At 43.4% G+C, this 57671-nt stretch carries 55 protein-coding genes, 1 tRNA gene and 3 pseudogenes (2 of these 59 only partly in view); 50 read left to right on the top strand and 9 right to left on the bottom strand.

Annotated features, from left to right (window positions below):
- From GRQ40_RS16445 to GRQ40_RS16420, 7 genes and pseudogenes are all read left to right on the top strand, one after another.
- On the top strand, positions 1–678 hold the 3' portion of the coding sequence (locus GRQ40_RS16445; RefSeq protein ID WP_159720387.1) for a heavy metal translocating P-type ATPase. Its footprint begins 1869 nt before the window's first position; the window shows 678 of its 2547 coding nt (coding positions 1870–2547); its start codon lies beyond the left edge, outside the window; the stop codon is at positions 676–678.
- A gap of 293 nt (positions 679–971) precedes the next feature.
- Positions 972–1823 (top strand): hypothetical protein, encoded by an 852-nt coding sequence (locus tag GRQ40_RS16440; RefSeq protein ID WP_159720954.1) that lies wholly within the window; start codon positions 972–974, stop codon positions 1821–1823.
- Positions 1824–1929: 106 nt separating this feature from the next.
- Positions 1930–2355 carry a ZIP family metal transporter gene (locus GRQ40_RS19085; protein WP_370514177.1) on the top strand — a complete coding sequence of 142 codons (426 nt, stop codon included), beginning with the start codon at positions 1930–1932 and terminating at the stop codon, positions 2353–2355.
- Positions 2349–2501: pseudogene (locus tag GRQ40_RS18665) on the top strand (cation transporter); the annotation flags it as partial. The gene GRQ40_RS19085 and the pseudogene GRQ40_RS18665, both read left to right, overlap by 7 nt.
- Positions 2502–2742: 241 nt before the next feature.
- Positions 2743–4095 carry an Nramp family divalent metal transporter gene (locus GRQ40_RS16430; protein WP_159720386.1) on the top strand — a complete coding sequence of 451 codons (1353 nt, stop codon included), beginning with the start codon at positions 2743–2745 and terminating at the stop codon, positions 4093–4095.
- 352 nt (positions 4096–4447) lie between these two features.
- Positions 4448–4693, top strand: a complete 246-nt coding sequence (locus GRQ40_RS18660; protein WP_236546351.1) for a hypothetical protein — start codon at positions 4448–4450, stop codon at positions 4691–4693.
- Between the two features lie 656 nt (positions 4694–5349).
- Positions 5350–5545: pseudogene (locus tag GRQ40_RS16420) on the top strand (IS3 family transposase); the annotation flags it as partial.
- A gap of 243 nt (positions 5546–5788) precedes the next feature.
- Here GRQ40_RS16420 and GRQ40_RS16415 read toward each other — a convergent pair.
- Positions 5789–7465, bottom strand: coding sequence for an RNA-binding domain-containing protein (locus tag GRQ40_RS16415; protein WP_159720385.1), 1677 nt, complete (start codon positions 7463–7465; stop codon positions 5789–5791).
- 411 nt (positions 7466–7876) lie between these two features.
- Positions 7877–8155, bottom strand: a pseudogene (locus GRQ40_RS16410) (IS21 family transposase); the annotation flags it as partial.
- A 1223-nt stretch (positions 8156–9378) separates the two neighbouring features.
- Between GRQ40_RS16410 and ahpC the strand changes: the two are divergent.
- The 9 genes from ahpC (at position 9379) to GRQ40_RS16365 (ending at position 19023) form a co-directional block, all read left to right on the top strand.
- Entirely contained in the window at positions 9379–9942 is a 564-nt protein-coding gene (gene ahpC / locus GRQ40_RS16405) for an alkyl hydroperoxide reductase subunit C (protein WP_159720384.1), read from the top strand.
- Positions 9943–9956: 14 nt separating this feature from the next.
- Positions 9957–11486, top strand: coding sequence for an alkyl hydroperoxide reductase subunit F (gene ahpF / locus GRQ40_RS16400; protein ID WP_159720383.1), 1530 nt, complete (start codon positions 9957–9959; stop codon positions 11484–11486).
- A gap of 493 nt (positions 11487–11979) precedes the next feature.
- A complete protein-coding gene (locus GRQ40_RS16395; protein WP_159720382.1) occupies positions 11980–12441 on the top strand; it encodes a MerR family transcriptional regulator in 462 nt (153 codons plus the stop codon).
- A 138-nt stretch (positions 12442–12579) separates the two neighbouring features.
- The gene (locus tag GRQ40_RS16390; RefSeq protein WP_044741479.1) at positions 12580–13266 is read left to right on the top strand and encodes a zinc metallopeptidase; all 687 of its coding nucleotides are present in this window, start codon (positions 12580–12582) and stop codon (positions 13264–13266) included.
- 61 nt (positions 13267–13327) lie between these two features.
- The gene (locus tag GRQ40_RS16385; protein WP_159720381.1) at positions 13328–14662 is read left to right on the top strand and encodes a hemolysin family protein; all 1335 of its coding nucleotides are present in this window, start codon (positions 13328–13330) and stop codon (positions 14660–14662) included.
- A 270-nt stretch (positions 14663–14932) separates the two neighbouring features.
- A complete protein-coding gene (locus GRQ40_RS16380) occupies positions 14933–15655 on the top strand; it encodes a ZIP family metal transporter (protein ID WP_159720380.1) in 723 nt (240 codons plus the stop codon).
- Between the two features lie 122 nt (positions 15656–15777).
- The gene (locus GRQ40_RS16375; protein ID WP_066149632.1) at positions 15778–16086 is read left to right on the top strand and encodes an ArsR/SmtB family transcription factor; all 309 of its coding nucleotides are present in this window, start codon (positions 15778–15780) and stop codon (positions 16084–16086) included.
- Positions 16087–16103: 17 nt separating this feature from the next.
- The gene (locus tag GRQ40_RS16370; RefSeq protein WP_066149634.1) at positions 16104–17054 is read left to right on the top strand and encodes a cation diffusion facilitator family transporter; all 951 of its coding nucleotides are present in this window, start codon (positions 16104–16106) and stop codon (positions 17052–17054) included.
- Positions 17055–17574: 520 nt separating this feature from the next.
- Positions 17575–19023, top strand: coding sequence for a S41 family peptidase (locus tag GRQ40_RS16365; RefSeq protein ID WP_159720379.1), 1449 nt, complete (start codon positions 17575–17577; stop codon positions 19021–19023).
- Positions 19024–19060: 37 nt separating this feature from the next.
- Here GRQ40_RS16365 and GRQ40_RS16360 read toward each other — a convergent pair whose 3' ends face one another.
- From GRQ40_RS16360 to GRQ40_RS16345, 4 genes are all read right to left on the bottom strand, one after another.
- On the bottom strand, positions 19061–19459 hold the full coding sequence (locus GRQ40_RS16360) for a GtrA family protein (protein WP_080860212.1): 399 nt from the start codon (positions 19457–19459) through the stop codon (positions 19061–19063).
- Positions 19456–20445 (bottom strand): glycosyltransferase family 2 protein, encoded by a 990-nt coding sequence (locus GRQ40_RS16355; protein WP_080860209.1) that lies wholly within the window; start codon positions 20443–20445, stop codon positions 19456–19458. Before GRQ40_RS16355 ends, GRQ40_RS16360 begins: the two co-directional genes overlap by 4 nt.
- Positions 20446–20460: 15 nt before the next feature.
- Complete coding sequence (locus GRQ40_RS16350) at positions 20461–22149, bottom strand: DUF6044 family protein (protein ID WP_159720378.1); 1689 nt, start codon at positions 22147–22149, stop codon at positions 20461–20463.
- 493 nt (positions 22150–22642) lie between these two features.
- Positions 22643–23146, bottom strand: coding sequence for a MerR family transcriptional regulator (locus GRQ40_RS16345; RefSeq protein ID WP_066149651.1), 504 nt, complete (start codon positions 23144–23146; stop codon positions 22643–22645).
- Positions 23147–23385: 239 nt separating this feature from the next.
- On the opposite strand from GRQ40_RS16345, the gene GRQ40_RS16340 reads away from it, so the two are divergent.
- From GRQ40_RS16340 to hisIE, 20 genes are all read left to right on the top strand, one after another.
- Positions 23386–24579, top strand: a complete 1194-nt coding sequence (locus GRQ40_RS16340) for a PDZ domain-containing protein (RefSeq protein ID WP_159720377.1) — start codon at positions 23386–23388, stop codon at positions 24577–24579.
- Between the two features lie 16 nt (positions 24580–24595).
- Positions 24596–24817 (top strand): CsbA family protein, encoded by a 222-nt coding sequence (locus GRQ40_RS16335; RefSeq protein WP_044741465.1) that lies wholly within the window; start codon positions 24596–24598, stop codon positions 24815–24817.
- Between the two features lie 202 nt (positions 24818–25019).
- Positions 25020–26999, top strand: coding sequence for an excinuclease ABC subunit UvrB (gene uvrB / locus GRQ40_RS16330; protein WP_080860198.1), 1980 nt, complete (start codon positions 25020–25022; stop codon positions 26997–26999).
- A 16-nt stretch (positions 27000–27015) separates the two neighbouring features.
- The gene (gene uvrA / locus GRQ40_RS16325; protein ID WP_370514208.1) at positions 27016–29877 is read left to right on the top strand and encodes an excinuclease ABC subunit UvrA; all 2862 of its coding nucleotides are present in this window, start codon (positions 27016–27018) and stop codon (positions 29875–29877) included.
- A gap of 327 nt (positions 29878–30204) precedes the next feature.
- The gene (locus GRQ40_RS16320) at positions 30205–30519 is read left to right on the top strand and encodes a magnetosome magnetite crystal formation protein family (protein ID WP_044741481.1); all 315 of its coding nucleotides are present in this window, start codon (positions 30205–30207) and stop codon (positions 30517–30519) included.
- A gap of 14 nt (positions 30520–30533) precedes the next feature.
- Entirely contained in the window at positions 30534–30734 is a 201-nt protein-coding gene (locus GRQ40_RS16315) for a PspC domain-containing protein (protein WP_066149663.1), read from the top strand.
- The gene (locus GRQ40_RS16310; protein ID WP_080860193.1) at positions 30731–31075 is read left to right on the top strand and encodes a phage holin family protein; all 345 of its coding nucleotides are present in this window, start codon (positions 30731–30733) and stop codon (positions 31073–31075) included. The genes GRQ40_RS16315 and GRQ40_RS16310 overlap by 4 nt, the downstream gene beginning before the upstream one ends.
- 87 nt (positions 31076–31162) lie before the next feature.
- A complete protein-coding gene (hprK, locus tag GRQ40_RS16305) occupies positions 31163–32098 on the top strand; it encodes an HPr(Ser) kinase/phosphatase (RefSeq protein ID WP_044741460.1) in 936 nt (311 codons plus the stop codon).
- Positions 32099–32116: 18 nt separating this feature from the next.
- On the top strand, positions 32117–32926 hold the full coding sequence (gene lgt / locus GRQ40_RS16300; protein WP_159720375.1) for a prolipoprotein diacylglyceryl transferase: 810 nt from the start codon (positions 32117–32119) through the stop codon (positions 32924–32926).
- Between the two features lie 16 nt (positions 32927–32942).
- Complete coding sequence (locus tag GRQ40_RS16295) at positions 32943–33878, top strand: nucleoside recognition domain-containing protein (protein WP_080860192.1); 936 nt, start codon at positions 32943–32945, stop codon at positions 33876–33878.
- Positions 33878–34519, top strand: coding sequence for a pyrophosphatase PpaX (gene ppaX, locus GRQ40_RS16290; RefSeq protein WP_044741457.1), 642 nt, complete (start codon positions 33878–33880; stop codon positions 34517–34519). The genes GRQ40_RS16295 and ppaX overlap by 1 nt, the downstream gene beginning before the upstream one ends.
- Positions 34520–34522: 3 nt before the next feature.
- Positions 34523–35017, top strand: coding sequence for an acyltransferase (locus tag GRQ40_RS16285; protein WP_066149679.1), 495 nt, complete (start codon positions 34523–34525; stop codon positions 35015–35017).
- 489 nt (positions 35018–35506) lie between these two features.
- On the top strand, positions 35507–36679 hold the full coding sequence (locus GRQ40_RS16280; protein WP_159720374.1) for an ATP phosphoribosyltransferase regulatory subunit: 1173 nt from the start codon (positions 35507–35509) through the stop codon (positions 36677–36679).
- A gap of 103 nt (positions 36680–36782) precedes the next feature.
- The gene (hisG, locus tag GRQ40_RS16275) at positions 36783–37406 is read left to right on the top strand and encodes an ATP phosphoribosyltransferase (protein WP_066149684.1); all 624 of its coding nucleotides are present in this window, start codon (positions 36783–36785) and stop codon (positions 37404–37406) included.
- 17 nt (positions 37407–37423) lie between these two features.
- Positions 37424–38710: a histidinol dehydrogenase gene (gene hisD, locus GRQ40_RS16270; protein WP_159720373.1), complete on the top strand. Its 1287-nt coding sequence runs from the start codon at positions 37424–37426 to the stop codon at positions 38708–38710.
- A complete protein-coding gene (gene hisB / locus GRQ40_RS16265; RefSeq protein WP_044741452.1) occupies positions 38704–39291 on the top strand; it encodes an imidazoleglycerol-phosphate dehydratase HisB in 588 nt (195 codons plus the stop codon). Before hisD ends, hisB begins: the two co-directional genes overlap by 7 nt.
- Positions 39292–39927 carry an imidazole glycerol phosphate synthase subunit HisH gene (hisH, locus tag GRQ40_RS16260; protein WP_066149693.1) on the top strand — a complete coding sequence of 212 codons (636 nt, stop codon included), beginning with the start codon at positions 39292–39294 and terminating at the stop codon, positions 39925–39927.
- Positions 39927–40664: a 1-(5-phosphoribosyl)-5-[(5-phosphoribosylamino)methylideneamino]imidazole-4-carboxamide isomerase gene (hisA, locus tag GRQ40_RS16255; RefSeq protein WP_066149696.1), complete on the top strand. Its 738-nt coding sequence runs from the start codon at positions 39927–39929 to the stop codon at positions 40662–40664. The genes hisH and hisA overlap by 1 nt, the downstream gene beginning before the upstream one ends.
- Complete coding sequence (gene hisF, locus GRQ40_RS16250; protein WP_066149699.1) at positions 40661–41419, top strand: imidazole glycerol phosphate synthase subunit HisF; 759 nt, start codon at positions 40661–40663, stop codon at positions 41417–41419. The genes hisA and hisF overlap by 4 nt, the downstream gene beginning before the upstream one ends.
- A complete protein-coding gene (gene hisIE / locus GRQ40_RS16245; RefSeq protein ID WP_159720372.1) occupies positions 41416–42048 on the top strand; it encodes a bifunctional phosphoribosyl-AMP cyclohydrolase/phosphoribosyl-ATP diphosphatase HisIE in 633 nt (210 codons plus the stop codon). The genes hisF and hisIE overlap by 4 nt, the downstream gene beginning before the upstream one ends.
- Positions 42049–42282: 234 nt before the next feature.
- Here the strand turns inward: hisIE and GRQ40_RS18815 are convergent, their stop codons facing one another.
- On the bottom strand, positions 42283–42417 hold the full coding sequence (locus GRQ40_RS18815; RefSeq protein WP_255357513.1) for a hypothetical protein: 135 nt from the start codon (positions 42415–42417) through the stop codon (positions 42283–42285).
- A 316-nt stretch (positions 42418–42733) separates the two neighbouring features.
- Here GRQ40_RS18815 and GRQ40_RS16240 point away from each other — a divergent pair, with 316 nt between their 5' ends.
- From GRQ40_RS16240 to GRQ40_RS16210, 7 genes are all read left to right on the top strand, one after another.
- The gene (locus tag GRQ40_RS16240; protein WP_159720371.1) at positions 42734–44191 is read left to right on the top strand and encodes a tetratricopeptide repeat protein; all 1458 of its coding nucleotides are present in this window, start codon (positions 42734–42736) and stop codon (positions 44189–44191) included.
- Between the two features lie 92 nt (positions 44192–44283).
- Positions 44284–45231 (top strand): thioredoxin-disulfide reductase, encoded by a 948-nt coding sequence (gene trxB / locus GRQ40_RS16235; RefSeq protein ID WP_080860070.1) that lies wholly within the window; start codon positions 44284–44286, stop codon positions 45229–45231.
- Between the two features lie 312 nt (positions 45232–45543).
- Positions 45544–46002 (top strand): 8-oxo-dGTP diphosphatase, encoded by a 459-nt coding sequence (locus GRQ40_RS16230; protein ID WP_066149713.1) that lies wholly within the window; start codon positions 45544–45546, stop codon positions 46000–46002.
- Positions 46003–46017: 15 nt separating this feature from the next.
- The gene (gene rapZ / locus GRQ40_RS16225; RefSeq protein ID WP_066149716.1) at positions 46018–46911 is read left to right on the top strand and encodes an RNase adapter RapZ; all 894 of its coding nucleotides are present in this window, start codon (positions 46018–46020) and stop codon (positions 46909–46911) included.
- Positions 46908–47870: a gluconeogenesis factor YvcK family protein gene (gene yvcK, locus GRQ40_RS16220; protein ID WP_044741443.1), complete on the top strand. Its 963-nt coding sequence runs from the start codon at positions 46908–46910 to the stop codon at positions 47868–47870. The genes rapZ and yvcK overlap by 4 nt, the downstream gene beginning before the upstream one ends.
- A gap of 57 nt (positions 47871–47927) precedes the next feature.
- Entirely contained in the window at positions 47928–48884 is a 957-nt protein-coding gene (gene whiA / locus GRQ40_RS16215; RefSeq protein WP_044741442.1) for a DNA-binding protein WhiA, read from the top strand.
- Positions 48885–48909: 25 nt separating this feature from the next.
- A complete protein-coding gene (locus GRQ40_RS16210) occupies positions 48910–49167 on the top strand; it encodes an HPr family phosphocarrier protein (protein ID WP_044741441.1) in 258 nt (85 codons plus the stop codon).
- Positions 49168–49387: 220 nt separating this feature from the next.
- Here GRQ40_RS16210 and clpP read toward each other — a convergent pair whose 3' ends face one another.
- The gene (clpP, locus tag GRQ40_RS16205; RefSeq protein ID WP_044741440.1) at positions 49388–49978 is read right to left on the bottom strand and encodes an ATP-dependent Clp endopeptidase proteolytic subunit ClpP; all 591 of its coding nucleotides are present in this window, start codon (positions 49976–49978) and stop codon (positions 49388–49390) included.
- Between the two features lie 453 nt (positions 49979–50431).
- Between clpP and GRQ40_RS16200 the strand changes: the two genes are divergently transcribed.
- Positions 50432–50503: transfer RNA gene (locus GRQ40_RS16200), tRNA-Arg, on the top strand.
- Between the two features lie 380 nt (positions 50504–50883).
- Here GRQ40_RS16200 and GRQ40_RS16195 read toward each other — a convergent pair.
- On the bottom strand, positions 50884–51390 hold the full coding sequence (locus GRQ40_RS16195) for a DUF3189 family protein (RefSeq protein ID WP_044741439.1): 507 nt from the start codon (positions 51388–51390) through the stop codon (positions 50884–50886).
- A 455-nt stretch (positions 51391–51845) separates the two neighbouring features.
- Here GRQ40_RS16195 and rpoN point away from each other — a divergent pair, with 455 nt between their 5' ends.
- The 6 genes from rpoN to tpiA all read left to right on the top strand — a co-directional run.
- Positions 51846–53144, top strand: a complete 1299-nt coding sequence (rpoN, locus tag GRQ40_RS16190; RefSeq protein WP_066149724.1) for an RNA polymerase factor sigma-54 — start codon at positions 51846–51848, stop codon at positions 53142–53144.
- A gap of 12 nt (positions 53145–53156) precedes the next feature.
- Positions 53157–53402 carry a glutaredoxin family protein gene (locus GRQ40_RS16185; RefSeq protein ID WP_066149727.1) on the top strand — a complete coding sequence of 82 codons (246 nt, stop codon included), beginning with the start codon at positions 53157–53159 and terminating at the stop codon, positions 53400–53402.
- Between the two features lie 129 nt (positions 53403–53531).
- Entirely contained in the window at positions 53532–54566 is a 1035-nt protein-coding gene (locus tag GRQ40_RS16180) for a sugar-binding transcriptional regulator (RefSeq protein ID WP_044741436.1), read from the top strand.
- 31 nt (positions 54567–54597) lie between these two features.
- Positions 54598–55605, top strand: a complete 1008-nt coding sequence (gap, locus tag GRQ40_RS16175) for a type I glyceraldehyde-3-phosphate dehydrogenase (RefSeq protein WP_066149730.1) — start codon at positions 54598–54600, stop codon at positions 55603–55605.
- Positions 55606–55718: 113 nt separating this feature from the next.
- Positions 55719–56903: a phosphoglycerate kinase gene (gene pgk, locus GRQ40_RS16170; RefSeq protein WP_080860078.1), complete on the top strand. Its 1185-nt coding sequence runs from the start codon at positions 55719–55721 to the stop codon at positions 56901–56903.
- 18 nt (positions 56904–56921) lie between these two features.
- A protein-coding gene (tpiA, locus tag GRQ40_RS16165) for a triose-phosphate isomerase (RefSeq protein ID WP_159720370.1) crosses the window boundary here: on the top strand, positions 56922–57671 show its 5' portion. Its footprint extends 12 nt past the window's final position; 750 of the gene's 762 nt are visible here — the first part of the coding sequence; its start codon is at positions 56922–56924; its stop codon lies off the right edge, out of view.

Below are 57671 nucleotides of genomic sequence, written 5' to 3'. Positions count from 1 at the left end.
GGAAACTTGAAACTGTTCCAAGAACTGAATACTCCTATTGGTGAGTATGAGTCCCAAATGAAAACCCTTCAAAACGAAGGAAATACGCTTGTCATTGTTGGGACAAAAGAGCAGATATTTGGTATTATCGCTGTTGCTGATACCATCCGTGAGACAACGGTAAAAGCATTACAAGGGCTTAAAAATGTGGGTGTAGAGCAAATAGTAATGCTCACGGGTGATAACAAAGGAACTGCCGAAAAAGTGGCTTCTCAAACGGGTGTCAATCGTTATTTTGCCGAACTATTGCCAGAAGACAAGGTAAAAGCCATTAAACAGTTACAAGACGAAGGTAAACGGGTCGCAATGGTTGGTGACGGTATTAATGATGCTCCTGCCTTAGCCACTGCCAATTTGGGTATTGCAATGGGGGGCGCAGGAACGGACACGGCTATGGAAACAGCCGATATTGTTCTTATGGCAGATAACTTAGAAAAACTGCCTCACACCATTAAATTAAGTCGAAGAGCCTTAAAAATTATAAAGCAAAATATATGGTTTTCGCTGATTATCAAGTTTGTTGCTTTGGCTCTAATTTTCCCAGGTTGGCTTACCTTATGGATGGCAGTATTAAGCGATACTGGAGCAGCTTTGTTGGTTATTCTTAACAGTATGAGGCTATTGAGAATAAAAGATTAACTTCGCTTCTCAATAGCCCGTATACATCGCCATATCAAATAAAAAGTTCCTGTTAATAAAGAAAATCCAATTGCTAGACCAATGCTGACACATAAGCCCATTATTGCAATAATTGTTCTACTTATTTTTCCAATGGTACCAAACATATAGCCCATAGTTAAGAAAAAGCCTTTTATAGATCGGTAACTCTTCTATTTATCAATGTGTTCATTTTTGCAATATATTTAGAAAGTCAAATCTTTTGTCACAAATTCTTAATCTAGAAAGGGGGAAGTATCAATATGAATATCAATATGAAAAAAATAATGCTATTAACTCTAATCTCCGCTTTATTGATTGCAAATGGATGTGGTAAATCCGACAATACCAATGAAAACCAACATACGAATCACGAAAATATGCAACAAGGTGAAAATCACGAAGGAATGCATCACGAAACGAATCAGTCCCAAGATATCGCTACTCAGACTGTTTGGAAGTTTTCAAAAGAAACTCCAAAAAGCAATGAAATGGTTGAATTAACAATTCAAATTAACGATAAAGATGGAAAACCTGTTAAAGATTTTGATATTCAGCACGAAAAGCTAATGCATCTGATTGTGGTAAGTAAAGATTTATCTTATTTTGATCATTTACACCCTGAATACAAAGGTGACGGACTGTTTACGATTTCCTTAAACTTCCCTGCTGGAGGAGAATATAAATTATATGCCGATTATGTTCCAAAAGGGACATCAAAAGTTGTAAAAAACCACACTGTTACGGTTGGGGGAGAAAAAGCACAAACCACTCCACTCAAACCGGACGAAAATTTAACTAAAGCTGTAGAAGGCAAGGAAATTACATTATCTTTTGATGAACTCAAAGCTGGAACAGACGTTACATTGAACTTTAACATCAAAGATCAAAAGACAGGTCGACCGATTACTAATTTACAACCATACTTAGGTGCTGTTGGACACGTTGTCATCATCAGTAAAGATATAGAGGAATACTTACACGTACATCCAATGGACGAGAAGGCAAAAGGACCAGACGCTAAATTTATGACCAAGTTTCCTAAGAGTGGAATCTATAAAATTTGGGGTCAGTTCCAACACGAAGGCAAGGTCATTACCGTTCCTTTCGTAGTCAAAGTCTCATAAAAACAAAAAAATCCTCCCACGGCGGAGGATTTTTTTTCTTAAGGCATATTTTATGGGTTTGGCAGATATAAAAGTAAAGACAACTTAGTACAAGGGGGGATGATGGATGAACTCACTTTGGCTTTTAGGGTTTTCTGCTTCTGCTATTGGAATGTTATCTGGTGGAGCGATTGCTTGGTTGTTTAAAGGCTGGCAAAAAGGAACACCGACCATTTTTTCAATATGTAGTGGAATGATATTCGGACTGGTCACATTGGAAATTTTGCCTGAAAGCATAGAAATTGGAGGTTGGTTTATTGCGATTGTCGGATTGATTTTGGGTTATTTTATTTACAAGCATCTAGAAAAGGTTTCTCATCATGTGATCATTATTACAAATGACGCTAAAAAAGACGTATTCGTACATTCTGGTCTATTTTTAACATTCAGTATTGCCCTGCACAATTTTCCAACAGGCATCGCACTTGGAGCCAATACTCACGCTTCATTGACTAAACCAATGATGACTACGATCATACTTCACATTCATTAAGTTGCCATATTTTGATTGAAGATCACCAAGACAGCCAAAAGGTTTTACAAGATGCCATTCACATGATTGAAGAAAAATTTAAGATTCTGCATACAACCATTCAAATTGAAACCTCTCAAATCCATCACGGAGAAATGAAAGTCTAATGAAAAGTATGATCAATATAGAGCAATGTCAGTACCCTATTCAATATTTTAGCGCGCCTAAGAACTAATAAGCGGTAAAAAGTTTCCCTTGACTAAAATATTTTCCGATATACAATTTATTTAGGCAACATTTTCTTTGCTCTTACATATATCTAATTCTGGGTGTAGGAGCAAATTTTTTTATCCAAAAAGTTTCCCTAATGCAAAATATTTAGCACAAACCAATAATGAGATGATTATCATGAGTGAAAATATAAAAAAACTTCCGTTAACAGTTGAGGAAGGTTGGAGAAATAAACGGACACAACCAACATTACCCGAAGTATATAGAAGTTTGCGTATACCAAAGACGGGTTCTTGGATGAAAAAGTTTCTGGCGTTTGCTGGACCAGGATACTTAGTTGCCGTGGGTTATATGGATCCAGGAAACTGGGCGACTGATATTGCAGGAGGTTCCCAGTTCGGATACACGTTACTTTCCGTTATTTTGCTTTCAAATTTAATGGCAATTCTGCTACAAGCATTAGCTGGCAAGTTAGGAATTGTAACGGGAAGAGATTTAGCCCAAGCTTGCCGAGATCATTACAGCAAGCCAGTGGCAATGGTCTTATGGGTTTTATGCGAGTTGGCAATCGCGGCTTGTGATCTAGCGGAAGTGATAGGTTCGGCAATCGCGTTGAAATTGTTGTTTGGAATTCCGTTAATATATGGAGTGATTATTACAGCTTTGGATGTACTGGTCGTGTTGCTATTACAGAATAAAGGTTTTCGTTATATCGAAACGTTGGTGATTGTTTTAATTCTAACCATTGGTGCTTGCTTTGCGACTGAAATTTTTCTTTCTAAGCCAGATGTAGGTGGCATATTGAAGGGGGTTGTTCCAAGCACAGAGATTATTAACAATCCAGCAATGCTCTATATCGCAATCGGTATTTTAGGTGCAACAGTAATGCCTCATAATCTTTATCTGCATTCTTCCATTGTACAGACACGTCAATACGAACAAAACAGCTTGGGTAAACGACAAGCGATCAAATATGCTACTTGGGATTCAACCATTGCCCTATTCTTTGCTTTATTTATTAATGCATCGATCCTTATTGTTTCTTCTGCTACATTTCACAAAGCAGGAATGACGGATGTCGCAGAGATTGAAGATGCTTATCAATTGCTCTCTCCACTGCTTGGAACAACACTTGGAAGTATTTTATTTGGAGTTGCTTTGTTGGCTTCTGGTCAAAACTCAACATTAACAGGAACCTTAGCTGGTCAGATTGTGATGGAAGGCTTTCTAAACATTAGACTTCCTGCTTGGTTAAGAAGACTTATTACTCGATTGATTGCCATTGTCCCAGCTGTTGTTGTAACTGCTCTTTATGGCGAAAGTGGAACGGCTCAATTACTTATTTTGAGCCAAGTGATTCTTTCTTTACAGCTCTCTTTTGCGGTGGTTCCTCTTGTTCAATTTACAAGTGATAAAAAGAAAATGGGGGAATTCGCTAACCCATTATGGTTGAAAGTTCTTGCTTGGATGGTAGCTGTTGTGATTATCAGCTTAAACGCATATTTATTGTTTCAGACTTTCTTTGGTTAAGAAATAATAAACCTCATTATCTTTTTGCGGATAATGAGGTTTATTGTTTTTAGCTAATAGAATTTTTTTGATGTAGCTAATTAAATGGAACGTCTGGCTTCTCAAGCGAGACGTTTTTTATTTTCATCAGATTACTTAGGGAATGTCATAGGTATAAACATTACTCACATATTTTCCTTTTAAATAATTTGGGATTGGGGAGAAGTGGAAGTATATCATGTTCATCAAGCACTAAAAATCCTCCAACTATACTACATTACAGATTCGATTCAAATGGTTACTCGTTGGATTCGCGAAGAAAAAATTAGAGCGGAACGTTCCGAAAACAGAAAAGAAGGCTGGAGGATTCACGATGATGATCTGCTCGAATTTGGTGAAAAAAAGACTAGGACTGCCTGAGATGATGAGCAGGTATGAATGGTATGTAGAGAATGCTTTTTCACCAGTGATGAATGGCAATGGTGAAAAAGGTGATGCATTTGATTCTAAAATTGTAAAAATAGTGTCGAAAATAATAAAATTATTAGAGAAAATAAAATGTTTTTTATTTATAGTTTTTTTGGAGGAGGGGAAATATGGCTGCAAAAAAGACAGATAAGTTGGATGTTATATGTTAAAATAATAAATAATTCCTGTTTTATGACGGTGATGTATAAATATACAAAGACTCCCTCTGAATTAATACACTGTTTTTAAAAGTTTTTTTGTCACAAAATGATTGGGATGAAAATCTTTTTAAAACTTTTTTTGTCAATTACAATAAAAAACACCTTGAAAAATCAAGGTGTTTGCGATATCTTTTTTTAAAACTTTTTTTGTATCTATACAAAATCTAAAATTTAAAAAGCAGCATCAACATGCACAACTTGTCTGGATAGCCCTTTCAGCAAGTTGTGCATTTTTTATGAAGGGAGGATGGCATGGCAAGGTTTCTGTATGAATTTGATAACTATATCAAAGAAGGGGACGTAGTCAAGGAGAGTTTGAAAGCTATAAACCTTGGTTGACCGTTAGGAATACCAGCTGTTGTGATGTTTATTTCATCACGAATATTTTTGATGAGTAAAAAATTCGTGAAATGAAAAATAAAAACATTCAATTATATGTATAAAATTTCATATCTATTGTCCCTTGACATGAAGCTTCTGCGGGCATGATTCTGTATCATACCCACCGCTCCATGTAAAGCGAATAGGCAATAAATGATGTAATTGCCAAACATCAAAATTCTTGATCGCTGCTAATATAGATGCCTTTGATATTGAGAGATCGTTGAGTGAAAAAGGAACTTCATATGACAATGACGTAGCGGAAGATATGTTTAAGATCACCAAAACAAAATTCATGTGGTAGGGTCTTTTCCAACCCGCAAGAACTTAACCTTGAACTTTTTGACTATGTGAACGGGTTTAATAATGTTCGAATACATGAGGCACTGTGCTATCTAACACTAGCATCAGTGATTACTTCATTACAACTAAACAACATACTCAGACAAAAACCTCCAAATTCTAGAATATGTTTTAAACTCTTTAGTAAATATTAAAAGACACCGGTTTAAATTGAACCGATGTCTTTAACTAAATCCTATAACTAATTAGTTAATGGAAAAACCGCGTAAAATCAATATTCCAGCGGTTTTTATAACTAATTTTATTAACTAAACCTATAACTAATTTAAAACTAAGTTTAACTAATTAGTTAATACCCATTTTGGATAGCGGGAAGAACCTTGATTGACAATGGTTTTATCCTTTTTAGACATTTCTTGAAGCAAATTGCCGATGTACTTTCTTTTCTGCTTCTCATCAAGAGCATCAGATAGTTTATCTAGCAACAAATCATCAATATCTTTTCTATTTGCCACTTTGTACTGACGCAAAAATAAAATAATCATTTGCTTATAATGCTCTTTGTTAAAAGCCCTGTTTTTAATATAAGTAGTCTTATCTCCTGTAAGTTCAGAAATTTTAGCGGAAACATATAGGTTTGGATATCTGCCTTCCACTAATTTTAATGCCCTTAATTTTTTTGCTTCTTCTTGTGTGATGCGCTGCTTTTTTTGTACCTTATCTAATGCAATCACTACGCTGAGATCCAGATCTGTATGATTAATCAGCATGCGAGTATAGTTGTAATCCAGTATTTTGCCGTAAATAGTTACCTTAACTTTATTTGGCTCACTTAAATCATAATCTGGCATTGGAAAGAATCTTTTTCGTTGTTCTAAAAACATTTTCTTAATTCCCGAACCAATTGTATCAATCATATTCAGATTGACCATTGCTTCGGCTAAAAAGCGATTTCGATAATATTCTTGAGGTGCATCACGTTTAATCACATTCTCAATCGTTTTAGGAATAAACTCACCAAGATTTGTAAAAATTAATTCCTCTGGTTTTTCAACAACATTAATTCGTCCTTGAAGAGTGTAATCTTGATGAGCAATACAGTTATGCAACGCTTCACGAATGACATAAGGATCATACTGATTCACTTCAATGGGGAACAAACTTTGGTCCGGCATATAGCGATATTTTAAATTGCGGATTTTTGCAAAAAGTTCATTTGTGTTTAAAATAAATGGAGGCCCAAAATGCTCATAGTCCCTCTCAATATTATGTTCGTCTTTCAAAATCCATGTCATTTTTGCAACAGCTGGCGCCAAAAAATGTTCGGATTCAGGTTTACCAAGCAATATAATAGCTGCTCTTGTAATTTGTCCGTTAATCGTTACCCTTGCTTTATTCAGAAACGTTATATCATCCCATTTATCAACATCTTCGGCTAAATGCGGATTTTTCTTTTTATACTCTTCTCTTGCCTTCTCAATGGCGGTTTTATCTAAGGCGTCAATCGTAGCACCGGGGCAAATCCCAGCCGACCAATCTTCTTTCATACGTTGAGTGCGAATACTTTCGATTTCTTGTATGCTGAGTGGACTTTTCGACTCGCCATTTCGGCCAAAATAATGACCTTTCCAAGATGTTGGCATTCCTTTTGGCGCAGCAGGAATCTGAAACATAATCACCCTGCCCTCGGGATAAAAAAGTTCATAAATCTCAACAAACGATAATCCATCGTTTGTATGCCTTGATATCTCATATTTAAGGCGATCTAAATCGGCTCTATTTTCTCTGTATTGTGTTCCAACAATTTCTTTATTTTTATCTTTTACTCCAAAAATAAGCCACCCATAAGGCTGATTTTTTAAGTTAGCCTCATTGCTCAACGCTGAAAAGTATTCGCCTAAATCATCAAAATGAAAATTACTCTTGGCTTCTTTAAACTCTACCCATTCATTTTCGGAGGGGAGACTTCTAAACTCATCCAATAATTTTTTTAGTTCTATTTCATTCAATATCTTCACCTCCGCAAATACGATTATAACAGTCGAACTTATTTTATGTATAACATATCGAATGTTTGTAGTATTTACTTATTACATTCAACATATATCTTATGTTGTCCTTTTCGCAAAAGATAACGTTTATAAAAAATTAAAAATGGAGCGATTGCCTCGTTTTCCATCTCCCTTTAAACAAATAGCTTCTTCTTGGTTTATTTCTTCGTTTTTGCTTATAAAAAATTTCATAAACTGCTTTCACGATAATCATTAGAACAATTAAAATATAATTGCTAACAATCGCTATTTGTTGACTATTATCTGGAGTTGTTAAGACAAATTTAAAACTTTCTTGTACCTATTCCACATTCATCTTGGTCGTAAATTCCACATATTTCATTCGAGAATATGATACGGCCGAACAAAATCTCTTCATATCATTATCCTGCCGGTGTATCCCATCGCTTGAATCTCTTCAAAGAGAACCACACCATTTGTCGTACCTTCTTGTATTCGTTGAAGAAGATAGCTTTTATAAGGATCTAGTTTGCTTTTTCTTTTTTTCTCACTGACTTTACGTTCTGGAAGCTTGTCCTCCTTTAGATACTTACGAATGGTTTTCCGATCAAATCCTGTTTCTTTGGCAATCGCTGTTTGAGTCCAACCTTTCTGATACAACTCTCGAATCATAAAAAACTCCCCTATCTTCAGCATCGTTTCTCCACGCCATCTAAGATGTTGTTTCGAAACGATGATCTGTTATTTTGGGGAATTTTAAACCGATTTTATCACTATTGATTACAGCTACATAAATCTAAAATTTAAAAAGCAGCATCAACATGCACAACTTGTCTGGATAGCCCTTTCAGCAAGTTGTGCATTTTTTATGAAGGGAGGATGGCATGGCAAGGTTTCTGTATGAATGGTTCAATTGAATCAGTCCTTTTTTACTTATGAAACAGGATCATTGAATATCATTTGAGATTGTTTTAACATACCTATCAAGAAGTCTCCCACCTCTTCATTTGCGAGGGAGATACTAGCACCACGTCATAGGGAGGGAACTTAAGATACGAAATACGAGGGGACTGGTTGATAGTGAAACGATTCTTTGCGATTAGGCAGGTGAGTTTACTTTAGAAAGGGAAAAGAGTAAAATAAAGACGGATATGGATTTTATATGGAATATTTTAGAATTTTATAGAGATTCGGTTTTGTCTCTTGCTATAACCGGATTCCGTTTTTCAGTAGACCGCACAGCATGAAACGGCAGATCGCTGATCAGGTGCCGATGATCTCCCGATGCTTCTATCTCTGTATGATGTCACATTGGCTCAGCAGCTTTGTCTTTCCGTTTGATTTGAAAAAACACTTTGATGATCGAATCCTTCTTCGCTGAACGTTCTTTGCTTGTATGTTCTTATCATGATGGGGGCAAAATAAAAGTGTATGCTTTTGATTGGGCATATGCGATGATCGTTAAGTGAGCCGGCTCCTCAAGCAAGGAGTGTCACATATACTTGTGCGGGAAAAGATCTAGCGCTTGTTATCAATGGCTCAAAACACGCTTTCGCTTTGCTTCTCCTTACAAACCTATTAAAATCAGTAGCCATACGCAGAAATGTTTGAAAAGCGCGTCTTTTCGTCAATGTGGATCGTGACTCATTCAGAGGAAACGGTTGCTTATTCTCATTCATTATCGATCAAATGGTCGCTAAATGAGAAAAGATGATCAGCGGCGGAGCGCAGCATGGAGGAGAATGGCCGCTTTCGATTGTCTGAGGGATAAAATCAAAATAAATTTGAATCATATCTATTGACAAATAGATACTACTATATGATAATAAATATCGAATTATAATTATTATAATTTGCACAAGTGGCTTGTGTAACAATCTGTGAATTATTCCAGCACTATTTTTAGGAGGTAGATGAAGATGTCTTTAATCGGCAAAGAGGTACAATCATTCCAAGCAAAAGCGTTCCATAATGGAGAGTTTATCGATGTGACAGAGCAAAACTTTAAAGGAAAATGGAGCGTTGTTTGCTTCTATCCAGCTGACTTTACATTCGTATGCCCTACAGAGCTTGAAGACTTACAAAATAACTATGCAACTTTAAAAGAGCTTGGTGTTGAAGTATATTCTGTTTCAACAGATACGCATTTCACACATAAAGCATGGCATGATACATCTGAAACCATTAACAAAATCGAATACATTATGATTGGCGACCCTTCACAAAAACTATCTCGCATGTTTGATGTATTAGATGAAGAAGCAGGTCTTGCTCAACGCGGTACGTTTATTATTGATCCAGACGGTGTGATCCAAGCGGTTGAGATTAATGCTGACGGTATCGGCCGTGATGCAAGCACATTGATTAACAAAATTAAAGCTGCGCAATATGTTCGCAATAATCCTGGTGAAGTTTGTCCAGCTAAATGGCAAGAAGGATCAGCAACACTGAAACCAAGCCTTGATCTTGTAGGTAAAATTTAAGAGGGGACATCAACATGATATTGGATGCAGAAATAAAAGCACAGCTGGCCCAATATCTGCAATTGATGGAAGGAGACGTACTTCTTAAAGTCAGCGCGGGATCCGATAGCGTATCCCGCGATATGCTGGCTCTTGTGGATGAATTGGCCACCATGTCTCCTAAAATCAAAGTAGAGAACACACAGCTAGAGAGAACGCCAAGCTTTAGTGTGAATCGCATCGGCGAAGACACAGGGGTCACATTTGCCGGCGTTCCATTGGGCCATGAGTTTACTTCATTGGTGTTGGCTCTACTCCAGACAAGTGGAAGACCTCCAAAGGTCGATCAGAAAGTAATTGAACGAATTAAAAACATAAAAGGCACCTATCATTTTGAATCCTATGTAAGCTTGACATGCCATAACTGCCCTGACGTTGTACAAGCCTTGAATTTAATGAGCATCCTGAATCCGGGCATTTCGCATACGATGATTGACGGTGCAGCGTTTAAGGATGAGGCAGAAAGCAAGGGGATTATGGCCGTTCCGACTGTATTCTTAAATGGAGAGCTTTTTGGCAGCGGACGGATGTCTCTTGAAGAAATTCTTTCAAAGATAGGAAGCACTTTGGATGCCTCCGCTTTCGCTGAAAAAGAACCATTTGATGTGCTTGTTGTCGGTGGCGGTCCAGCTGGTGCAACGGCAGCGATTTATGCAGCGCGAAAAGGCATTCGCACGGGTATTGTAGCTGAACGTTTTGGGGGACAAATATTGGATACGTTGGGCATTGAGAATTTTATCAGTGTCAAATATACAGAAGGCCCTAAGCTTGCAGCGAGTCTTGAGGAGCATGTCAAACAGTATGATATCGATATCATGGATTCGCAGCGAGTGAAGCGCTTAGAAAAGAAAGATCTTATTGAAATCGAGCTTGAAAATGGCGCGGTTTTAAAAAGCAAGACAGTGGTTTTGGCAACAGGCGCTCGCTGGCGCAATCTTGGGGTGCCAGGTGAGGCTGAGTTCAAAAACAAAGGAGTGGCCTACTGCCCTCATTGCGACGGTCCGTTGTTTGAAGGAAAGCATGTGGCCGTTATTGGAGGCGGCAATTCCGGCGTAGAGGCAGCGATTGATCTTGCCGGTATTGTCAAGCATGTCACCGTCTTTGAATTTATGCCGGAATTAAAAGCTGATGCCGTTCTTCAAGAGCGCCTCTACAGTTTGCCTAATGTCACCGTTCTTAAGAACGTCCAAACAAAGGAAATTACCGGTACAGACCGAGTAAACGGCATTTCTTACATTGACCGCGAAACAGGTGAAGAGCATCACCTTGAACTACAAGGCGTATTCGTGCAGATTGGTCTTGTGCCAAATACCGATTGGTTAGAGGGAACTGTTGAGCGCAACCGCTTCGGCGAAATTATCGTCGATAAGCGAGGGGCTACGAACATCCCTGGCGTATTTGCGGCAGGCGACTGCACAGATAGCGCATATAAGCAGATCATTATTTCGATGGGATCAGGCGCGACCGCCGCTTTGGGCGCATTTGATTACCTCATTCGAAATTAATCAAATGATAATATGTGAACTCTTGGAAAGCCGCTTTCTGAATGGCAGTGGAAAGCGGCTTTCTTTTTAATTTTAACAAAGCCTGCGGATCAAGTAAATCGCCTTTAAGAATTTGACGGCCAAAAGGTCTATTCCTCGATCTCCAAGAAGCACTTTCTAGATTAGCTCCCCGCCATGCATGATGGGCGAAATCGGCTTTCCTGATGCATAAAAATAGATGAATCCTTCCCCGCCATCCATTCGTATATATTCATAAAGTGAACTTATATGTGTAAATACAACTGAAAGATCCATGATTGGAAGAATCCTGTGCACTCCCCATGATGATGGAAAACTGCTTGCAGAGCGAGAAAGCGGTTTGTTCGGTGCCATGAACGTTGAAGGTAGATGATTGGAAGAGAAAAGTTGCCGAATTATGTTGTCTTATATAAAAAAACTATACAGCATAACGTTTGACTGTATGGTTTTTATAGGTACAATATGAATTAAAAGAATGAAAATCAATGAAAGGGGTGAATGTATTGGGAAGTTGTTTAAAATTGGCGAACTTGCGGAATTAGCAGGTGTATCGAAACGGACGATCGATTATTATACACAGCTTGGCTTGCTTGAACCCCTTCGTTCTGAATCGAATTATCGTTATTATCCTGAAGAGAGTCTCGAATATTTGCGGCTGATCCATGTGTTAAAGAAACAAAATTTAACGCTGGAAGAAATCAAAGAACGCGTACAGACGATGAAGAATTTATCGTTTTCTGTAGAGGAAATTGCCAATAAGATTGAGCATCTTCAGGAGCAGATGAAGCATATTCAAGAAGAAGTGTTGGAATTAAAACCGTTGCTTCAGCATCTCAATAAACAGCAGATGAAGCTGATGACCAAACCGTTAGCACAGCAAGGATATGGGTTGTTGCACGCATTAGCGATATTGCTTGGGGAGAATCCTTTTATTTAACCAACAAAAAAAGGGTTGCATCCCTGAGGCCCCAGCTTTGTCAAAGCGAGAGCATCATGCAGCAAAACTTCCTATGAAGGCGGTACGGCAGGCCGATTGAATAGATGTAAACACCATATGGCAGTAGGAGGGAAAATGATGTTATTTCATCCGATGGACATTTTTATCTTTTTAGCATTTGGATTGTCACTTTGGGCACAATTTAAAGTAAAAGGAACTTTCAACCAATGGGCGAAAGTGCCTGCGGGCTCTTCACTGACAGGAGCTGAAGTAGCAAGAAGAATTTTGGATTCTCAAGGCTTATATCATGTTCCCGTTGAGCCTGTGGCTGGCGCGTTGACAGATCATTACGATCCGTTATCCAAAACGGTTCGATTATCTGAGCCTGTTTATTATGGGCATTCGATTGCGGCTTTATCGGTGGCCGCTCATGAAGTCGGGCATGCTATTCAGCATCAGCAATCATACGGTGCGTTAGTTTGGCGTCATCGCATGTTTCCGCTTGTGAATTTTTCGTCCGGGATCGCTCCTTTTCTTTTATTGCTTGGATTTTTGCTTCATCAAACATCGCTTATTGGATTTGGGATCATCCTCTTCTCCGCGGCTGTAGCATTCCAGCTAATCACGCTGCCGGTAGAGTTTAATGCAAGCTCCCGCGCCAAACAATTGCTTCTTGCGCAAGGAATGATTGTTCATCAGGAAGAGCGGGGCGTGAAAAAAGTATTAAACGCTGCAGCGCTTACTTATGTAGCGGCTGCTTTGATCTCTGTTTTAGAGTTAATGAAGTTTGTCATGATTTTCTTTCAAGGGAATAACGAGGAATAAAGCTTATGGATTCAATGGACAGGAGGTGGGTTCTCTAGCTGCCTTCAGCTGGAGAGTTTAATTGGAAATAGTGAATTTATTGATGGTTGCCGTTTTAATTGCTTTAACGGCATTCTTTGTCGCCTCGGAGTTTGCGATTGTCAAAGTGCGCAGCACACGTATTGACCAGCTTGTAGCGGAAGGAAACAGGAGCGCGATCGCCGCAAAGCGCGTTATCAGCAATTTGGATGAATACTTGTCGGCCTGCCAGCTTGGCATCACCATTACCGCGTTAGGTCTCGGCTGGCTGGGCGAACCCACCGTCATGCATTTGCTTCATCCTTTGTTTGAAGAGATGCATATAAACGAATCGGTAGCTTCTATCCTTTCTTTTGTCATCGCCTTCTCCACCATTACATTTTTGCACGTTGTGGTTGGCGAGTTAGCGCCTAAAACGCTGGCGATCCAAAAAGCCGAGACGATTACGCTGCTATGCTCCAAACCGTTAATTTTTTTCTACAAAGTGATGTACCCGTTTATTTGGGCGCTAAACGGATCCGCGCGGATGGTTACAGGGTTATTTGGCTTAAAGCCTGTGGCTGAGCATGAGGTAGCTCATTCTGAAGAGGAATTGCGGCTGATTTTATCAGAAAGCTATAAGAGCGGCGAGATTAATCCGTCTGAATATAAGTATGTCAATAACATTTTTGAGTTCGACAATCGCATTGCCAAAGAAATCATGGTGCCCCGCACAGAGATTGTTGCTTTTGATATAAACGATTCCATCATCGATCATTTTGAAATTATGAAGCAAGAAAAGTATACACGCTATCCCGTGATGGACGGCGACAAGGACCATATTGTCGGCATGGTGAACATTAAAGAAATTTTAACGGATTGTATTCACAATCCTCAAGCCGCAGAAAAGAAGATCGATGACTATATTCGTCCGATCATCCAGGTAATTGAGTCGATTCCGATTCATGATTTGCTCGTTAAAATGCAGCGTGAACGGGTTCATATGGCCATTCTCATTGATGAATATGGCGGGACAGCGGGCCTTGTTACCGTTGAAGATATACTGGAGGAAATTGTAGGGGAGATCCAAGATGAATTTGATGCCGATGAAGTCCCGAGAATTCGCAAAGTGAATGAACATACGATGATTGTGGAAGGAAAAGTGTTGATTGAAGATGTCAATGATTTGCTTGGAACACATATAGATGACACGGATGTGGATACGATTGGCGGCTGGATGTTAACAGAGAAATTTGATATTCAGCAAGGGGAGACGTTGGCATTCGATGGGCATGAGTTTAAGGTTTTACAAATGGAGGGCCACAATATCCGATTAATTGAAATCAAGAAACTTGTGAAATCTTCTGTACGAACAGAGCGGGAGACAGTGGTTGAATGACTAGGAATCAAGTGAAAAAGACACGGCAGCTGGTGATCAAGCTGCCGTTTATTTTTGGATCATGGGATAGGCACATGAAGAGGAAGGGGCGCATACGGGAATATAAAGCATGATGTGAAGCGACACATAGCGGAAAAAAGCGGCAGACTCAGCCTTTATTCAAAGATAGATAAGCTTCTTCACATGGGCGGATTTTTTCTTGTCCAGCCGCATATGGTAGTAAAGAGAAGAAAGAAAGGATTCGCGGTAAGGAATAAGGAGAGATCGGGGATGGACTCATTGGGATGGTTCGGATTTTCCGCTTCCGCACTTGGAATGCTCATAGGAGGAGCGGTTGCTTGGTTGTTTTGCGGCTGGCATAAAGGAACGCCTATTATTTTTTCATTGTCCAGCGGTATGATTTTTGGACTTGCGGTAGTGGAAATTTTGCCGGAAAGCATGGCGGCAGGAGGTTGGCTGCTTACTGTGATTGGATTAGCCGCAGGTTATGGGCTTTATCACCACTTAGAAAGCATGTGGCATCGAGTGGTTGTCGTGACGAATAGGAAAAACCATGATGCATGGATTCATTCGGGAGTATATCTTCTTTTTAGTATTGCTATACATAATTTTCCCACAGGGATCGCCTTAGGAGTCAATGCCCGTTCCCCGTTGGCTGAGCAGCTGGGGCTGGCCGTGATTTTTCATAATATTCCCGAAGGGTTGGCGGTTTTTACCCCGTTGCTGATGGCGGGAATGGGGATGATGGGAGTGGTTCTTGGAGCGATCGCCGTGTCGATTCCCGTTGGGATTGGAGCGCTGCTTGGAAGCCGTTATGGCGCGGATATTTCTTGGCTGTCCGCCGTGATGACAACCATGGCGGTGGGGATCATGTTGACAGTGGCTGCAAAGGAAATGTTGGGAACCGCTTTGAAGGAAACAAAGATGATCGATTGTCTGCTGCTTTCTACGCTTGGTTTTTTATCCGTTTGGTGTTTCTTAATTTTTCTTTAGGATGCTGAATAAGGAAAAAAGAAAACGAAAAAGAATGAAAAAAGGATAGACGAAATCATAAAGACAGAATATAATACATATGATCATATGTTCATGTGTTGTAAAAAGGAGGCTCTAACAAATTGGATAAAAAAGATCATGCTTTTTTAGCAGATGAAACGGTAGAACATGTGTCGTTAATCTTTAAAGCGCTGGCAGACCCGACACGAATGAAGCTCCTTTACTTATTGTCTCAAGAGGAATGTTCTGTTAATCATATGGCTGAAGTGCTGGAATTATCTCAATCAGCCGTCTCTCATCAGCTGAGCCTGCTCCGAAACTTGCGGCTCGTGAAATACCGGCGCGAAGGAAAAACGTTATTTTATTCTTGCGATGACGAACACGTTATTTCGCTATTAAAACAGGCGATCGATCATTCAGAGCACCATTAATGAGGAGGCGTGTAACAATGCATCACCATCATCATGATCATCACCATCATGGTCATCATCATGGCCATCATCACGGACACCACCATCATGATTTAGGAAGGGAAGGAAATAAAAAAGGGCTGATTGTGGCTCTTTCCATTACGGCTGGCATTATGATTCTCGAGTTTTTAGGAGGATTATGGACGAACAGTCTCGCCCTTTTGTCCGATTCCGGTCATATGCTGAGCGATGCCAGTTCGCTGCTTCTTAGCCTTATTGCGATCTGGTTTGCTGCCAGGCCTGCATCCCCCAATAAAACGTATGGTTTTTACCGGTTTGAAATTTTAGCGGCTTTGTTTAATGGTGTTACGTTGTTTATTATCGCTGGATTTATTATTTGGGAAGCCATTGGGCGTTTTTATCATCCGCCGACGGTTTCCAGCGGTTCTATGATGCTGATTGCTTTGATCGGTTTGATAGCGAATTTATTAAGTGCTTGGGCGTTAATGCGGAAAGGGGATGTGAAGCATAATGTGAATTTGCGCAGCGCCTACCTGCACGTGTTGGGCGATGCGCTAGGATCTGTAGGAGCGATCATGGCTGGATTGGTCATGTGGGCTTTTGGCTGGTATATAGCTGATCCAATTATTTCTGTGCTTGTTGCGCTTCTCATCTTGAAAGGGGCATGGGAAGTGATTAAGCATACGGTTCATATTCTGATGGAGGGCACGCCGATTACGATTGACCAGCACGAGGTGAAAAAAGCGCTTGAAAGCATTGAGGGAGTGGTCAATGTCCATGATCTCCATATTTGGACGATTACATCCGGGCTGGACTCTTTAAGCTGCCATATGCTGATTGAAGACTGTCAGGACAGCCAAAAGATTTTGCAGGCGGCGATTCATTTGATTGAAGAAAAATTTAAAATCCTCCATACGACCATCCAAATTGAAACCTCGCAAATTGATCACGGAGAAATGAGAGTGTAGTGATCGACTTTCCTTTCGCTGCATAGACACCATTTCTGATGGAGCAGATGATCCTTGGAAAGCCGACAGAAATCCGGATGATACCGCTCATCCATCTATGGATCTATGCGGAAGCTTGTTGTTTAGACAGCGGATGACTGAAAAACGACAGATCATAAAACTATGGATCATCAGGCGGCTTTTCTGATGAAGGCCTCCTTCTCTCCACTTTTTTAAGTACAGATGGAAGATGAAACATGATCGCCTATTCAAAAGCAGACATTTTTTCGATGGTCGTCCATCCGGCGAAATCCCCAATCACCTGCTCTTTGGAATGTTGCCGCATCACGTTTATATCGTCAAGTGGAACCAATACCATATCAGTTGAGAAAATAAAAGCAAACGTGTAAACTGAATATTGCGCAGATGTGATCATAAGCTGTACAAGCTGTTCATATAATGATGATAAAGGGCATCGCACGGCACGATTGTGTGGTGCCTTTCCTTGCATGGTGTAGTGTGGATAGAGGAGGAGAAAACGATGAAAAAGCAAACGACAGCAGTGCTTATGGCTTTATCGATGTTGGTCGGAGCTGGCGGAACCTATGCTGGTATACAGCTGACGGATCGTCATGAAAATAGCAGTCTTTCCGTCCAATCGGAGCAAGCCACAAAGGAAACGGGGAAAAATGAGCAGGAAGAGCTCAAAAAAATCCAACAAGCTTATGAGCTCATTAAAAGCCGTTATGTGCAAAAGGTGGATGACCAAAAACTAATCGAAGGCGCGATTCAAGGGATGATCGGCACACTGAAGGATCCATATTCTGTATACATGGATGAAGAAACGGCTGAGCAATTTAATGAGTCCCTTGATTCCTCGTTTGAAGGAATTGGCGCAGAAGTAAGCATGGTGGACGGAAAAGTGACGATTGTCGCTCCATTTAAAAACTCTCCAGCCGAAAAAGCGGGGCTGAAGCCAAACGATCAGATCGTGAAGGTGAACGGGCAAAGTCTGGAAGGACTTGATTTATATGAAGCGGTCTTAAAAATTCGCGGCAAAAAGGGAACGACGGTTCATTTGGACATTCTTCGCCCGGGGATGAAGGATATGATTCGAGTCAACGTCGTACGCGATGAAATCCCAATTGAAACGGTCTACGATTCGCTCAAGACGTATAATGGCAAAAAAGTAGGATATTTAGAGATTACTTCATTCTCAGAAAATACGGCTCAAGATTTTAAAAAGAAATTGGAGAAATTAGAATCGGAAAAAATGGATGGATTGGTCATCGATGTGCGCGGTAATCCGGGAGGCTACTTGCAAAGTGTAGAGGATATTTTAAAGCAGTTTATTCCGAAGGGCAAGCCATATATCCAAATTGAGGACCGCAATGGCCGCAAGCAAAAATTTTACTCCAATTTGACGGAGAAAAAGCCGTACCCGATTGTTGTGCTGATCGATAAAGGTAGCGCCTCAGCGTCGGAAATTTTAGCAGGTGCCATGAAAGAAGCCGGCGGTTATAAGCTGGTGGGGGAAACATCGTTTGGAAAAGGCACGGTGCAGCAGGCCATCCCGATGGGCGACGGCAGCAACTTAAAACTTACGCTTTATAAATGGTTGACTCCTGATGGAAATTGGATTCATAAAAAAGGAGTTAAGCCGGATGTGACTGTGGAGCAGCCGGAATACTTCCATGCCAGCCCGATTCATATTGATAAAGCCCTCCAATACAACATGAATAGTGAGCAAATTAAAAACGCCCAGCAAATGCTCAAAGGACTCGGTTTTGATCCGGGGCGTGAGGATGGATATTTCAGCGAGGAAACGGTAGAGGCCGTCAAGTCATTCCAACAAGAAAATAAAATTCCAGCTACAGGAAGCATTGACAAGCAAACAGCTGAATTGCTTGAAACGAAAGTGCTGGAAGCGGTCCGTGATGATAAAAATGACAAACAGTTAAAAGAAGCGATGAAAGTGTTATTCCAATAATACAAAGGGAACGGTTCGAAGCCGAATCGTTCCCTTTTCATTTGATGAAGACGAGACGTTTTTGTCCAAGGTAATTGAAGATGGTATAAAGCGCTGTGCCGAATAAAATGGCCATATCATCGGTATACTGGTCGGGCAGAAGGGAAACCGTGCCCATCGTCCAGTGAGCCAGTTGTTTGCCTAGCCGATAAGCAAAGAAGTAGCATACCATAATCACAAGTGCAAAACGAAAAGCGCTGCTGCCGATGGGCGCATGACTGCGAAATGTAAACAAACGATTTAAGCAGTAGCTGACGATGGCGCCAATCGTGTTGCCGATCAACGTGGCCCCCCAATAGGAAACATGAGCGAGATGAAGCAGCGCATACATGACAGACAATCCGACAGCGGTATTAATCAACCCGACAAGCAAGAAGCGGAAGAACGAATGATTCATAGATGGATCCGCTCTTTCTGGTTTGTTTTCATTCGCAGAGAATATAAATTTTCTTCAATGATAAACCGCGGTCTTCTTTTGACTTCTTGATAGATTTTTCCAATGTATTCTCCAATGAAACCGACGCTCATTAATAAAAGCCCTCCAATCAGCCAAATTGAGATCATAATGGATGTCCATCCTGATTCGGCATATCCCAACAGCTTGACGATGAAAGCATAGAGACCAGCGATGCTGCTAAGAAGAAAAGAAAGAAAGCCGACAAATGTAATGAAGCGAATCGGCACGACACTAAACGAAGTCACTCCATCCAAGGCGAAAGCCAGCATTTTTTTCAATGGATATTTCGATTCTCCAGCAAAGCGTTCTTTTCGATCATAAAGCACTTGAGTCGAACGGAACCCCAGCAGCGGAACGATACCGCGCAGAAATAGATTGGCTTCGTCATAACGGCTGAGCTCTTGCAGCGCCCGCCGGCTCATTAAGCGGAAATCAGCATGATTATAGATCAGAGCGATGCCCATTTTTTGCATCAATCGGTAAAAGCCTTGTGCGGTTGCCCGCTTGAACCATGTATCGGTGCTGCGGCTACGGCGCACACCGTATACAATATCAAAGCCTTCCCAATATTTTATAATAAATTCACGAATGGCCTGGATATCGTCTTGCAAATCAGCATCAATGGAAATAACGCAGTCCGAATACTCCATGGCCGCTTGAAGTCCAGCTAACAGCGCGCGTTGATGTCCAAAATTGCGCGATAGCTTAATTCCGGTGATCAGCGGATTTTTTTCGCTTTCCTCCAAGATAAGCTCCCATGTCCGGTCACGGCTGCCATCGTCGACAAACAATAGCTTGCTTTCAGAGGCAATCAGCTTCTCTTTTTGCAGCTGCTGTAATACACCGGTTAACTGTTTAGCTGTTTCTAAAAATACCTCTTCTTCGTTATAGCACGGTACCACAATGGTTAAAACAGGCGTTTCCATTCCGTCTCTCCTCCTTTATTCCACTTCGTATAAATAGATTTTCCAAACAGATTGGGAGTCTTCAAATGCTTTAAGCAGACGCAGATGATTTTCTTTGGCATTCATAATAGGAACGGATGAAAAGAGATAGCGTCCGCCCATTTTCTTAAATACGTCTGTATGAAGTTCTAAATGGTAAATTTTCTTATGGGATGTTTTGCGAAAGCCATAATGCTTTCCAAGCTCCGCTGAGAAAATGTAGACACGATTGCCCCAGTGATCGAAATAATCTTTCAGCTCTGGGCTCTTATCCAGCTCTTTCACGATGATTTTGCGAAAAGAGTGTTTATACGACAATGGGTAAAAATTATTGTACGTATCCAATGTATAAAAGCCGTTATATTGCGCAATGGCCGGATGCAGGCCGATGCTGGCGACACGATAGGAGCTTGGCGGTTTTCCGATGTATTCTTTGATTTCATGAAATAAATGCTCTGCATAAAATTCTTTAAATGACGGTGTGCCGCTGATACGGTAGCGAATTTCTTCATTGAATCCCCCTAACAACAGCGTTTGCAAAAGGATGGCAGCCATAGCCACCTGCTTCCAGCTTCTATTTCGGCGCCATAGTATTTGCAAGGCTAAAGCAAAGTCTAAATAAATGACCAAAGGCCGCAAAAAATGGAAACGAGCGAAATTAAAGGTGTTCAGCAACGCAAATCGTTCTTTGAGCGACTGCCAGCCTTTATAAAACCAAAAGGCGTACCAAACGGATAAAACAAAGTTTAGAATGAATAAAAACAAAAAACGTCTTTCGAGCTCCCCTTTCTTTGCTCTTAGGATGAAAGCAAAGGCAAGAAACAGAATGGGCTGAATGATAAAAGTATGCACGGTCATCACATGGGTATGACCAAGAAAATAGTTTTTAAATACAAGATGGATCGTATGCCAAAATCCAAGCTTTGAGGACACAAATTCGTTTCGGCTAGTCGGCTCATGGCTAAAAAGCAACGAATAGACAAGGCGGTATTCGATGGCCAAAAATAGGCTTGTCATGAACACGATACTGCCGAGAAACGGAATATTCCATTGTTTTTTGCCAATCGCATCACGAAGCCAAAGAAGCCCCATCGCCGTTAAGAAAAAGAAAAAGCCGAGCACAAAGCTTGCATAGAACGGAAGAAGGGCAAGGGTGGCCCATTCCTTCCATGACGCTTGACGGTTTCGAATGGACAGAAAAGCCCAAAGTGCTAGCGGCATGCCGAGGGTGCTAAGCATTCCCGACGGCCAGAAAGGAGTCAAAGCGAAGGTGAGCGCTGCTCCGACGCGAATAAGATAAGCTTCTTTTTCCTTAAGAAAATGCCGCTTTAATAAAAGATACATCCCCAGAAAAGCGAAGCCGCGCGTAATGGTCTGGCTGACGGCATACGCTACCATGGACGGAAGCAACGCGTGAAGCCAAACGATGCCGCTAAATTCGGTGCCATAGGCATTGCGCGGCAGTCCGTTAATGACTTGCGGAATCGTCGCGTTGATGGATCCAAATAGTTCTCCGCTTCGTACAAGCACCTTGTACCAAGCAATATTGGAATCTAAATTATCATGAACGCGAATATGGGCATTTTCTCCTAAAATATAAAGCGGAGAAAGATAAAGAATGATAAGAAAAATGGCGATCCATATGGCGATCCGTTCTCGTTTCTCCACAATCGAATGCTCTTGCATGGACCATCTCTGCTCCTTTCTTGCTGATGATTCATGTAATAGAATATCAATATTTCTCGCGCCTGATACCACCAATGACGGCTGGAAGATGCAAGAACTTCTGTTTCGTTACGCATCATGCCAAAAAAAAGCGGTCATGGCGATCCGGTTTGCCGATGGCCGAAACATAGAATCTGCCCATTACATTTTGATTTTCTTGGCGGCGGCATTCATTATAAACAAATAGAATTAAAAAAACATAAGAAATGGATAAAAAAAGGAGAAGGAAAAATAGAGTTCCATTCATTGTAATTTTCATATACATAGAGGTGACCAAGAAAAGCGGGGAATGATAAGTAGCCATTTCATTGGATTGACGAATAAAAAATCCCAAGAATGCCATTTTATCAACATTCTTAGGATTTTAATTTGGGAACATATCACGTGAAAATAAGATGGAAGCATATTGTGATGTTATTAGATATTGAACGTTCATGTGTTAGAGATGAAAGGTTCACACAAATAAGCCGATAATTCGGCCTACGCCGCGGCGTTTTTGCTTTTTAGACAAAGAATCGTCCGCTTCGCGCTTCTCATTGGCTTCTTCCAGCAGGGAGATGCGTTGTTCAAGCTGACGGATGTAAGAATGCAGCTCTTCAATTTCGCGGCGGTGCTGCAACAGTTGAACGGATACAACTTCATCTGCTTTTTGCTCAAGCTGGCGTTCAATGCGTTGAAAACGTGAGGTGAATTCGTTTAGATGTGGTTGAAGATGAGTGGAGAAAAAGTCTTCTGGGCACAGAATGTTTTTTTCATTTTCTTCTTCTGTTTCGCACTCTTCAAGAGCCGCTCCTTGCTCAAATTTGATCTGTTCAAGCAATGCAAGTGTTTCAGAATCGAATATGTAATGTCCTGCTTCGTTTTTTTTGCATGGAATCTCGTATTTTTTAACCCAGCGCTGAATCGTTTTAGGCGATACTCCAAGCCGCTTGGCAACATTGCTCGTTTTTAGTTCCATGGTTTTTCCTCCTCTTTTCTTTCCTTGTCTATATCATTTTTTCCATCGAATGTCCAAATTCCTTTTACGATGACAAAACTAGTGCTCATTCGGCAAAGAAAGTGGGAATAGGAAAAAATTCGCCATTTGTCGAATAACATATAAAAAAATATGCAGCCAATCGTATGATTTGTAGAAGCGATTTGCTAGAATGAAAAGTAGATCAGTAGATACGTTCATGATGATCGGAGGTGAAGCCCATGCTTGGCATGTGGGGGATGGAACTTTTGAAAGGAGTCGGGCGGTTGTTGACCGAGCCCCTTTTGTATTATGGCGTGCTGCTTGCGGCTTTCGTCGGCTGGCGTCGAATGAATAAAGAGCGGAAGCATTTTCATATTCGCGTATATGGCTGGTTTCAGGAAAGTGTCTTTTTTTGGCGCAGCGGTTGGGCCGTTGGCTTGTTTCTTTCCATCGTGACGGTAGTGTCTGGAATGGCGGTACCCCACGATGTGTTGCTGCTGCTTTTTTATGTGACGGTTTTGCTGAGCTTGACAGGACAGATGCGGTTACTATCTCCTGCTTATACGGTTGGGGGATTGGTTTTGCTTGCAGCTGGTTTTATGAAATACGGAGGCGCTTGGCCGTTGGTTTCAAAATATGTGGAAAGCCTTCACGAGGCGCCTATATCCGTTTTCATATGGCTGCTTGCATTGCTGTTATTTGCCGAGGGGTTTCTCATTTTGCGAAACGGAGCAGTGGCTACTTCTCCGCAGCTTGCTAAAAGCAAGAGGGGGCTTATGATTGGAGAACATTGGGTAGATAGGATTTGGTTTGTGCCTGTGCTTCTGCCAATTTCCAATGGCCCGCTCTCTTCACCTTTTTCATGGTGGCCATTGTTTTCGGGCGTGGATCATTCATATTCATTCGCTCTGGTGCCATTTTTGCTCGGCTTCTCGCAGCATATGCAAGGCATGCATCCACGAGCCTCTATTCAAATGGCCGGCCGTCGCGTGCTCTGGTTAGCGGCCGCTGTCTGCGCGGGAGCTTTGGCGTCTTCTTGGTTTCCTTCCTTAGGAATCGCGGTTGCAGCTGCGGCGTTGATTGCTAGAGAATGTCTGGCTTTTTGGCAGCATCGGCAAGACCGTTCCCGTCCCCCGTATTTTTCACAGCAAGAGCAGGGATTGGTTATTTTAGGAATTTTACCAGAATCGAAGGCTGAAAAAATCGGGCTGAAAATCGGCGAAGTGATTGTGAAAGTGAACGGCATACCAGTTAAAACGGAAAAAGAATTTTATGAGGCATTGCAGCATAACCGCGCTTTTTGTAAGCTAGAGGTGTTGGATCAAAATGAGGAAGTCCGTTTTGTCCAAGGAGCGTTATATGAAAATGAGCATCACGAGCTTGGATTGTTGTTTGTGCAAACGCGGGAAAAATGGACATCGGAAGCTGTATAGATAAGGGGTTTTGCTTATGTGGTTTCTCGTTGCATTAATCGTGCCGTTTTTGCTAGTGCTGCTTTTTACTCGTGTCACTTATAATCATTATGTGGGGACGCTGCTGACAGTGGCGCTGTTAGTAGCTTCTTATGTCAAAGGATATACAAACGAGCTTCATGAAGTGTTAGCGGATATTGCGTCGACAACGGCAGGCTTTTTATATGCAGAGAAAATGGTAAAAAAATTTAAAAAATAAGAAGAAAGCCACCGCAAAAGATCGATTGAACCGTTCTTTTGCGGTGGCTTTTGTTATTGCAGCCAAAGAGATGGAAATAGCTGTTCGCTCTGTAAGGCTTACGAAAGTTTTGGAAACGAATATAAGTTCGTATTTTTTGTGCATCTTAAGCATTCATGTGGTACAATACAATTAGGATGAATACGAAGGGGGCTTTGCGCAGGTGAAAGATCATTTTCAATTAGTATCAGCCTATCAGCCGCAAGGCGACCAGCCAAAGGCAATTGCTAAGCTGGTGGAAGGAATTTTGAACGGTACGAAGCATCAAACGCTATTAGGAGCGACAGGAACAGGAAAGACCTTTACCATTTCTAACGTCATCCAGAAGGTGAGTAAACCGACGCTGGTCATTGCTCATAATAAAACATTGGCGGGCCAGCTATATAGTGAATTGAAGGAGTTTTTTCCAAATAATGCAGTTGAGTATTTTGTGAGCTACTATGACTACTATCAGCCGGAAGCGTATGTGCCGCAGACGGATACGTATATTGAAAAGGACGCAAGCATCAACGATGAAATTGATAAGCTGCGGCATTCGGCCACATCTGCTTTATTTGAGCGGCGCGATGTCATTATTGTGGCCAGTGTATCATGCATTTACGGCTTGGGTTCTCCGGAAGAATATCGAGAGCTTGTCGTATCTTTGCGGACAGGGATGGAAATCGAAAGAAACGAATTGCTGCGCCGTTTAGTCGATGTGCAGTATACGCGCAATGACATTGATTTTCAGCGGGGAACGTTTCGCGTTCGCGGTGATGTCGTCGAAATTTTTCCGGCTTCGCGCGACGAGCATTGCATTCGTGTCGAGTTTTTTGGTGATGAGATTGAACGGATTCGCGAGGTAGATGCGCTGACGGGAGAAATTATCGGAGAGCGGGAGCATGTTGCGATTTTCCCAGCTTCCCACTTCGTCACGCGCGATGAAAAAATGCAGCTGGCGATTCAAAATATCGAGCAAGAGCTGGAAGAACGCTTGAAGGAGTTGCGGGAGCAGGGCAAGCTGTTGGAAGCGCAGCGGCTTGAGCAGCGCACGCGCTATGATCTTGAAATGATGCGGGAAATGGGCTTTTGTTCAGGAATTGAAAACTACTCACGCCATTTAACATTGCGCCCGCCAGGATCGACTCCTTATACGCTGCTCGATTATTTTCCAGACGATTTTTTAATTGTGATTGATGAATCGCACGTCACACTGCCGCAGATTCGCGGGATGTATAATGGCGACAAAGCACGCAAACAGGTGCTGGTCGATCACGGCTTCCGCCTGCCGTCAGCGCTTGACAACCGTCCGCTGACGTTTGAAGAGTTTGAGAAAAAAGTGAACCAAATTATTTATGTGTCGGCAACGCCGGGACCATACGAATTGGAGCATAGTCCGGAAATGGTCGAGCAAATTATTCGGCCGACCGGGCTTTTGGATCCGACGATTGATGTTCGTCCAATTCAAGGGCAAATAGATGACTTGATCGATGAAATTCATGAACGCGTGAAGCGGAATGAGCGAACACTAGTGACGACGCTCACGAAAAAAATGGCGGAAGATTTAACTGATTACTTGAAGGAAATAGGGATTAAGGTGGCCTATTTGCATTCGGAAATTAAAACGCTTGAACGCATTGAAATCATCCGCGACCTGCGCATCGGCAAATACGACGTGCTTGTTGGCATTAACTTGTTAAGAGAGGGATTGGATATTCCGGAGGTGTCGCTTGTCGCGATTTTAGATGCTGATAAGGAAGGATTTTTGCGTTCAGAGCGTTCGCTGATCCAGACGATTGGACGAGCGGCCCGCAATGCCAACGGTCATGTGATTATGTATGCCGATACGATCACCCAATCGATGGAGATTGCGATCAATGAAACAAAACGGCGCCGTTCCATCCAAGAGGCCTATAACCGTGAGCATGGCATCGTACCGAAGACGATTCAAAAGGGGATTCGTGATGTCATTCGTGCGACGTATGCGGCTGAACAGCCAGAGTCGTACGAGGTGAAGCCGGATCGCCGCAAATGGACGAAAAAAGAGCGGGAGCAGCTTGTGGCGAACTTAGAAAAAGAAATGAAAGAAGCGGCCAAAGCGCTTGACTTTGAACGCGCGGCCGAGCTTCGCGATTTAATTTTTGAACTCAAAGCGGAAGGATGATCAAAAGCTTATGCCAATGGATAAAATTACGATTAAAGGGGCAAGAGTTCATAATCTAAAGAATATGGACATTGAGATCCCGCGAGACCAACTTGTTGTTTTAACGGGGTTATCAGGTTCAGGAAAATCGTCGTTGGCGTTTGATACGATTTATGCGGAAGGGCAGCGGCGCTATGTCGAATCGCTTTCGGCATACGCCCGCCAATTTTTAGGACAAATGGACAAGCCGGATGTCGATACGATCGAAGGGCTATCTCCGGCCATTTCAATCGATCAGAAAACGACGAGCCGCAATCCGCGCTCCACAGTGGGAACGGTTACCGAAATTTATGATTATTTGCGCTTATTGTTTGCGCGGATTGGCCGTCCCGTTTGTCCAGAGCACGGCATTGAAATTACGTCGCAAACCATTGAACAAATGGTTGACCGCATTTTAGCTTACCCGGAACGAACGAAAATTCAAGTATTAGCGCCGATCGTATCGGGAAGAAAAGGAACGCATGTTAAAACGCTAGAAGAGATCAAAAAACAGGGATATGTACGCGTGCGCATAGACGGCGAGATGCGCGAGCTATCGGAAGACATCGAATTAGAAAAAAATAAAAAGCATTCTATTGAAGTAGTGATTGATCGCATCGTTGTGAAGGAAGGCATTGCCTCGCGCTTGGCTGATTCTCTGGAAACAGCGCTGAAGCTGGCTGACGGCAAAGTGATTATTGATGTGGTCGGAGAAGAGGAACTTCTGTTTAGCGAGCATCACGCTTGTCCGTATTGCGGTTTTTCGATTGGCGAGCTTGAGCCGCGCATGTTTTCATTCAACAGTCCGTACGGAGCGTGTCCCGATTGTGACGGGCTGGGCGCTAAATTGGAGGTAGACCGGGACTTAGTCATTCCGAATGATGAACTCACCTTGCGCGAGCATGCGATCGCTCCATGGGAACCGCAAAGCTCCCAATATTATCCGCAGCTGTTGGCGGCTGTTTGCCAGCATTATGGAATTGATATGGATGTTCCGGTAAAGGAGCTGCCGAAGGAGCAGTTAAATCGCATTCTGTATGGAAGCAATGGTGAAAAAATTTATTTTCGTTATGAAAATGACTTTGGACAAATTCGCGAACATTACATTGAATTTGAAGGGGTTATTCCCAATATTGAACGGCGTTACCGCGAAACAAGCTCTGATTATATTCGCGAGCAAATGGAAAAATATATGGCTGATCAGCCGTGTCCGACGTGTAAAGGCTATCGTTTAAAAAAAGAAAGCTTAGCCGTGCTTGTCGGCGGCAAGCATATTGGGGAAGTGGCATCGCTGTCTGTCACGGAAGCGCTCGCGTTTTTCCGGAGCTTAGAATTGAGTGAAAAAGAGCAGAAAATTGCCCATATGATTTTGCGTGAGATCATAGAACGGCTTGGTTTCCTAAATAATGTGGGCTTAGATTATTTAACATTAAGCCGTTCAGCCGGCACATTATCAGGCGGGGAGGCACAGCGCATTCGTCTTGCGACCCAAATTGGCTCCCGGCTAACGGGTGTGCTTTACATTTTGGACGAGCCGTCCATCGGACTCCATCAGCGTGACAACGATCGGCTGATTGATACGCTCAAAAACATGAGAGACATCGGCAATACGCTGATTGTCGTAGAACATGACGAAGACACGATGCTGGCTGCTGATTATTTGATTGACATTGGTCCAGGCGCCGGCATTCATGGCGGCCAAGTAGTGGCGGCCGGAACGCCGGAAGAAGTCATGAACGATCCTCATTCCCTAACAGGCCAATATTTGTCGGGCAAAAAGTTTATTCCGCTTCCGCCGGAACGCCGCAAGCCGGATGGCCGCTGGCTTGAAATACATGGTGCAAAAGAAAACAATTTAAGAAATGTGTCCGTGAAAATCCCGCTTGGCACGTTTGTGGCTGTGACAGGGGTATCAGGGTCGGGGAAAAGTACGCTTGTCAATGAAATTTTGCACAAAGCGCTGGCGCAAAAATTACAAGGAGCGAAAGCGAAGCCTGGAGAGTATAAAGCATTGAAAGGAATCGAGCATCTGGATAAAGTCATTGACATCGACCAGTCTCCGATCGGGCGTACGCCTCGCTCCAATCCGGCCACGTATACGGGAGTATTTGATGATATTCGTGAGGTGTTTGCAGCTACGAACGAGGCGAAGGTGCGCGGCTATCAGAAAGGCCGTTTTAGCTTTAACGTGAAGGGCGGCCGCTGCGAAGCCTGCCGTGGCGATGGCATTATTAAAATTGAAATGCACTTTTTGCCGGATGTGTACGTTCCATGTGAAGTATGCCACGGCAAACGCTATAACCGTGAAACGCTGGAAGTGAAATATAAGGATAAAAACATTGCCGAAGTGCTGGAAATGACGGTGGAGGATGCGCTCGCCTTCTTTGAAAACATTCCGAAAATCAAGCGAAAGCTGCAAACGATTTATGATGTTGGATTAGGCTATATCAAGCTTGGACAGCCGGCGACAACGCTATCTGGGGGAGAGGCGCAGCGGGTAAAATTGGCGTCCGAACTGCATCGCCGTTCGACAGGGCGCACTCTCTATATTTTAGATGAGCCGACCACAGGCTTGCATATTGATGATATCGCCCGCTTGCTTAAAGTGCTTCAGCGGCTGGTGGATAACGGTGATACTGTGCTTGTTATTGAGCATAATCTTGATGTCATTAAAGCGGCTGATTATATTATTGATCTCGGTCCTGAAGGTGGCGATAAAGGCGGACGAATCGTGGCGGTGGGAACCCCAGAGGAAATCGCCGAAGTGAAAGGGTCCTATACGGGACTGTATTTAAAACGCATTTTAGAGCGCGACCGCCAGCGAATGCAAGCGATGTATGAAGAAATAAAGGTGCCCTAATCAAGGGCCCTTTTTTCACATTCACATGAACAGATAAGGTCTAGCCAAAGAGGGAAAGATAAGCACAGGAGAAATAGATGCGCTGAATAGGGGGCAAGATCATCATCATTGCGCTTCCTTCTTTTGATGCAGAGAAGCTCAGATTGGAAATTCAACACCATCCACCGGGAAGTCTTCCTCCCTTAAACGGAGTGAAGGTGGGAGAGGCTCATGAGATGCTTTGTTTTCAAGGATGCTAGTGAGAATCCCATCTATGTATAGCATGAAGTGCTGAAACTTTTCGGTATATGCGTCGTATATATTGATATAAAGAAGGGAGCGATGAAGGTGAATTCATCTAAGCTGTTATCGGCCACTTGCTATTTTAGCGTGTTTTTTGCGCCGTTTCTTTTTCCGGTGATTGTTTATTTTGTCACGAAAGAGGAGAAGGTCAAAAAACATGCGAAAAAATCGCTGTTTTCGCATCTTCTTCCGTTTTTCATTCTTGTGCTGTCCATCGGTGGTTTTATCATTGCCGCAGCGACCAACCATGATGGCTTGGCAGCGCTGCCGTTTTTGGGAATCGTAGTTGGAGGGATGATTCATTTATTGGTCATCATTTGGAATGTGATCAAAGGCATTCAAGTATTGCAAGAAGCATAGAATGGAGTGAAACCATGAACAAAAAACTGGTTCGGTCTTATCATGACCGCAAAATAGCGGGCGTTCTCGGCGGCTTGGCCGCTTATTTTCGAATCGATTCAACGCTCACTCGGTTAATTTTTGTGATTTTGCTTTTATCGACTGGAATTATGCCATTTGTTTTATTTTACGTCATCGCTGCCTTGGTGATGCCGCAAGAGGGGATGGAACGATGAAGTGGCTTGCGCATATTATTGTCAATGCCGTGCTATTGTTGGCGCTTGCCGGCTATTTTCAGTCCATTCATTTGTCTGGGGTTGGCGCTGCGCTTTTAGCTAGCTTTCTGCTGTCGCTCTTAAATATGGTCGTCAAACCGATTTTGATTGTCTTAACGCTTCCGGTAACCGTCTTAACGTTTGGACTATTTTTATTTGTGATCAATGCTTTAACATTGCTTATGACATCATGGCTGATGGGCGACTCATTTACAATTGATGGATTCGGTGCGGCCTTGTTGGCTTCGCTTGCGATTTCTCTCTTTCATGTCATCATTGATGCGATTAGCGATAGAGACTAAAAACGTTCCGCTTCGGCGCGAACGTTTTTTCTTTTTTCACATGCGTTGGGAAAAGTGTTAAAATGGAAAAGCAAAGGGGGGGTTTTGATGCCGAAAGTTCGGACGCAAGATTTGATTGAACAATTTCAGCTTGAATTAATCAGCGGGGCGGAAGGAGTACACCGTCCGATTACAACAAGCGATTTATCGCGGCCAGGAATTGAAATGGCGGGATATTTTGCCTACTATCCAGCTGAGCGGATTCAATTGCTAGGAAAAACAGAGCTTTCGTTTTTTGAACGATTGCACCCGGCTGAAAAGAAGATTCGCATGGAAAAGCTTTGTACAGATATTACGCCGGGAATTATTGTATCGCGCGGGCTGGATGTTCCGCAAGAATTAATTGAAGCATCTGAGCGCCATTCGGTTCCGGTCATGCGTTCAACGATGAAAACGACACGCCTTTCGAGCCGATTGACGAATTTTTTGGAAAGCAAGCTGGCTCCGACGACCGCTGTGCACGGGGTATTGGTTGATGTATACGGTGTTGGCGTGCTGATTACCGGAAAAAGCGGTGTCGGAAAAAGTGAAACGGCGCTGGAGTTGGTAAAGCGAGGCCATCGTCTTGTGGCCGATGACTGCGTAGAAATTCGTCAAGAGGATGAAGGCCTTCTCGTCGGTAATGCTCCAGAGCTGATTGAGCATCTTCTGGAAATTCGCGGGCTTGGTATCATTAATATGATGACATTGTTCGGTGCAGGAGCCGTGCGGACACATAAGCGCATTTCGCTCGTCGTGGATTTGGAGTTGTGGGATCCGAATAAACAATATGATCGGCTCGGTTTAGAAGAAGAAAAAGTGAGAATTATTGATACAGAAGTGACAAAATTGACGATTCCAGTAAGACCCGGCCGAAATTTAGCGGTCATTATTGAGGTAGCCGCCATGAATTTCCGCTTGAAACGAATGGGAATGAATGCTGCTGAAGAGTTTTCGGCACGCTTAACAGATGCCATTGAGGATGGAGATCATGATTACGAATAAGAGAGGAGGAAGGATAAGGTGGATCCAGCGATTCAGCCATTAGATCGTGTATTTTTACACCTTGGTCCTATCACTATTTATTGGTATGGAGTGATTATTGGAACAGGCGTGCTGCTTGGACTGTGGATTGCGACGCGAGAAGCGGTCAAGCGTGGATTGGCAAAAGAAACATTTGTGGATCTCGTTTTATTAGCTGTTCCGATTGCGATTATTTGTGCCCGTACATATTATGTGATGTTTGAATGGGATTATTACGCGAAGCATCCTGCTGAAATCCCTAAAATTTGGGAGGGAGGCTTAGCCATCCATGGAGGCTTAATTGGCGCAATCATTACGGGAGTCGTCTTTGCCAAAAGGCGGGGCATTTCGTTTTGGAAACTGGCCGATATTGCAGCGCCTAGCATTATTTTAGGCCAGGCGATCGGCCGTTGGGGCAACTTTATGAACCAAGAAGCGCACGGCGGACCAGTGACGCGCCATTTTCTTGAAAGCTTGCACCTTCCAGATTTTATTATTAACCAAATGTATATCAACGGCCAATATTATCATCCGACTTTTTTATATGAGTCGATTTGGAATTTGATGGGCTTTTTCTTGCTGATCATGTTGCGTCGGATCAATTTGCGACGCGGTGAGTTATTTCTCAGCTATTTAATCTGGTATTCGGTCGGTCGCTTTTTTATCGAGGGAATGCGGACAGATAGCTTAATGCTGACAGATCATTTGCGGATTGCCCAAGTTGTCTCCATTGCCCTGGTTGTGTTAGCGGCCGGATTGTGGATGGTACGGCGGGTAAAAGGATGGGCAAAGGAGCGTTATTTAGATTAGAAAAGGGGGAAGCGGATTGGTCGAGACGGTCAAAAAAGGGCTGGCAGTCGGCGTGAAGACGACGGGAGCGCTTGGAAAAATTATTTTTCCGGTTACTCTTATCGTATCGATTCTGCAGTATACGCCGATTTTGCCGTGGATCATTCGAGTGGTATCTCCGCTGATGAAATGGATCGGCCTGCCAGGGGAGGCTGCCATTCCTCTTGTGTTGGGGAATTTTTTAAACTTATATGCTGGAATTGGCGCGATTTTGACGCTGCATCTGACGGTAAAAGAAGTATTGATTTTAGCTGTCATGCTTTCGTTTTCCCACAATTTGCTTGTGGAAGTGACAGTTGCTGGAAGAGTGGGGGTCCATGTAGCTTTAGCTGTTGGTGTTCGCGTTATGCTGGCGATTGTTTCTGCGCTCCTCATTCATCTGATTTGGCAGGGAGGAGATGAGGTGGCGCAATATGGTATGATCTCTAGCTCTTCAGCAGAGTTTTCCGGATGGGGACCTGTCGTTTGGGCAGGCGTGAAAAAAGCATTGTTCGGAATTATGCAGCTCGCCATGATTGTCATTCCGCTCATGGTCGGGATTCAAATTTTGAAGGATTTAAAATGGCTTGATGTGTTTTCACGTTGGATGTCCCCATTGACGAAAATGCTTGGAATGAAAGAAAATACGTCGATGACGCTGGCGGCGGGACTTTTATTTGGTTTGGCATATGGAGCGGGAGTCATGATTCAGGCGGTACAAGAGGATGGTGTATCGAAGAAAGATGTCACGCTTGCTTTTCTGTTTCTTTCTGCGTGCCATGCGGTGGTAGAGGATACACTATTATTTGTTCCGCTTGGCATCCCGGTATGGCCGCTTTTGCTGATTCGCTTGACAACAGCTGTTCTATTGACGATGATGGTCGGATTTGTTTGGAATGTTTATAGAAAAACAGGGAGAAGGGAAGCAGCCTAATGAACATTCGCACGATTTTATTTGATTTGGATGGCACGCTGATTGATACAAATGAACTCATTATCCAGTCATTTTTGCATACGTTGGAAACCTACTATCCCGGAAAATATAGACGGGAGGATGTCCTGCCGTTTATCGGTCCGCCGCTTTACGATACCTTTGCTGCGCTTGATGCAGCACGGGTAGAAGAGATGATTGCGACCTATCGGGCGTTCAACCATCGCCAGCACGATGCGCTCATAAAAGAATATGAAACGGTATATGAAACGATTGCCGTGCTACACCAGCACGACTTTCAATTGGGAGTCGTGACGACAAAAATGAACGCGACGGCGCTGATGGGATTAAAGCGGACAAAGCTTGATCCGTTTTTCCGCTGTGTTGTCGGGCTGGATGACGTACAAAACGCGAAACCGCATCCTGAACCGATTTTGAAGGCGCTTGAGCTTTTAGGTTCTGTTCCAGAAGAAACGCTCATGGTTGGAGATAATTATCATGACATTTTGGCGGGAAAGCAAGCGGGAACAAAGACGGCAGGAGTAGCATGGGCCATTAAAGGAAGAGAGTATCTGGAGAAGTATGAACCAGACTTTATGCTTGAGAAAATGAGTGATTTATTGGCGATTGTAGGGGTGGAATAAATTTTGAGACGAACGACAAAATATCCGGTATCTGGAGCCAATTCGTTGTGGCAAGTGTATAAAACGGTCTCGTTTTGGAAGGTGTTTAAAAATGTAGTGATCATTCAAATAGGGCGCTACACGCCATTTATGCGGCTGAAAAATTGGCTGTACCGCACATTTTTGCATATGGAAATTGGCGAGAAAACCGCACTTGCGTTTATGGTGATGCCGGATATTATGTTCCCAGAAAAAATCAAAATTGGCCGCAATTCGATTATTGGCTATAATACCACGATTTTAGCGCATGAGTATTTGATTGATGAATATCGCCTAGGCGATGTCATCATCGGCGATGAAGTCATGATCGGCGCGAATTCCACCATTCTCCCGGGAGTGGTCATTGGCGATCGCGCGATTGTGGCTGCAGGAACGGTGGTACACAAGGATGTGCCTCCAGGTGCATTTGTGGCCGGCAATCCGATGCGAATGATCCGTATGAATAAGCCGCTTTCATAAGATGAGAGGCGGCTTTTCTTTTTTCTATAGCGTAGTGTACAAATATAGGCTGATAGAAAACATCATCGCCATTGGTTAAGAGGAGTTCATCATTTGTATCTTTCAAGAGAATTCGTTTGGTACAGTTAAATGAGCTTTTTGACGGTTGAAGGCAAGTCCATCAGCCTTTGATAGCGGTTCGCCGAACGAATGGAAAATATGTGTGTTCGTATCCATAGGTGTTGTCGATTCACTTTTTATGCGATGGATGGGATATAGACGGCAGGCGCTTGTCCATAAATAGCGATTTCTTATGCTTAGGCAGGAGAAATGTTGTTGATGGACCATTTTTATTATGGAAAGCATGAATTCATTAAGCTTCTTGTAGTGATTAGTGCTATTTTGAATCATCTTAACCTTGACGTAAGCCCCGACAAGGAGTAAACTACAAATAACTTCATCTCTCTACCATATTAGCAAACTAAAGTATTTCGGTAAAGGCGGGTTACTATGTCTAGAAAGCTGTTTATGTTTGAAAAACCGTTGGGGATGCGCGATACATTACCTTTTTTATATAAAGCGAAGCAGCACGTCCGCCGAACAATGGCGAATGAAATTGAACAATGGGGATACGAGTTTATTGAAACTCCGACGTTAGAATATTACGAAACGGTTGGTACTGCTTCAGCGATTGATGACCATCAATTGTTTAAGCTTCTTGATCAGCAGGGTCATACGCTTGTTTTGCGTCCTGATATGACGGCGCCGATTGCCCGCTTGGCTGCGTCAAAGCTTTACGAAAGCGGAAATCCGCTCCGGTTGGCTTATCATGCGAATGTGTTTCGCGCCCAGCAGCGAGAGGGAGGGCGCCCGGCCGAATTTGAACAAATTGGAGTGGAATGCATCGGCGATGGCACCATTGCCGCAGATGCAGAAGTGATTAGCTTAATGATTGCCGCCTTAAAACAGATAGGGCTTGATCGATTTACAGTCACAATTGGACATATTGGCTATGTTCATGCGCTATTTTTAGATATTTTAGGAAATGAAGAGCGTTCCAATACGTTGCGCCGCTTTTTGTATGAAAAAAATTACGTTGGTTACCGTGAACATGTCAAATCATTGCCGCTTTCCTCGATCGATAAGCAGCGGCTTTTAAATCTGCTTGAATTGCGCGGTGGAGCCGAAAGTATTGAGAGGGCGCTCGAGCTGGTGGATAGAGAGAACGGAATCGACACGATTGCCGAGCTGGAGCAGCTGTATGAACATCTCAAACTGTATCAAGTGACGGAACATATTAAGTTTGATTTCAATCTTGTGAGCCATATGAGCTATTACACGGGAATTTTATTTGAAGTATATGCAGAAAAAGTCGGCTTTCCGCTTGGAAACGGCGGGCGTTACGATGAATTGTTGGAAAAGTTTGAACGAAAGGCTCCCGCTACCGGATTTGGGATTCGGGTCGACCGGTTGATTGAAGCGCTAGGCGAACCGGAGGAGAGCCGGGAGATCCATTGCATTATTTTTAGTCAAGAAAGGCTTTCAGAAGCGATTCAATTGGCGAATCAGCGGCGAAAAAACGGTGAAAAAGTCGTTATGCAGCACATATCGGGAATCGAAAATATTGATGCTTGCGCAAAACAATATCACCACATTACTTACTTAATTGGTCAAAATTCATGATCACGAAATGCTTGTGATCCATGATGGAAGGCGGGTTCCCGCCGTTGCCGCTTTTGTGATTGGATGAATATGTGCCGGTTCATGGTCAAGGGAGGAATAGCGTATGTTAACCGTTGCGATGCCAAAAGGCCGCATTTTTGAAGAAGCGGTGGAGCTGCTGCGTCGAGCCGGCTACCGGCTTCCGCCTGAATTGGATGAATCTCGTAAGCTGATTATCGATGTTCCCGAAGAGAAGATGCGTTTTATTTTGGCGAAACCAATGGATGTCAGCACATATGTTGAGCATGGTGTCGCTGATGTAGGGATTGCCGGAAAAGATGTCATGCTAGAAGAGGAACGGGATGTGTATGAGATTTTGGATTTAAAAATCAGCCCATGTCATTTAGCCGTTGCCGGGTTGCCTGATGGAAAAATGAATCGGATTGCGCCAAGAGTGGCGACGAAATATCCGAATATTGCCTCCAGCTATTTTCGCGAAAAGGGAGAGCAAGTTGAAATTATTCACTTAAACGGCTCTATTGAACTTGCGCCGCTCGTCGGATTGGCGGACCGAATTGTCGATATTGTTTCGACCGGAAGAACATTAAAAGAGAATGGGCTGGTGGAGCTAGAGAAAATTGTGGAGGTAACCTCTCGCTTAATTGTGAATCCAGTGAGTTATCGCATGAAGGCAGCGCCTATTCATGAGTTTGTCGAGCGGTTATCAGTCATCATTGGCGAGGAATGAAAGGGGTGGAGTGTGACATGAAGATTGAGCGACTGACGCGCGCCTTATCATTGAAGCGATCGATCGAAACGGGGACCGAACAGCAAAGACAGACAGTCCGAACTATTATTGAAGAGGTACGGCGCAAAGGAGATGTGGCCTTAAAGGAATATACGGAAAGATTTGACGGCGTCTTACTTGAATCGTTGCAGGTATCAAAGCAGGAAATGGACCAAGCTTATGAGCAACTGGATTCCTCCTTGATTGCCATCATTCGCGAAGCGGCGGAAAATATTCGCGAGTATCATGAACGCCAAAAGCGGGAGTCTTGGATGATGATGAAGGAGGACGGAACGATCCTCGGTCAGAAGATCACACCGCTTGATGCGGTCGGGCTTTATGTGCCGGGCGGTACAGCGGCTTACCCCTCTTCTGTTTTAATGAATGTCATTCCCGCACAAGTAGCAGGAGTCAAGCGGATTGTGATCGTATCTCCTCCCGATGACCAAGGCAGCTTGCCGGCAGGAGTGCTTGTCGCGGCTTGCGAGCTTGGAATTCAAGAGATTTATAAAATCGGGGGTGCCCAAGCGATCGCCGCCCTTGCTTATGGGACAGAAACCATTCAGCCGGTTGATAAAATTTTTGGTCCAGGCAACATTTATGTGGCGCTGGCGAAGCGGGAAGTGTTCGGGCAAGTGGCGATCGACATGATTGCCGGACCGAGTGAAATCGTGGTGCTAGCTGATGAAACAGCAAAAGCGAATGAAATTGCCGCTGATCTTTTGTCACAGGCTGAGCATGATGAGCGCGCTTCCAGTATCCTTGTCACCCCTTCCATGAAATTGGCGCTGGAAGTCGCGAGCGAGGTAGAAGCACAGCTGGAAACGCTGCCGCGCAAGGAGATCGCCGCTGCCGCTATCGAACAATATGGAGCGATTTATGTGACCGAGACGATGGAGGAAGCGATCGCCGCCGTTAATGAGCTGGCTCCGGAGCATTTGGAAATGATCACGAATGATCCGATGAGCCTCGTTGGACAAATTCGTCACGCTGGCGCGATTTTTTTAGGGCGGTTTAGCTCTGAGCCCGTAGGCGATTATTTTGCCGGCACGAACCATGTGCTGCCTACGAATGGAACGGCTCGTTTTTCAAGCGGATTGAGCGTCGATGAGTTTGTTAAAAAATCGAGCCTTATTTTATACAGCGAACAGGCGCTAGTGGCTAACGCCGCAAAAATTGCTGCGCTGGCGCGGCTAGAAGGGCTGGAAGCACATGCGCGGGCTGTAGAAGAACGTTTGAAAAATCAAGGGGGAGAAACATCATGAGAAAGGCTATGATTTCACGAACGACCAATGAAACAGATATTCAATTGGAACTGACGCTGGAGGGCGAGGGAAAAGCGGAGCTTGAAACAGGAGTGCCGTTTTTAACCCATATGCTGGATCTTTTTGCGAAGCATGGGCAGTTTGATTTACAGGTAAAGGCTGTCGGCGATATTGAAATCGACGACCATCATACAACGGAAGATATCGGAATCTGCTTAGGGCAGGCGCTTCGAGAAGCTTTAGGTGATAAAAAAGGAATTAGACGCTATGGCAACGCGTTTGTGCCAATGGACGAGGCGCTTGCACAAGTCGTGATTGATTTAAGCAACCGACCGCACTTTGAGTTTCGTGGCGAATTCCCAAGCCCAAAAGTTGGGACGTTTGATGTGGAGCTTGTGCATGAATTTTTATGGAAGCTGGCCTTGGAGGCGCGCATGAACTTGCATGTGATTGTTCATTATGGCCGCAATACTCACCATATGATTGAAGCGGTGTTTAAAGCGCTGGGGAGAGCATTGGCTGAAGCGACGATGATTGACCCGCGTGTAAAGGGAGTTCCATCGACGAAAGGAATGTTATAAATGATTGGCATTATTGATTATGGAATGGGCAACTTATACAGCGTCAGCAAAGCGCTAGAGCGCTTGAACTATGAATCTATCGTTTCAGGGAACGTGGATCAGCTCAAGAAAACGAAAGGCCTTATTTTGCCGGGGGTCGGATCTTTTAAAGATGCCATGCACATCTTGAATGAAACAGGGCTGTCTGATTTTATTCGTGAAGCGGTGGAAAACGGAACGCCGCTGCTTGGAATTTGTCTTGGGATGCAGCTTTTGTTCGATGAGAGCGAGGAGAATGGCAGGACGGAAGGGCTTCGGCTATTAAAAGGCCGCGTTGTCCGTTTTCCGGGAACGACCTCAAGTGGTGAAGCGTATAAAGTACCGCATATGGGATGGAATCGTCTGCACATTCGTTATCCGTCTCCGCTTTTTAAAAATGTCGAAGAAGGATATGTCTATTTTGTTCACTCATACTATGTCGATTCAACCGATCAAGAGGTTGTGCTGGCAAGCAGCACATATGATGTGGAAGTTCCGGCTGTCGTGGGTCAAAACTATTTATTTGGAACACAATTTCATCCGGAAAAAAGCAGCAGCATCGGAATGAACATATTAAAAAATTATGCGGATCTTGTAGCAAGAAAGGAGAACGAATGATGACGGCGTTTACCATTTATCCGGCGATCGACATGCGCGGCGGCAAGTGTGTTCGGCTATTACAGGGCGATTATAATAAGGAAACGGTATATGGCGACTCGCCGTTTGAGATGGCGCGTCTATTTGCCAAGCAGGGAGCGCAATGGATTCATATGGTCGATCTCGATGGCGCAAAGGAGGGACGCCGTATCCATGATCGCTTTGTCATTGAGGTTGTCCGGCAGTTAAAGGTGAATGTGCAAGTGGGCGGGGGCATCCGTACGGAAGAGGATGTCGCTTACTACTTGGATAACGGGGTGGCTCGCGTGATTTTAGGCAGCGCTGCTATTTCCAATCCTTCTTTTGTCAAAAAAATGCTGACCACATACGGCGAGCGCATTGCGATTGGCATTGATGCTAAAAACGGCTATGTGGCAACAGAAGGATGGTTGAATACATCGAATGTCAAGGCGGAAGAGCTGGGAAAAGAACTGGCGGAGGCTGGAGCGCAGACGTTTATTTTTACCGATATTGCGACGGATGGCATGCTGTCTGGGCCGAATATTGAAGCGGTTGCCGATATGGCGCGGGCAACCGGACGGAATGTGATCGCTTCAGGAGGAGTCCGTTCTCTCCATGATTTGCGAACATTGAAGCCGTTTGTCCATGAAGGAGTAACAGGAGCCATTATTGGAAAGGCATTGTATACAAATCAGTTTACTGTTGCTGAGGCGTTAAAGGTGGTGCAGGGCGAATGATTACAAAGCGCATTATTCCTTGTCTTGATGTGAAGGATGGCCGCGTGGTAAAAGGGGTTCAATTTGTGCAGTTGCGCGATGCGGGAGATCCAGTTGAATTGGCGGAATTTTACGACGAACAAGGGGCCGATGAGCTGGTGTTTTTAGATATTTCCGCTTCCCATGAGGGACGAAAAACCATGATCGAAGTCGTTGAGAATGTCGCGGCACAGCTTGCCATTCCGTTTACAGTCGGCGGCGGAATCCATTCGTTAGAAGATATGAAGCGCATTCTTCGCGCTGGTGCGGATAAGGTGTCTTTAAATACGGCGGCAGTCATCCGTCCCTCGCTTATTAGTGAGGGAGCTGATTTTTTCGGTTCACAATGCATAGTCGTAGCGATCGATGCCAAATACGATGAAGAGCTCGGTTCTTGGCGCGTCTATACACATGGAGGGCGCAAGCCGACGAATTGGGAAGTGGTCGAATGGGCCAAGCAAGCGGTAGAGCACGGCGCAGGTGAAATTTTATTAACAAGCATGGACTGTGATGGAGGAAAAAACGGTTTTGACCTTGAGCTTACAAAAAAAGTGAGCGAAGCTGTTTCCGTTCCAGTCATTGCTTCGGGAGGCGCGGGCCATGCAGAGCATTTTGTTTCGGCGTTTCTTAAAGGAAAAGCCGACGCTGCTTTAGCTGCCTCGATTTTTCATTATAAAGAAACGTCTGTTAAAGAAGTAAAAGCCTATTTGCGCGAGAGAGGAGTGCACGTCCGATGAATATTTCTAATATTCGTTTTGATGAAAGAGGGCTCGTTCCCGCTATTGTGCAAGATGCGCAAAGCAAGGAAGTGTTGACACTTGCTTATATGAATGAAGAGGCGCTGCAAAAATCGCTTGAAACAGGGGAAGCATGGTTTTATAGCCGCTCCCGCCAAGAGTTGTGGCATAAAGGAGAAACCTCCGGGAATACGCAACGCATTCTTGAGATGCGTTATGATTGCGATCAAGATGCTCTCCTTATGCTGGTAGAACCGCAAGGGCCTGCCTGCCATACCGGAAGCTATTCTTGTTTTTCCGAAACGATCCACGGCGAAGCAGCTGGCGCATACACTGACCGCTTCTCCATTGTTAATCAGCTTGAACAAATTATCGCCAAACGTGAAGCGGAGCGTCCGGAAGGGGCGTATACAACTTATTTATTTGAAAAAGGAATTGATAAGATTTTAAAAAAGCTAGGCGAAGAAGCAACCGAAGTCGTTATTGCAGCCAAAAACCGCAATCCAGAAGAACTAAAATGGGAAGTTGCCGATTTATTGTATCATTTGCTTGTCCTGTTGCGTGAACAAAAATTGCCGCTTGATGCCGTGCTTGCTGTATTAAAGGAGCGCCATGCAGCAAAAGAGTAATTTTTGAGCTGGTTCATAATCGTTCGTATTGCGATTGGAGCCAGCTTCTGTTATGTTTAAGTGACATATCCGTTGCCTAAAGGTGCTGCCTGTCCCCTTTTTCCTCAGATTAAAGGTGTTGAAGCGTTAGTCCCTCGCTAGCTGTCAATAGATGGCTTTTCACACTTCCTTAGTTCAGAGCCCCGCAGTTGAAAAGATCGGACTCTCTCGAGGAGATGAATGATGATTGGCTAATCACCGGCTGCATTCTGAAGAAAAAATAAACAACCCCAAGTGTGTTGCTTGTCCAATAAAAAACAATTGACCTTGCTTGATTCCTAGCTTTTCTGCCATAATCGGCAAGCCATCGCTTGCCGACTGGGCATGCATCTGGCGGGAAAAGCCTCTTTCTAGCTAGCTCGATCATTCCATGTTTTTAGTAAAATAATGGATCATCAACATTTGTGATCTATATCATTTGATGTGAGGGTTGTTTTTTGAATTGTTGAGTGTTTCTCCTATATTCGCATGATAAGGCAACTCCGGATCCTGAAAAAATGAGGCTCTTCTCTTTTGGAGCAGCTTTATTGTGTCAATTCTTCAGGAATGGATAATAAAACAAAAATTCAGCTTATATCGCTTATACAGTTTTAAGAGAATATGTTATACTTCTTTTCGGTGAATTCAGCGGAACATGGAGGACTAGATGGGAAAACAATTAAAACGAAAACGATCAGCAGCGAAGGTCATTCCGTTTGTGCAAAGCGGAGAGTACTACTTTAAAAAAGGGTTAATTGCTTATAAACGTGGCGATTTGGCGCGAGCGAAAAAATATTTGGAGCGGGCTGTGCAATTGAATGGTCAAGAAGCGATGTTTGCTTTTCAGCTTGCGGTTGTATTGACGGAGTTAGGTGAATATCAAGCATCTAATCAGCTGTTTCTGACCGTTGTTCATGAGCTTGATCCCGAAATGAGTGAATGCTTTTATTTTTTAGCTCATAATTATGCTCATCTTGGTCTATTTCGCGAGGCGATGAATCATGCGCAAACCTATTTAGAGCGTGAACCGGATGGTGAATTTTTGGAAGAGATTGAAGATTTAATAGAGCTTTTAAGCATCGAATATGAAGATGATGAGTTTATCAGTCAAGAGGATTTGATCGTAAAACAAGAAAAAGCGCGCTCGTTACTGGAAAAAGGGGATTTTCCGGCAGCAATTGAAGTGTTGGAAGCGATGGTTGCTGAATACCCGGAATTTTGGTCCGCATACAATAATTTGGCATTAGCTTATTTTTATATGGGAAATGCTGAAAAAGCACAGAGCGTTATTAATGAAGTGCTTGAAAAAAATCCTGGCAACCTGCATGCACTTTGCAATCGGCTTGTGTTTTTTCATTACTTGCAGGATGAAGCAGAGGTCGCCCGCTTGACAGAGGAATTAGCCTGTGTGCATCCGTTTCTCATTGATCAGCGCTATAAGCTTGGCGCTACATTCGCGCTTGTCGGACGTTTTGACCTTGCTTTTAAATGGCTTCACCATTTGTATAAAATGCGGTTTCATGGTGATTTTTTATTTTATTATTGGCTCGCCTATTCTGCTTATTATACCGGTCATGCCCGTTTAGCCAAAACAGCGTGGGAAAAAGTAATCGATCTGAGCCCTGATAAGAAAGGGCAAGAGCCGTGGGGAGTGTTTGAAGAAAAAATTAAGCGGTGGATGAACGGAGCGAATATTGCTGAAGTGCTTTATGGATTATATGTCATCAGCAAATCATTGAATGCGGATGAAGTGAAAGCGTATATCCATGTAAGAGAGACAATGGAACAGCATTGGCTTGTCCGGGAATTTATTGATTATATTTTGCTTCCAGCGCAAGCAGTGGCCCCATTGTATATCGTAGACGCCTACGCCGTAATGGATGAATTATGGGAAAAAAATGTGTTAGCAGATGAAAAAATGTATATCGCTTGGTTTCATGTGTTCGCCAATGCGGTGGATGTGCTGCGAAACTTCTCCAATTATCAAGCATGGGCGGCAGCGATTGAATATGTATGGAGGCGAAATCAGGGCGAATCCGTGACACAAAAAGGAATCGGAGAAAAGTACAGTATTTCGTTATCCACTGTTCAAAAATATGTAAAACAAGTTCGAAAATGGTTATAATGAGCAAATTAATAGACGTTTATTCAGGACTTATATACGATAAAAGTAAGGAAATAATAAGCAGGTAAGTAGCGCGTAAAGGAGTGGACGCTGTGTCAGAAGAAAAAATTTATGATGTCATTATTATTGGGGCGGGACCGGCCGGAATGACAGCCGCTGTCTACACATCTAGAGCGAACATGTCGACGCTGATGATTGAGCGCGGAGTTCCAGGCGGCCAAATGGCCAATACGGAGGATGTAGAAAACTATCCAGGTTATGAACATATTTTGGGACCAGAATTAGCAACGAAGATGTTTGAACATGCCAAAAAATTTGGAGCAGAGTATGCTTACGGTGACGTAAAAGAAGTGATTGATGGCCAAGAGCACAAAACCGTTGTGGTCGGAAATAAACAATATAAAGCGCATGCGGTGATTATTGCGACAGGAGCGGAGTATAAAAAGCTAGGTGTTCCTGGGGAGGCAGAGCTGAGCGGCCGCGGCGTTTCTTATTGCGCCGTATGTGATGGCGCCTTTTTCCGCGGAAAAGAGCTTGTTGTTGTGGGCGGAGGCGATTCCGCAGTGGAAGAGGGCGTATATTTAACTCGTTTTGCTAGCAAGGTTACGATCGTGCATCGCCGCGATCAGCTGCGGGCGCAAAAAATCTTACAAGACCGTGCATTTGCTAATGAAAAAATCGATTTTATCTGGAATCATACAGTTAAGCAAATTCATGAAAAAGACGGAAAAGTGGGCGGAGTCACGCTTGTCCATACACAAACAGGAGAAGAGCGGGAGTTTTCATGTGATGGCGTGTTTGTTTATATCGGTATGCTGCCGCTTTCGAAGCCATTTGTCAGCCTTGGCATTACAAACGAAAATGGCTATATTGAAACAAACGAACATATGGAAACAAAAATAGCCGGAATTTTTGCGGCGGGCGATGTCCGTGAAAAATCGCTGCGGCAAATTGTAACGGCGACAGGGGACGGAAGCATTGCGGCGCAAAGTGCACAGCATTACGTAGAGGAGCTAAAAGAGTCGCTAAAAGTGAAATAATCACTTAACGAAACCGTAATGGATGTTTAACCGCACTGTAACACAAATGAAATAATTTTCCTGTATGCTAAAGGTAAAGTAATTGACCCCCTTTTATATAAATTTCCGTGTATGGCATGGGTACTTCCCGTGCCTCTTTTTTTGCTGTCGCAAGATACAAAGGGTATGAAGCAAAAATAGTCGGAGCCGGCTGATCTCACAGATTCATCATCGCGCTCCTATTGCGATATACGGCCGATATGCAACTAGCACCATATCGCCAGAAATAGTATAATAAAGTAAACTGTATTGAGTAATGTTGAGGTGAACGTGTTGCAACGCGTAACAAATTGTGTTTTGGTTAATGATGGGAAAATTTTGTTGCTGCAAAAACCGCGCCGAGGCTGGTGGGTTGCTCCTGGAGGAAAGATGGAGCAAGGTGAAACGATTCGCGAAGCATGTATTCGAGAATATCGGGAAGAGACGGGCATTTATTTGAAAAGCCCCGAATTAAAAGGGGTATTTACCATTGTGATCAAGGATCAGGAGCGAATTGTTTCGGAGTGGATGATGTTTACGTTTTTTGCGGATCAGTTTGATGGCGAACATGTGCCTTACTGTGAGGAAGGGAAGCTTGAATGGCACCCTGTGGAAACGATTCACCAACTCCCGATGGCACCGGGAGATCGTCATATTTTAGATTATATGTTAAAGGGCTCTGGCATGATCTATGGTTCGTTTATTTATACAGAAGATTTCCAACTGCTTTCGTATCGATTAGACCCAAGCTAAGGGGAGAGGATGAAGATGAGTACAGGTTCAACCAACGACATACAAATGGTCATTATCACTGGAATGTCGGGAGCGGGAAAAACGGTGGCCATTCAAAGCTTTGAAGATTTGGGGTTTTTTTGTGTCGATAACTTGCCACCAACCTTGCTGCCAAAATTTTTAGAGCTAATGAAGGAATCGGGGAATAAAATTAATAAAATTGCGTTAGTGATGGATCTGCGCAGCCGCGATTTTTTTGATAAATTATTGGCGGCACTTGATGATTTATCGGAGTGGTCATGGGTGACACCACAAATTTTATTTCTCGATGCGAGAGATTCTACACTAGTTGCTCGGTATAAAGAAACGCGGCGCACTCATCCGCTTGCGTCCAATGGCTTGCCGCTTGAGGGCATACGGTTGGAAAGAGAAATACTGGAGGAGCTAAAGGGACGAGCGCAAATCATCTATGATACCTCTGACTTAAAACCAAGGGAGCTGCGCGAAAAGATCTTAAAGCAATTTTCTTCACACACACATCAAACCTTTACGGTTCATATTGTGTCATTTGGCTTTAAATACGGCTTGCCTATTGATGCCGATTTAGTCTTTGATGTCCGGTTTTTGCCGAATCCGCATTACATTGAACATATGCGACCTAAGACAGGGAAGGACGAGGAAGTGTCCTCATATGTACTGAAATGGAACGAAACGCAAAAGTTTCTTGAGAAAACGATTGACCTATTGACGTTTATGCTGCCGCACTATAAGCGGGAGGGAAAGAGCCAGCTCGTCATTGCAATCGGCTGCACAGGAGGCCAGCACCGTTCAGTAGCGCTTGCTGAATATCTTGCTCAACATTTTTCGGCTGATTATAAGACGCATGTGTCTCATCGAGATATGGAAAGACGAAAGGAAAAGCATCTATGAGTAAAAAGATTGATCCGAAGATCGTTATTATTGGTGGCGGAACCGGTTTGCCTGTGCTGTTGAGAGGGCTGAAGCAATATGATGTCGATATTACTGCGATTGTGACTGTAGCAGATGATGGAGGAAGTTCAGGCCGTTTGCGGGATGAACTTGATATTCCGCCGCCAGGTGATATTCGCAATGTTCTAGCTGCACTTTCAGATGTCGAGCCGCTCGTCGTTGAATTGTTTCAGCATCGCTTCCAAAACGGAAACGGATTGTCGGGCCATTCAGTAGGCAACTTAATTTTAGCTGCGATGACCTCCATTACTGGAGATTTTGTTAAAGCCATTCGTGAAATGAGCAAAGTGTTGAATGTGCGAGGCAAGGTATTGCCGGCAGCGAATAAAAGCGTAGTTCTTCATGCGGAAATGGAAGACGGGACCATCGTTTCTGGAGAATCGAAAATCCCGTACTCTGGAAAAAAAATCAAAAGAGTTTTTTTAACTCCAGAACAGATTGAACCGCTTGAAGAAGCACTGCATGAAATTCGTCAGGCTGATTTGATTGTGCTCGGCCCTGGAAGCTTATATACAAGTATTTTGCCTAATTTGTTAGTGCCGAAAATCGGTCAAGAGGTATGCGAGGCAAAAGCTAAAAAAGTTTATGTATGCAATGTCATGACCCAAGCCGGCGAAACATTGCATTATACAGCAAGCGACCATGTGAAAGCGCTGTATGATCATATGGAGTGTGCTTTTTTGGATATGATTCTTGTCAATAGCGGAGAAATTCCTAAGGATATTCAGCAGCGTTATGCGGAAGAGCTGTCCGAACCTGTCAAGGAAGATTTAGAAAAGCTAACGGAGCTGGGAATAACCATTATCCGCGATCATATTGTAAAGTATGAAGATCGCGTGATACGCCATGATACAAAAAAGGTGGCAGCGCTGCTCGTTTCACTTTTAGAAACGTGCTAGAGTCGCACGCACCTCCTTTATCCTTTGAAAAAATCATGAAGCATGGAGGTGAGTAGGTTGTCGTTTGCGTCAGAGACGAAAAAAGAGCTAACGAATTTAGATGTCAAAGACTGTTGCTTAAAAGCAGAATTATCAGCCCTTTTGCGCATGAATGGCTCGCTGTCTTTTTCCAATCGCAAGCTTACCATTGATGTCCAAACGGAAAACGCGGCCATCGCCCGGCGCATTTATACGCTAATGAAAAAAGGATACACCGTTACCGTTGAACTGCTTGTCCGGAAAAAAATGCGCTTAAAGAAAAACAATGTTTACATCGTTCGAATTGTCGAAGGAGCGCGCGAATTACTTGAGGATTTAAAAATCTTGGAGGAATCTTTTTCGTTTGTTCGGGTCATCTCTCCAGAATTGATCAAGAAAAAATGCTGCAAGCGTTCTTATTTGCGAGGCGCTTTTCTTGCTGGCGGATCGGTTAATAATCCCGAAACCTCTTCCTACCATTTAGAGATTTTTTCACTGGACAAAGATCATAACAACTCGTTATGTGAATTAATGAACAGCCATTTTGGGCTGCATGCGAAAACGTTGGAACGCAAAAAGGGGTTTATTACGTATTTAAAAGAGGCAGAAAAAATTTCAGAGTTTCTTAATATTATTGGCGCTCATCAGGCTTTGCTGCGCTTTGAGGATGTTCGGATTGTCCGCGATATGCGAAACTCGGTCAACCGCCTTGTCAATTGTGAAACGGCTAATTTAAATAAAACGATTGGCGCCGCGATTCGTCAAGTAGAAAACATTCGCTACATTGATGAAACCATTGGTTTAAGCGCACTTCCAGATAAGCTTCGAGAAATTGCAGAATTACGAGTAACATATCAAGATGTTACATTAAAAGAATTAGGTGAAATGGTTTCAGGGGGGAAAATTAGCAAGTCGGGCATTAACCATCGCTTGCGGAAAATCGATGAGATTGCTGAAAAGCTGCGGGCAGGACAGCCTGTAGACTTCCATAAATAAAATCAGGAAAAGGGGAGGAAGGAATATGGTGGAAAAACAGGTGGAAGTGTTGTTGAAAACTGGATTGCAAGCGCGTCCAGCTGCACTTTTTGTTCAGGAAGCGAACCGCTTCTCATCGGATCTTTTTATTAAAAAAGATGGAAAAAAAGTCAATGCCAAAAGCATCATGGGTCTGATGAGCCTAGCGATCAGCTCCAGGTCTGTCATTACATTAATCGCTGATGGACCGGATGAACAAGAAGCGATTGAAGCATTGACAAAATATGTGCAAAAAGAAGGATAGTAAGAGGCTGCAGGAATGGCTGGGAGAGAGCGACTCGTTCAGGATGCTCAAACCGCACTTTGTCCGAGATTCATTCGATGCATAAAGGAAAAGGCTGTTCTTTACGGAAAAGAACAGCCTTCATATTTTCAGATTGGCTGTCCGCATTTTTCAGCCAAACGTTTTTAAAATAGTAGTAGACAAAGTCTGTTTTGACTTTGTCTACTACTGGCTGTCCGGATTATTTTTCGTCAACGCGTGCCAACACGCGGTCGATTAAACCATATTCTTTTGCTTTTTCCGCCGTCATAAAGTTATCGCGGTCTGTATCGCGCTCGATGATCTCGATTGGCTGGCCTGTATTTTCTGCCAAAATGCGATTCAGCTTATCGCGTAAGAACAAGATGCGTTTAGCGGCAATCTCGATATCAGTAGCTTGACCTTGCGCTCCTCCCAAAGGCTGATGGATCATGATTTCACTGTTTGGAAGAGCAAAGCGCTTTCCTTTTGCGCCAGCAGAAAGCAGGAACGCCCCCATTGATGCTGCCATTCCAATGCAAATGGTCGAAACATCTGGCTTAATAAACTGCATCGTGTCATAAATGGCCATTCCGGCTGTAATCGAACCACCAGGGCTGTTAATATAAAGGGAAATATCTTTTTCCGGATCTTCCGCTGCTAAGAATAAAAGCTGGGAAACAATGGAGTTCGCGACATGGTCATCGATGGCACTACCTAAAATAATGATGCGGTCTTTAAGCAAGCGGGAGTAAATGTCATATGCGCGTTCACCGCGGCTTGTTTGCTCAATCACTGTAGGAATTAAATTCATGAGTTTTCCTCCTTTACCAGTCAATTAAAATCATATGTATTTCTATGATACATAATTGGTCAATGAAGGTCAAACAAAAAGCGTTTTGCCTTCTCCTCATAATTTTATTTATTCGCTATTCTGTTCCGATATCCCTTTTTTCAGCATATCCGCTTTTTTGTTTTTTAAACAGACGTATTGCTGAAGAAAATAGATTTTAAATTTTTAACATATCCACCGAGAAGTCTCCCTCCTTTAAACGGAGTGAAGGGGGGAAGTTCATCTGTTAGTAAGCGTTTTGCCCGATATAAACGCAGCTTAAACGATAGCTGAGAGGTCGGCGGCCGAAGACACAAATCTATGGACTTGTTTTTTCTATAATGAATCAATCTTGCTTCTTATTTCCATAGCATATTTTCCTCTTGCAAAAAAAAACGTTCTTCATTATAATGGAACATGCGGCTAACCAATCATGCCCTCGTAGTGTAGTGGATAGCACGAGAGATTCCGGTTCTCTTAGCGTGGGTTCGAATCCTGCCGAGGGCGTTCCAACTATCCTACCGGTTCGGATTAAATTTCCACAGCTCCTTGATACGACTGCATTTGCGGTCGTTTTTTATTTTTCTAAAATCTGAAAAAATCCTGCCGTTTTTGAAAAAATTTTGCATGAGACAGTTCCGGCGTTGTTGAATCCATTTGTCGGGACTCTTTTCGCCGATGACATACGAATCAATCTCTTTGCGGGCAAGGCGTCATGGGGATGCTGGACCCTTTTTATTGGGAAAAATCAAAGAACATGTTGAGGGGGGATTCAAATAAAGAAGCAGTGGAGAAACGGACGGGTTGCTTCTTCTCTGTTTGTCAGGAAGAAAAAAGGATGGTTATTTTCGGGCATTTTTGGCACGAAAATAACCAAGAGATAGATGTTATTTGAAATTTTGATTTTCTAATACAACGACTTTTTTTTCTGTCGATTGACCGATTTGCTTTGTAAATTCAACGAGACGAAGAATATCATGACAACATTGTTTGGCACCTAAAACTAATAAGGGGACGCCAATAAAATCGATGTGCAATCCTCTTGAAAAAAACCCTCCCATTGTCATGGCAAATGGAACCGTTGGCGAAGTATTAGAAAAAATAATCTTTTCGTGATGGCTATGTTTTTCTTGTAGCAACGTAATGAAATTTACCAATGCTTGAACGACTAATTTGTTTCTTTTTCTGCCAATGGTATACACAGAATTTCCATCTTCATCGATTCCGTGGAAGAAAAATTTTCCGAAATCATCCTTTGTCAGTTTGTTAAAATAGTCCGTATTTAAAATTTCTTCTTTCGTCAGCTCTCGATCCAAAGGCAGCTTTTTTAAATGGTAGGCTGCTGCTAGTGCCGTGCTATGTGTTCCAGCGTAGTCATTATATATGTAAATCACCCAATCACCCTCTTTTAATCCTATGTTGTAATAAGTAGGATTACCAGAACCCGTCGTATTTAAAAGAGCGAAAGAGCTTTCCCTTGTTCCTTTTATTGGTATGAATTTGGGATGTTTCGTGTAAAAGGTCGGATTCTGATCGGTTTTTCAGCGATAAAAACAAGAATTCAAGCAGTGTTCATTGGTTTTGAATGGATCAGCAACATCATTAGTCTGACAACGATGTGTAGGATATCGACAACATTCACCACATCTATAAAGAATATCCGCCTATACTTTCCAAAATGCTCCTGTTATCTATCTTCATAATAGCAGCAGTCCACGATCAGGAAAGGTCTTTTTTGTGTGATTTTTCGAATATATATAAAAATAATGGATTCGGATATACGGAAATTTTATTTCCTATACGTTTTGAGGATGTTGATGTACAATAATAAAGAAGGGAGCGTGAGATTATGAGAGCGGGGCTGTTTCAAGAGCAACGCTTGCACCTCTCATTAACAAAGGAACTGGCTCAAGCGATTGAATTGCTGCAGTATTCAACGCTTGAATTGCGCTCTTTTTTGCATGAGCAATCTCTAGAAAATCCTTTTCTCGAAATCAAGGATCATAAGTTTGTTCGTACTCCTAAGCAGTCAAGGAACGGAGAAACACGAAATTGGATTGAAAATATCGGGAAATCTTCCGAGACGCTTGCGTCTTATTTAAAAGCCCAGCTTCACGCTTTTCCGTTATCTGCAAAAAGACGGCAGATTTTGCATTATTTAATTGCTTCACTTGATGAGGATGGATATTTGCGAATGGAAATGAAAGAAACCGCGGCCCTGTTGTCGTTATCAGAAGAAGAACTGGAGGAAGCCATTCAGTTTTTGCAATCGCTTGAACCGGCCGGAGTGGGCGCGCGCAGTTTGCAAGAATGCCTGCTCATCCAGCTTCAGCGCCTGCCTGTTCGCCATGAACTAGCAGAACGGGTCATAGCTGATTATTTTACGATGTTTGTTGAAAAGGCATGGAAAGCGCTTGCGAAGCAGCTGAAAATCAGCATATCGAATTTGCAGGAAATATGGGATTTAATTCGCACGCTTGAGCCGCGGCCGGGCAGTCATTATGCTGCGGCGGATCCGCATTTTATCGTGCCGGATTTGATTGTCACAAAGCGTGATGGGGAGATATGTGTGTGGCTGAATGATGAGTTTCTTCCAGAAGTGATTTGGAATCACGCTTACGAAAAAAAAGTCGCCGATCAGCAGGACGAACAAATTGAATGGTTTGTGAGAGAAAAATACCGGCAATTTATGTGGTTGACAAAAAGCTTAGAACAACGTAAACAAACATTGGTTCTTGTTGTGAAGGAAATCATGGAAAGACAGAAGCAATGCCTCGAAGAAGGGCTGGCCGCACTAAGACCATTAACAATGCGCGATATTGCCGATGCGCTGAATATTCATGAATCTACCGTCAGTCGAGTGATTCGGAATAAATATGTACAGACACCGTTTGGCACCGTAGAGCTTCGCCATTTTTTTACAAACTCTCTTTCTGCGGAAAATGATAACGAAGAAGCATCTGCAGCCAAGACGAAAGAATTAATTAAAAAATTGATTGAAGCAGAGGATAAACATGCTCCTTTATCCGATCAAAAAATTGCTGATTTATTAAACGAAGAGCACCAAATTGCTATTTCCAGAAGAACAGTGGCCAAGTATCGGGAACAATTGCATATTCCATCATCTGCGAAACGAAAACGATATTAAGGTGTGAACGTGATGATTGTCCATCTTTATTCCAAAAAAGATTGCCATTTGTGCGAGAAGGCGAAAGAAATTTTAGCTGAATTGCAGACTGAACTCCATTTTACCATTCAAGAAATCGATATTTATCAAGACGATGTGTTGTTGGAACGATACCATCTGATGATTCCGGTCGTCGAAGTGGACGGGAAAGAGCTGGCCTATGGCCTTATTAAAAAAGATTTTATAAGAAAGCGGTTACTTGAATGCTTGAATAGTTGAACATCTACCATACTCCTGTTACAATTAAAAAAGAGGGCAGGAGTAATTTTTTTTGCACAAGCGGGACAAAATAAGTCACTACGGGACGTATTGTGTCCATATATTATATGCAAGGGGAAGGGAACTACATTGCGATCATGGATTGATGCACAGAAAAAATTATTGCCTGATCTTCTTGAGTTTATGCAAAAACGCTATCGCATTTTGCAGTACATTCGGCTGATGCAGCCGATTGGAAGAAGAGCGTTGTCTGGAAGCATCGGGATGAGCGAACGTGTCCTTCGCGCAGAAGTACAATTTCTAAAAGACCAAAACTTAATTACCATCACTTCATCTGGTATGCACGTGACATCCGATGGTGACGAATTGCTCAATCTTTTGGAAGATGTGATGAAGGAACTGCTCGGTTTGAAGGATTTAGAGAAAAAGGTAAAAAGTTTGCTCCCTGTCGAAGAGGTCATTATTGTTGCTGGAGATAGCGACCTTTCTCCTTGGGTGAAAAAAGAAATGGGAAGAGCTTGTGTAGCGTGCATGAAAGAAAAGCTGAGCGATCAAAGTATCGTCGCTGTGACCGGCGGAACGACAATGGCCGCAGTAGCCGATATGATGATGCCAGATCCTAAACAGCACGGCATATTATTTGTTCCTGCCCGAGGCGGATTAGGAGAGCATGTCGAAAATCAAGCGAATACGATCTGTGCCAAAATGGCGGAAAAAGCAATGGGCAATTACCGTTTGCTCCATGTGCCTGACCATCTAAGCCAAGAGGCGTATCAGTCGCTGATTGAAGAACCAGCAGTCAAAGAAGTGCTTCAACTGATCAAATCATCGAATATCGTAGTGCATGGAATTGGCGATGCGATCACGATGGCAGAACGCCGTAAAACCTCTAGAGAAGACATGGAAAAAATTAAGCAAAGACATGCTGTGGCTGAGGCTTTTGGATATTACTTTAATCAAGCGGGCGAAGTGGTGCATAAGGTGCAGACAATCGGCATTCAGCTTGAAGACATTAAACGCGTTCAGCATGTGATTGCCGTTGCTGGCGGTGCTTCTAAAGCAAAGGCGATTAAAGCGTATATGAAGCAAGCGCCTCGCTCGATTTTAATCACGGACGAAGGAGCAGCAAGAGCGTTGACGGGGGAGCCACATCCCTTAACATAACTATTTTTGAATCATGAAGGAGGAACCACCAATGGCTGTAAAAGTAGGTATTAACGGTTTTGGACGTATTGGCCGCAACGTATTCCGCGCGGCATTGAAAAATCCGAATATCGAGGTCGTAGCTGTTAATGACTTAACAGATGCGAAAACATTAGCTCATCTTTTAAAATACGATTCCGTTCACGGCACACTAGACGCCGAAGTTTCTGTGAACGGCAACAACCTTGTCGTAAACGGAAAAGAAATCGTTGTAAAAGCGGAGCGCGATCCAGCGCAACTAGGCTGGGGCGAGCTAGGAGTTGATATCGTTGTTGAATCAACAGGCCGCTTTACAAAGCGCGAAGATGCCGCGAAGCATTTAGAGGCTGGCGCGAAAAAAGTCATTATCTCCGCTCCAGCAACGAATGAAGACATTACCATCGTGATGGGTGTTAACCAAGAAAAATACGATCCAGCTAACCATCATGTGATTTCAAATGCTTCTTGTACAACAAACTGCTTGGCGCCATTTGCTAAGGTGCTTCATGAAAAATTCGGAATCGTTCGCGGCATGATGACAACGGTCCATGCTTATACCAACGACCAGCAAATCCTTGATTTGCCTCATAAAGATTTGCGCCGTGCCCGCGCTGCTGCTGAATCGATTATTCCGACAAGCACGGGCGCTGCCAAAGCGGTGGCCCTTGTTTTGCCTGAGCTAAAAGGCAAGTTAAACGGTATGGCGATGCGCGTGCCAGTATCGAATGTATCTGTTGTCGATCTTGTAGCTGAGCTTGAACAAGAAGTAACGGTAGAAGAAGTAAATGCAGCGCTTAAAGCAGCAGCAGAAAACGAGTTAAAAGGCATTCTTGCTTACAGCGAAGAACCGCTTGTCTCTCGCGATTATAATGGCAGCCCGGCATCATCTACGATTGATGCGCTTTCTACAATGGTCATGGAAGGAAAAATGGTCAAAGTGGTTTCTTGGTATGATAACGAAACAGGCTATTCAAACCGCGTGGTAGACTTAGCTGAATATATTGCCTCAAAAGGTTTATAAATCTATTTGTCTTAGTCGCTCATTCAAGTCTATAATAGTGAAATGGAGAGGGGAGCGGGGGGAGTCCCCCACTCCCTTTCGTATGCAGAAACCATTGAAGGAGGCCGTTTGCCATGAACAAGAAAACCGTCCGCGACATGGATGTCAAAGGGAAGCGCGTTTTTTGCCGAGTTGATTTTAATGTCCCAATGCAAGATGGACGCGTAACAGATGACACACGCATTCGCGCTGCATTGCCAACCATTCAGTATTTGTCAGAACAGGGGGCGAAAGTGATTTTAGCGAGCCACCTTGGCCGCCCGAAAGGAAAAGTAGTAGAAGAAATGCGTTTAACGGCGGTGGCGGAACGCTTAAGCGAGCTGCTTGGTAAAAAAGTAGTGAAGACAGATGAAGCCTATGGAGAAGAAGTAAAAGCGGCCATTGCTGCTATGAACGAAGGCGATGTCCTGCTGCTTGAAAATGTTCGCTTCTATCCGGGCGAAGAGAAGAACGACCAAGAGCTAGCTCAAGCCTTTGCAGAATTGGCTGACGTCTATGTCAATGATGCTTTTGGCGCTGCGCACAGAGCTCATGCGTCCACAGAAGGAATCGCGCATTACTTGCCAGCAGTGGCAGGCTTTTTAATGGAAAAAGAGATTGAAGTGCTTGGCAAAGCACTTTCCAATCCAGAGCGTCCATTTACTGCCATCATTGGCGGCGCGAAGGTGAAAGACAAAATCGGCGTCATTGAAAATTTACTTGATAAAGTCGATCATTTAATCATTGGCGGCGGCCTTGCTTATACGTTTGTGAAAGCGTTAGGTCATGAAATCGGCAAATCGCTGCTCGAAGAAGATAAAATCGAGCTGGCGAAGTCATTTATGGAAAAGGCGAAAGAAAAAGGCGTAAAATTTTATATGCCGGTTGATGCCGTCGTAGCCGATGACTTTTCGAATGCCGCAAACAAAAAAGTTGTAAGCATTGATAATATTCCAAGCGATTGGGAAGCATTGGACATCGGTCCAAAAACGCGCGAGCTGTATCGCGATGTGATTTTGCAATCTAAGCTTGTCATTTGGAATGGACCAATGGGAGTATTTGAGATGGACGCATTTGCCGAAGGAACGAAAGCAGTAGCACAGGCGCTAGCTGATGCGAAGGGTACATATACGGTCATCGGTGGCGGCGATTCCGCGGCAGCTGTTGAAAAATTTGGATTGGCTGAAGAAATGGATCATATCTCAACTGGCGGCGGCGCGTCGCTGGAATTTATGGAAGGGAAGCAGCTCCCTGGTGTGGTTGCGTTAAATGATAAGTAATCAGAAGGAGGTAAAGCCATGCGTAAGCCGATTATTGCAGGAAACTGGAAAATGCATAAAACTCTTGCAGAAGCTGTAAGCTTTGCGGAGGAAGTCAAAAAGCTCGTCCCTTCTTCTGAACGGGTCGACTCCGTTGTTTGCGTTCCGGCACTATTTTTAGAACGTCTTGTGGCAGCGGCTAAAGGCACGAATCTAAAAATTGGTGCACAAAATATGCACTTTGAAGCAAAAGGAGCGTTTACAGGAGAAATTAGCCCGGTGGCGCTGCAAGATCTCGGAGTCGAATATGTCATTATTGGGCATTCCGAGCGCCGTGAAATGTTTGCGGAAACCGATGAAACAGTGAATAAAAAAGTTCTTGCTGCATTTCAGTATGACCTCATTCCGATTGTGTGCTGCGGTGAAACATTAGAAGAACGAGAGAGCGGGAAAACGAATGATATCGTTGCTGCGCAAGTGGAAAAAGCGCTCGAAGGACTAACGGAGGAGCAAGCAAAGCGAGTGGTGATCGCTTATGAACCAATTTGGGCGATCGGCACCGGCAAATCTTCAACAGCAGAAGACGCCAACGAAGTATGCGGCCATATCCGCTCGACTATTGCGCAAAAATTTTCCCAAGAGGTGGCAGAAGCGGTTCGCATTCAATATGGCGGCAGTGTGAAGCCGGATAATATCAGCCAGTTTTTAAAGCAAGAGCACATTGATGGAGCGTTAGTTGGCGGCGCCAGCTTAGACCCGCAATCATTTCTGCAGCTAGTGGAGGCAGGA

Origin of the sequence: Anoxybacillus sp. PDR2 (assembly GCF_009834045.1) — a bacterium.
Taxonomy (GTDB): Bacteria; Bacillota; Bacilli; order Bacillales; family Anoxybacillaceae; genus Anoxybacteroides; species Anoxybacteroides rupiense.
Note: the sequence above shows the minus strand (reverse complement) of the source record. Positions and strands in the feature narration are given on the sequence as shown.

What these genes read in the sequence shown, in the direction of transcription:
- GRQ40_RS16355 (WP_080860209.1), bottom strand. Translation starts at nt 20,445, where the DNA reads ATGGAAACGCCTGTTTTAACCATTGTGGTACCGTGCTATAACGAAGAA.
- GRQ40_RS16335 (WP_044741465.1), top strand. Translation starts at nt 24,596, where the DNA reads ATGTGGTTTCTCGTTGCATTAATCGTGCCGTTTTTGCTAGTGCTGCTT.
- GRQ40_RS16390 (WP_044741479.1), top strand. Translation starts at nt 12,580, where the DNA reads ATGTTATTTCATCCGATGGACATTTTTATCTTTTTAGCATTTGGATTG.
- rpoN (WP_066149724.1), top strand. Translation starts at nt 51,846, where the DNA reads ATGAGAGCGGGGCTGTTTCAAGAGCAACGCTTGCACCTCTCATTAACA.
- GRQ40_RS16430 (WP_159720386.1), top strand. Translation starts at nt 2,743, where the DNA reads ATGAGTGAAAATATAAAAAAACTTCCGTTAACAGTTGAGGAAGGTTGG.
- hisG (WP_066149684.1), top strand. Translation starts at nt 36,783, where the DNA reads ATGTTAACCGTTGCGATGCCAAAAGGCCGCATTTTTGAAGAAGCGGTG.
- GRQ40_RS16345 (WP_066149651.1), bottom strand. Translation starts at nt 23,146, where the DNA reads ATGGAACTAAAAACGAGCAATGTTGCCAAGCGGCTTGGAGTATCGCCT.
- GRQ40_RS16360 (WP_080860212.1), bottom strand. Translation starts at nt 19,459, where the DNA reads ATGAATCATTCGTTCTTCCGCTTCTTGCTTGTCGGGTTGATTAATACC.
- uvrA (WP_370514208.1), top strand. Translation starts at nt 27,016, where the DNA reads ATGGATAAAATTACGATTAAAGGGGCAAGAGTTCATAATCTAAAGAAT.
- rapZ (WP_066149716.1), top strand. Translation starts at nt 46,018, where the DNA reads ATGAGTACAGGTTCAACCAACGACATACAAATGGTCATTATCACTGGA.
- GRQ40_RS16350 (WP_159720378.1), bottom strand. Translation starts at nt 22,149, where the DNA reads ATGCAAGAGCATTCGATTGTGGAGAAACGAGAACGGATCGCCATATGG.
- GRQ40_RS16185 (WP_066149727.1), top strand. Translation starts at nt 53,157, where the DNA reads ATGATTGTCCATCTTTATTCCAAAAAAGATTGCCATTTGTGCGAGAAG.
- hisF (WP_066149699.1), top strand. Translation starts at nt 40,661, where the DNA reads ATGATTACAAAGCGCATTATTCCTTGTCTTGATGTGAAGGATGGCCGC.
- gap (WP_066149730.1), top strand. Translation starts at nt 54,598, where the DNA reads ATGGCTGTAAAAGTAGGTATTAACGGTTTTGGACGTATTGGCCGCAAC.
- hisD (WP_159720373.1), top strand. Translation starts at nt 37,424, where the DNA reads ATGAAGATTGAGCGACTGACGCGCGCCTTATCATTGAAGCGATCGATC.
- hisIE (WP_159720372.1), top strand. Translation starts at nt 41,416, where the DNA reads ATGAATATTTCTAATATTCGTTTTGATGAAAGAGGGCTCGTTCCCGCT.
- GRQ40_RS16370 (WP_066149634.1), top strand. Translation starts at nt 16,104, where the DNA reads ATGCATCACCATCATCATGATCATCACCATCATGGTCATCATCATGGC.
- GRQ40_RS18815 (WP_255357513.1), bottom strand. Translation starts at nt 42,417, where the DNA reads ATGCATGCCCAGTCGGCAAGCGATGGCTTGCCGATTATGGCAGAAAAG.
- ppaX (WP_044741457.1), top strand. Translation starts at nt 33,878, where the DNA reads ATGAACATTCGCACGATTTTATTTGATTTGGATGGCACGCTGATTGAT.
- hisH (WP_066149693.1), top strand. Translation starts at nt 39,292, where the DNA reads ATGATTGGCATTATTGATTATGGAATGGGCAACTTATACAGCGTCAGC.
- GRQ40_RS16210 (WP_044741441.1), top strand. Translation starts at nt 48,910, where the DNA reads ATGGTGGAAAAACAGGTGGAAGTGTTGTTGAAAACTGGATTGCAAGCG.
- GRQ40_RS16365 (WP_159720379.1), top strand. Translation starts at nt 17,575, where the DNA reads ATGAAAAAGCAAACGACAGCAGTGCTTATGGCTTTATCGATGTTGGTC.
- GRQ40_RS16380 (WP_159720380.1), top strand. Translation starts at nt 14,933, where the DNA reads ATGGACTCATTGGGATGGTTCGGATTTTCCGCTTCCGCACTTGGAATG.
- hisA (WP_066149696.1), top strand. Translation starts at nt 39,927, where the DNA reads ATGACGGCGTTTACCATTTATCCGGCGATCGACATGCGCGGCGGCAAG.
- GRQ40_RS16315 (WP_066149663.1), top strand. Translation starts at nt 30,534, where the DNA reads ATGAACAAAAAACTGGTTCGGTCTTATCATGACCGCAAAATAGCGGGC.
- pgk (WP_080860078.1), top strand. Translation starts at nt 55,719, where the DNA reads ATGAACAAGAAAACCGTCCGCGACATGGATGTCAAAGGGAAGCGCGTT.
- GRQ40_RS16240 (WP_159720371.1), top strand. Translation starts at nt 42,734, where the DNA reads ATGGGAAAACAATTAAAACGAAAACGATCAGCAGCGAAGGTCATTCCG.
- ahpC (WP_159720384.1), top strand. Translation starts at nt 9,379, where the DNA reads ATGTCTTTAATCGGCAAAGAGGTACAATCATTCCAAGCAAAAGCGTTC.
- GRQ40_RS16310 (WP_080860193.1), top strand. Translation starts at nt 30,731, where the DNA reads ATGAAGTGGCTTGCGCATATTATTGTCAATGCCGTGCTATTGTTGGCG.
- GRQ40_RS16395 (WP_159720382.1), top strand. Translation starts at nt 11,980, where the DNA reads ATGAAAATCAATGAAAGGGGTGAATGTATTGGGAAGTTGTTTAAAATT.
- GRQ40_RS16340 (WP_159720377.1), top strand. Translation starts at nt 23,386, where the DNA reads ATGCTTGGCATGTGGGGGATGGAACTTTTGAAAGGAGTCGGGCGGTTG.
- GRQ40_RS16280 (WP_159720374.1), top strand. Translation starts at nt 35,507, where the DNA reads ATGTCTAGAAAGCTGTTTATGTTTGAAAAACCGTTGGGGATGCGCGAT.
- yvcK (WP_044741443.1), top strand. Translation starts at nt 46,908, where the DNA reads ATGAGTAAAAAGATTGATCCGAAGATCGTTATTATTGGTGGCGGAACC.
- GRQ40_RS16440 (WP_159720954.1), top strand. Translation starts at nt 972, where the DNA reads ATGAAAAAAATAATGCTATTAACTCTAATCTCCGCTTTATTGATTGCA.
- hprK (WP_044741460.1), top strand. Translation starts at nt 31,163, where the DNA reads ATGCCGAAAGTTCGGACGCAAGATTTGATTGAACAATTTCAGCTTGAA.
- clpP (WP_044741440.1), bottom strand. Translation starts at nt 49,978, where the DNA reads ATGAATTTAATTCCTACAGTGATTGAGCAAACAAGCCGCGGTGAACGC.
- GRQ40_RS19085 (WP_370514177.1), top strand. Translation starts at nt 1,930, where the DNA reads ATGAACTCACTTTGGCTTTTAGGGTTTTCTGCTTCTGCTATTGGAATG.
- ahpF (WP_159720383.1), top strand. Translation starts at nt 9,957, where the DNA reads ATGATATTGGATGCAGAAATAAAAGCACAGCTGGCCCAATATCTGCAA.
- GRQ40_RS18660 (WP_236546351.1), top strand. Translation starts at nt 4,448, where the DNA reads ATGATGATCTGCTCGAATTTGGTGAAAAAAAGACTAGGACTGCCTGAG.